This window comes from Paraburkholderia sediminicola (assembly GCF_046027825.1).
GTDB classification, from domain to species: domain Bacteria; phylum Pseudomonadota; class Gammaproteobacteria; order Burkholderiales; family Burkholderiaceae; genus Paraburkholderia; species Paraburkholderia sediminicola_D.
This window is the reverse complement of record NZ_JAQQDU010000008.1, coordinates 57,672-115,342: the sequence shown is the minus strand read 5'-3', so window position 1 is coordinate 115,342 and position 57,671 is coordinate 57,672. Positions and strand designations below refer to the sequence as shown.

44 protein-coding genes and 2 pseudogenes (2 of these 46 cut by a window edge) are annotated in these 57,671 nt (G+C 61.6%); 23 read left to right on the top strand and 23 right to left on the bottom strand.

The window, feature by feature from the left end; translation table 11 throughout:
* Positions 1 to 603 carry the 5' portion of an acyl-CoA dehydrogenase family protein gene (locus PQQ96_RS06630; RefSeq protein ID WP_408290177.1) on the bottom strand. 579 nt of this gene lie to the left of the window's left edge, so the window shows 603 of its 1,182 coding nt (coding positions 1-603); it begins with the start codon at positions 601 to 603; its stop codon lies off the left edge, out of view.
* 11 nt (positions 604 to 614) lie between these two features.
* Positions 615 to 2,168 carry an AMP-binding protein gene (locus PQQ96_RS06625; protein ID WP_408290176.1) on the bottom strand — a complete coding sequence of 518 codons (1,554 nt, stop codon included), beginning with the start codon at positions 2,166 to 2,168 and terminating at the stop codon, positions 615 to 617.
* 98 nt (positions 2,169 to 2,266) lie between these two features.
* Between PQQ96_RS06625 and PQQ96_RS06620 the strand changes: the two genes are divergently transcribed.
* Positions 2,267 to 3,157: a LysR family transcriptional regulator gene (locus tag PQQ96_RS06620; RefSeq protein WP_408290174.1), complete on the top strand. Its 891-nt coding sequence runs from the start codon at positions 2,267 to 2,269 to the stop codon at positions 3,155 to 3,157.
* A gap of 21 nt (positions 3,158 to 3,178) precedes the next feature.
* Here the strand turns inward: PQQ96_RS06620 and PQQ96_RS06615 are convergent, their stop codons facing one another.
* Positions 3,179 to 3,631, bottom strand: coding sequence for a hypothetical protein (locus tag PQQ96_RS06615; protein WP_408290172.1), 453 nt, complete (start codon positions 3,629 to 3,631; stop codon positions 3,179 to 3,181).
* A 265-nt stretch (positions 3,632 to 3,896) separates the two neighbouring features.
* Between PQQ96_RS06615 and PQQ96_RS06610 the strand changes: the two genes are divergently transcribed.
* The 6 genes from PQQ96_RS06610 (at position 3,897) to PQQ96_RS06585 (ending at position 10,009) form a co-directional block, all read left to right on the top strand.
* The gene (locus PQQ96_RS06610) at positions 3,897 to 4,802 is read left to right on the top strand and encodes a LysR family transcriptional regulator (RefSeq protein ID WP_408290170.1); all 906 of its coding nucleotides are present in this window, start codon (positions 3,897 to 3,899) and stop codon (positions 4,800 to 4,802) included.
* Positions 4,803 to 4,915: 113 nt separating this feature from the next.
* On the top strand, positions 4,916 to 6,106 hold the full coding sequence (locus PQQ96_RS06605; protein WP_408290169.1) for a CaiB/BaiF CoA transferase family protein: 1,191 nt from the start codon (positions 4,916 to 4,918) through the stop codon (positions 6,104 to 6,106).
* A 13-nt stretch (positions 6,107 to 6,119) separates the two neighbouring features.
* Positions 6,120 to 7,085, top strand: a complete 966-nt coding sequence (locus PQQ96_RS06600; RefSeq protein WP_408290167.1) for a hydroxymethylglutaryl-CoA lyase — start codon at positions 6,120 to 6,122, stop codon at positions 7,083 to 7,085.
* A 1-nt stretch (position 7,086) separates the two neighbouring features.
* The gene (locus PQQ96_RS06595) at positions 7,087 to 7,473 is read left to right on the top strand and encodes a VOC family protein (protein ID WP_408236591.1); all 387 of its coding nucleotides are present in this window, start codon (positions 7,087 to 7,089) and stop codon (positions 7,471 to 7,473) included.
* 99 nt (positions 7,474 to 7,572) lie between these two features.
* On the top strand, positions 7,573 to 8,520 hold the full coding sequence (locus PQQ96_RS06590; RefSeq protein WP_408290165.1) for a D-2-hydroxyacid dehydrogenase: 948 nt from the start codon (positions 7,573 to 7,575) through the stop codon (positions 8,518 to 8,520).
* Between the two features lie 31 nt (positions 8,521 to 8,551).
* Complete coding sequence (locus PQQ96_RS06585) at positions 8,552 to 10,009, top strand: MFS transporter (protein WP_408290163.1); 1,458 nt, start codon at positions 8,552 to 8,554, stop codon at positions 10,007 to 10,009.
* Positions 10,010 to 10,189: 180 nt separating this feature from the next.
* Here PQQ96_RS06585 and PQQ96_RS06580 read toward each other — a convergent pair whose 3' ends face one another.
* From PQQ96_RS06580 to PQQ96_RS06570, 3 genes are all read right to left on the bottom strand, one after another.
* A complete protein-coding gene (locus PQQ96_RS06580; protein WP_408290161.1) occupies positions 10,190 to 11,992 on the bottom strand; it encodes an NAD(P)/FAD-dependent oxidoreductase in 1,803 nt (600 codons plus the stop codon).
* Positions 11,993 to 12,073: 81 nt separating this feature from the next.
* Positions 12,074 to 13,216, bottom strand: a complete 1,143-nt coding sequence (locus PQQ96_RS06575) for a sigma-54-dependent Fis family transcriptional regulator (RefSeq protein ID WP_408290160.1) — start codon at positions 13,214 to 13,216, stop codon at positions 12,074 to 12,076.
* A 300-nt stretch (positions 13,217 to 13,516) separates the two neighbouring features.
* Positions 13,517 to 14,479: a 2-hydroxyacid dehydrogenase gene (locus PQQ96_RS06570; protein ID WP_408290158.1), complete on the bottom strand. Its 963-nt coding sequence runs from the start codon at positions 14,477 to 14,479 to the stop codon at positions 13,517 to 13,519.
* 312 nt (positions 14,480 to 14,791) lie between these two features.
* Here PQQ96_RS06570 and PQQ96_RS06565 point away from each other — a divergent pair, with 312 nt between their 5' ends.
* The 4 genes from PQQ96_RS06565 (at position 14,792) to PQQ96_RS06550 (ending at position 18,693) form a co-directional block, all read left to right on the top strand.
* The gene (locus PQQ96_RS06565; RefSeq protein ID WP_408290157.1) at positions 14,792 to 15,550 is read left to right on the top strand and encodes an SDR family oxidoreductase; all 759 of its coding nucleotides are present in this window, start codon (positions 14,792 to 14,794) and stop codon (positions 15,548 to 15,550) included.
* 55 nt (positions 15,551 to 15,605) lie between these two features.
* The gene (locus PQQ96_RS06560) at positions 15,606 to 16,922 is read left to right on the top strand and encodes an MFS transporter (RefSeq protein WP_408290156.1); all 1,317 of its coding nucleotides are present in this window, start codon (positions 15,606 to 15,608) and stop codon (positions 16,920 to 16,922) included.
* A 26-nt stretch (positions 16,923 to 16,948) separates the two neighbouring features.
* Entirely contained in the window at positions 16,949 to 17,341 is a 393-nt protein-coding gene (locus PQQ96_RS06555; protein ID WP_408290154.1) for a VOC family protein, read from the top strand.
* Positions 17,342 to 17,448: 107 nt separating this feature from the next.
* Positions 17,449 to 18,693 carry a citrate/2-methylcitrate synthase gene (locus PQQ96_RS06550; RefSeq protein WP_408290152.1) on the top strand — a complete coding sequence of 415 codons (1,245 nt, stop codon included), beginning with the start codon at positions 17,449 to 17,451 and terminating at the stop codon, positions 18,691 to 18,693.
* A 41-nt stretch (positions 18,694 to 18,734) separates the two neighbouring features.
* On the opposite strand, the gene betA is transcribed toward PQQ96_RS06550, so the two are convergent.
* The 3 genes from betA to PQQ96_RS06535 all read right to left on the bottom strand — a co-directional run bounded on the left by betA (position 18,735) and on the right by PQQ96_RS06535 (position 23,631).
* Complete coding sequence (betA, locus tag PQQ96_RS06545; protein WP_408290150.1) at positions 18,735 to 20,426, bottom strand: choline dehydrogenase; 1,692 nt, start codon at positions 20,424 to 20,426, stop codon at positions 18,735 to 18,737.
* A 43-nt stretch (positions 20,427 to 20,469) separates the two neighbouring features.
* Entirely contained in the window at positions 20,470 to 21,996 is a 1,527-nt protein-coding gene (locus PQQ96_RS06540; RefSeq protein ID WP_408290149.1) for a purine-cytosine permease family protein, read from the bottom strand.
* A 126-nt stretch (positions 21,997 to 22,122) separates the two neighbouring features.
* The gene (locus PQQ96_RS06535; protein WP_408290147.1) at positions 22,123 to 23,631 is read right to left on the bottom strand and encodes an aldehyde dehydrogenase family protein; all 1,509 of its coding nucleotides are present in this window, start codon (positions 23,629 to 23,631) and stop codon (positions 22,123 to 22,125) included.
* A gap of 266 nt (positions 23,632 to 23,897) precedes the next feature.
* On the opposite strand from PQQ96_RS06535, the gene PQQ96_RS06530 reads away from it, so the two are divergent.
* Positions 23,898 to 24,839 (top strand): LysR family transcriptional regulator, encoded by a 942-nt coding sequence (locus PQQ96_RS06530; RefSeq protein WP_408290146.1) that lies wholly within the window; start codon positions 23,898 to 23,900, stop codon positions 24,837 to 24,839.
* A gap of 15 nt (positions 24,840 to 24,854) precedes the next feature.
* On the opposite strand, the gene PQQ96_RS06525 is transcribed toward PQQ96_RS06530, so the two are convergent.
* A complete protein-coding gene (locus tag PQQ96_RS06525; protein ID WP_408290144.1) occupies positions 24,855 to 25,997 on the bottom strand; it encodes a branched-chain amino acid ABC transporter substrate-binding protein in 1,143 nt (380 codons plus the stop codon).
* Positions 25,998 to 26,225: 228 nt separating this feature from the next.
* Here PQQ96_RS06525 and PQQ96_RS06520 point away from each other — a divergent pair, with 228 nt between their 5' ends.
* Positions 26,226 to 27,149, top strand: a complete 924-nt coding sequence (locus tag PQQ96_RS06520; RefSeq protein WP_408290142.1) for a LysR family transcriptional regulator — start codon at positions 26,226 to 26,228, stop codon at positions 27,147 to 27,149.
* A gap of 80 nt (positions 27,150 to 27,229) precedes the next feature.
* On the opposite strand, the gene speB is transcribed toward PQQ96_RS06520, so the two are convergent.
* From speB to PQQ96_RS06495, 5 genes are all read right to left on the bottom strand, one after another.
* Positions 27,230 to 28,207, bottom strand: coding sequence for an agmatinase (gene speB / locus PQQ96_RS06515; RefSeq protein ID WP_074286407.1), 978 nt, complete (start codon positions 28,205 to 28,207; stop codon positions 27,230 to 27,232).
* 343 nt (positions 28,208 to 28,550) lie between these two features.
* Positions 28,551 to 29,795, bottom strand: coding sequence for an MFS transporter (locus PQQ96_RS06510; RefSeq protein WP_408290141.1), 1,245 nt, complete (start codon positions 29,793 to 29,795; stop codon positions 28,551 to 28,553).
* 18 nt (positions 29,796 to 29,813) lie between these two features.
* Positions 29,814 to 30,368: a GAF domain-containing protein gene (locus PQQ96_RS06505; RefSeq protein ID WP_408290139.1), complete on the bottom strand. Its 555-nt coding sequence runs from the start codon at positions 30,366 to 30,368 to the stop codon at positions 29,814 to 29,816.
* Positions 30,369 to 30,401: 33 nt separating this feature from the next.
* Positions 30,402 to 31,814: an MFS transporter gene (locus tag PQQ96_RS06500; protein ID WP_408290137.1), complete on the bottom strand. Its 1,413-nt coding sequence runs from the start codon at positions 31,812 to 31,814 to the stop codon at positions 30,402 to 30,404.
* 48 nt (positions 31,815 to 31,862) lie between these two features.
* On the bottom strand, positions 31,863 to 33,647 hold the full coding sequence (locus PQQ96_RS06495) for a gamma-glutamyltransferase family protein (protein WP_408290135.1): 1,785 nt from the start codon (positions 33,645 to 33,647) through the stop codon (positions 31,863 to 31,865).
* 224 nt (positions 33,648 to 33,871) lie between these two features.
* On the opposite strand from PQQ96_RS06495, the pseudogene PQQ96_RS06490 reads away from it, so the two are divergent.
* Together PQQ96_RS06490 and PQQ96_RS06485 are read left to right on the top strand one after the other, a co-directional pair.
* Positions 33,872 to 34,048 (top strand): annotated as a pseudogene (locus PQQ96_RS06490) (GntR family transcriptional regulator); the annotation flags it as partial.
* 27 nt (positions 34,049 to 34,075) lie between these two features.
* Positions 34,076 to 34,549, top strand: a complete 474-nt coding sequence (locus PQQ96_RS06485; protein WP_408290251.1) for a FadR/GntR family transcriptional regulator — start codon at positions 34,076 to 34,078, stop codon at positions 34,547 to 34,549.
* Between the two features lie 32 nt (positions 34,550 to 34,581).
* Here the strand turns inward: PQQ96_RS06485 and PQQ96_RS06480 are convergent, their stop codons facing one another.
* Both PQQ96_RS06480 and PQQ96_RS06475 read right to left on the bottom strand, forming a co-directional pair.
* On the bottom strand, positions 34,582 to 37,380 hold the full coding sequence (locus PQQ96_RS06480) for a bifunctional diguanylate cyclase/phosphodiesterase (protein ID WP_408290134.1): 2,799 nt from the start codon (positions 37,378 to 37,380) through the stop codon (positions 34,582 to 34,584).
* Complete coding sequence (locus tag PQQ96_RS06475; protein ID WP_408290132.1) at positions 37,377 to 38,171, bottom strand: substrate-binding periplasmic protein; 795 nt, start codon at positions 38,169 to 38,171, stop codon at positions 37,377 to 37,379. Before PQQ96_RS06475 ends, PQQ96_RS06480 begins: the two co-directional genes overlap by 4 nt.
* A gap of 590 nt (positions 38,172 to 38,761) precedes the next feature.
* On the opposite strand from PQQ96_RS06475, the gene PQQ96_RS06470 reads away from it, so the two are divergent.
* The gene (locus PQQ96_RS06470; protein WP_408290249.1) at positions 38,762 to 40,270 is read left to right on the top strand and encodes an MFS transporter; all 1,509 of its coding nucleotides are present in this window, start codon (positions 38,762 to 38,764) and stop codon (positions 40,268 to 40,270) included.
* Between the two features lie 175 nt (positions 40,271 to 40,445).
* On the opposite strand, the gene kdgD is transcribed toward PQQ96_RS06470, so the two are convergent.
* The 3 genes from kdgD to PQQ96_RS06455 all read right to left on the bottom strand — a co-directional run bounded on the left by kdgD (position 40,446) and on the right by PQQ96_RS06455 (position 44,239).
* Complete coding sequence (gene kdgD / locus PQQ96_RS06465; protein ID WP_408290130.1) at positions 40,446 to 41,363, bottom strand: 5-dehydro-4-deoxyglucarate dehydratase; 918 nt, start codon at positions 41,361 to 41,363, stop codon at positions 40,446 to 40,448.
* 69 nt (positions 41,364 to 41,432) lie between these two features.
* Entirely contained in the window at positions 41,433 to 42,782 is a 1,350-nt protein-coding gene (gene gudD / locus PQQ96_RS06460) for a glucarate dehydratase (protein WP_408290129.1), read from the bottom strand.
* 125 nt (positions 42,783 to 42,907) lie between these two features.
* On the bottom strand, positions 42,908 to 44,239 hold the full coding sequence (locus tag PQQ96_RS06455) for an MFS transporter (protein ID WP_408290127.1): 1,332 nt from the start codon (positions 44,237 to 44,239) through the stop codon (positions 42,908 to 42,910).
* 423 nt (positions 44,240 to 44,662) lie between these two features.
* On the opposite strand from PQQ96_RS06455, the gene PQQ96_RS06450 reads away from it, so the two are divergent.
* On the top strand, positions 44,663 to 45,373 hold the full coding sequence (locus PQQ96_RS06450) for a FadR/GntR family transcriptional regulator (RefSeq protein WP_408290125.1): 711 nt from the start codon (positions 44,663 to 44,665) through the stop codon (positions 45,371 to 45,373).
* 161 nt (positions 45,374 to 45,534) lie between these two features.
* Here PQQ96_RS06450 and PQQ96_RS06445 read toward each other — a convergent pair whose 3' ends face one another.
* The 3 genes and pseudogenes from PQQ96_RS06445 to PQQ96_RS06435 all read right to left on the bottom strand — a co-directional run bounded on the left by PQQ96_RS06445 (position 45,535) and on the right by PQQ96_RS06435 (position 48,573).
* Complete coding sequence (locus PQQ96_RS06445) at positions 45,535 to 45,870, bottom strand: AtuA-related protein (protein ID WP_408290123.1); 336 nt, start codon at positions 45,868 to 45,870, stop codon at positions 45,535 to 45,537.
* 1 nt (position 45,871) lies between these two features.
* Entirely contained in the window at positions 45,872 to 47,230 is a 1,359-nt protein-coding gene (locus tag PQQ96_RS06440; protein WP_408290121.1) for an acyclic terpene utilization AtuA family protein, read from the bottom strand.
* Between the two features lie 33 nt (positions 47,231 to 47,263).
* Positions 47,264 to 48,573 (bottom strand): annotated as a pseudogene (locus tag PQQ96_RS06435) (CitMHS family transporter).
* Positions 48,574 to 48,672: 99 nt separating this feature from the next.
* Here PQQ96_RS06435 and PQQ96_RS06430 point away from each other — a divergent pair.
* The 6 genes from PQQ96_RS06430 to PQQ96_RS06405 all read left to right on the top strand — a co-directional run.
* A complete protein-coding gene (locus PQQ96_RS06430) occupies positions 48,673 to 49,578 on the top strand; it encodes a LysR family transcriptional regulator (protein ID WP_408290120.1) in 906 nt (301 codons plus the stop codon).
* A gap of 101 nt (positions 49,579 to 49,679) precedes the next feature.
* Complete coding sequence (locus PQQ96_RS06425) at positions 49,680 to 51,230, top strand: sensor domain-containing diguanylate cyclase (RefSeq protein WP_408290118.1); 1,551 nt, start codon at positions 49,680 to 49,682, stop codon at positions 51,228 to 51,230.
* 401 nt (positions 51,231 to 51,631) lie between these two features.
* Positions 51,632 to 52,774, top strand: coding sequence for a non-hydrolyzing UDP-N-acetylglucosamine 2-epimerase (gene wecB, locus PQQ96_RS06420; protein WP_408290247.1), 1,143 nt, complete (start codon positions 51,632 to 51,634; stop codon positions 52,772 to 52,774).
* Between the two features lie 266 nt (positions 52,775 to 53,040).
* Entirely contained in the window at positions 53,041 to 55,278 is a 2,238-nt protein-coding gene (locus PQQ96_RS06415) for a cellulose synthase (RefSeq protein ID WP_408290116.1), read from the top strand.
* A gap of 2 nt (positions 55,279 to 55,280) precedes the next feature.
* Complete coding sequence (locus tag PQQ96_RS06410; RefSeq protein WP_408290115.1) at positions 55,281 to 57,467, top strand: glycosyl transferase family protein; 2,187 nt, start codon at positions 55,281 to 55,283, stop codon at positions 57,465 to 57,467.
* On the top strand, positions 57,464 to 57,671 hold the 5' portion of the coding sequence (locus PQQ96_RS06405) for an NfrA family protein (protein WP_408290113.1). It continues 2,585 nt past the right edge of the window; 208 of the gene's 2,793 nt are visible here — the first part of the coding sequence; the start codon lies at positions 57,464 to 57,466; its stop codon lies off the right edge, out of view. Before PQQ96_RS06410 ends, PQQ96_RS06405 begins: the two co-directional genes overlap by 4 nt.

Genomic DNA, 57,671 nt, shown 5'->3' with positions numbered 1-57,671 from the left:
GCCTGGCAGGTCGAGATCGATGAGCACCGCCGTGATGGCGGGCGGCGTGGTGGTTGCATCCGTCACGCACATGACGATCGCAAAGTCGGCAAACGGTGCGCCGCTGATGTAATGCTTGACGCCATTGATCACCAGTTCGTCGCCGTCCACGACCGCTGTGGTGGAAATGCTCTGCGCATCCGAACCGGAGTGCGGTTCGGTCAGCGCGAAGCAGGTCGACTTCTCGCCGCGAATCACCGGTTCGAAATAGCGTGCGAGCTGATCCGCACTCGCATACTTGAGCATGTTGCCGACGCGCGGTGGACCACCCAGGTCGCCGAGCACATGCGGCGCGAGCGCGGAACCGGACGCGGCGAGGTCCGCCTTGAGCGCGCACTGTTCGAGAATCGACAGCCCCTTGCCGCCCAGCTGGACGGGCAGGCACGCCGCGTAGAAGCCGAGTGCGGCGGAGCGGCGCCACACGCGGCGCAGTGTCTCGCGCGGCCAGACGTCTTCGCTGCCGAGGCCAAGCTCCTGCTCCATCGGCCGCAGCTCCTCCGCGACGAAGCGGCGTATGCCCGCGCGGGTTTCGACAAACGCAGGGCTATTCAGGTAATCGAACATAAGCTTCCTCTTCAATTGACTCGGCGCGAGACGCCCTGCCAGTACTGCTCGCGAACCAGCTTGCGGGCGATCTTTCCGCTCGCGTTCTTGGGCAGATCGGCAACGAAATTCACGGTACGGGGGAGCTTGTAGTCAGCGAGCCGCGCGCGGCAATGGGTAATGATCTCTTCCGCAACCGTGTTGCGTCCGCTCTTCAGCACGACGACAGCCTTGACGCTTTCGCCCCACTTCTCATCGGGAACGCCGATCACGCACGCTTCCATGACATCGGGATGCTGATAAAGCGACGCCTCGACTTCGGTCGGATAGACGTTGAAACCGCCGGAAATGATCATGTCTTTCTGGCGGTCGACGAGGTAGATGTACCCTTCTTCGTCGACGCGCGCGAGATCGCCGGTCCGCAGCCAGCCGTCGACGAGCACTTCTCGCGTGAGTTCCGGTGCGCCCCAGTAGCCATGAAACACGTCGGCGCCGCGAATGACGATTTCGCCGAGTGCATCCCCGGTGACCTCGCGACCGTGTTCGTCAACGACGAGCACTTCTGTCTCGCCGGTGGGCCGGCCGCACGACGCGAGCCGCTCGGGGCGATGGAGAATCGCGTCGGCATGATCGGCGATGGAAAGACGCGTGACGCCCGAGGTCGATTCGCTCGCGCCGTATCCTTGCGACAGCACCGGACCGATACGCGTCCACGCTTCCTGGATACGCGCCGGCGCCATGGGCGCGGCACCGTAGCCGAGCATCGTCAGACTCTCCAGATTGGCTGTATCGAGTGCGGGATCATTGAGAAGCATGTTGATCATCGCGGGCACCATGAACACGTGCGTGATCTTCAGCCGCTCGACTTCCCGCAGAAAGTGCGCAGGCTCGAACGTGTCGAACAGGACAAGCGTGGCGCCCGAATACAGGTACGGCTGCATCAACATGCCGGACGCATGGGTGACCGGACCGATCAATGCGAGCCGGTCGCCGGGTTTCGCCGGACAATCCATGCCCAGCAGAATCTTGCGCAGCGACGCGAGGCGGTTGCCGTAGGTTTGCATGGCGGCCTTGATCTTGCCGGTCGAGCCGGAGGAGAAATGCAGCACGGCGAGATCGTCTGAAGACAACGCGACATCGGGCAGATGCGGGCTGGCGCTCGAAATCAGTGTTTCGTAATCGGCGTATCCGGTCGCGGGCGTGCCGAGCGAAATAAACGACTCGACCGAACCGAACCCGGGCGACGCACGGTCGTAAGCCGTAAATCCCTCGCCTGCGATCATGACGCGCGGCGCGCAATTCTCGACGACATCAGCCGCTTCGTGCGCTGTGAAGCGCGGATTCAGCGCGGCCTTGACGAGCCCAGCCCTGTACAGCGCACATTCGATTTCCACCAGCTCCGTGCAGTTGCGGGCCTGAACCGCAACCCGGTCGCCTTTCGCAAGGCCGAGCGCCAGGAGCGCATTCGCCAGCAAGGTCGAGCGTTCGTCGAGTTGACGGTACGTCAGCTCGCGGTCGCGATGAATGACCGCAACGTTGTCGCCCCAGTAACGCGCGGCGCGGCGCAGAAAGTAAGCAAAGCCCAATCGGTGTCTCCTTTATCAAAGCTGGCGTTAGTCTGTAAGATGCAAGCCATCACCACAATGCGGCATTGGCTATAAAGCCATAGCCAACAGGAATGCCCATGGAGACCCGGGATCTGGATTACCTGCTTGCGGTAGAGGAGCACGGCGGCATTGGCAAGGCCGCGGAGGCGCTGGGCATGAGCCAGCCCGCGCTGACGAAAGCCATCCAGCGCGTCGAGGCGCAGACCGGCCTCGCGTTGTTCCAGCGCACGGCGAATGGGGTCGCGCCCACTCAGGCAGGTTCGCTGTTCCTCGCGCGTGCACGACGGATTGCACTGGAATACGAGGACGCGCTAAAGGAAATGCACGCGATCCGCAGCGGCGAACAGGGCGTGTTGAGTCTTGGCTATTCTCCGACCGTGCCGGCTGCGCTCGTTTTGGGCGCCTGCCGCCAGTTACTGAAGGAGCGCCCTGCTGCGCGCCTGCGACTGCGGCGTCGGCTGGCGCGCGATCTCGTCGATTTACTCGTAGCCGGTGAGCTCGACCTGATCCTGGCGCCCGAGCCGACCCCGGATGCGAACGGACTGTCGTTTGTCGAACTCTTTCGCGACAGCCTGTCCGTGCTCGCCGATGAGTCGCATCCGCTGCACCGGAAGCGCAATCTGCGGCTGGCCGACCTGGCGGATCAGGAATGGCTGCTACCGGGGCCGACCATCCCCCTTCGTCAGCAAGTGGACGCGGCCTTCGCGAGGCTTGGTCTCGACCTGCCAAAGCTACGGGTTGAAACCGACTTCGGCAGCACCTCGCTGCTGCATCTGCTGCGCGGCAGCGCGATGCTCTGCGTCGCGGGCACGGAATCGTTTGACGCGCTCGAGGGACTGCGCGCGCTCAACCTCGACACCAACGAGCTCGACTTGCGCCGGCACATCGGCGTGGTGTTTCGAAAGGAGGCTTACCTGTCTCCGCTTGCACAGCGCGCGATGGCGCTGCTACAGGAGTGGACGAGCTGAATGAAGGCGCGAGGATCGCCCTCAATGCCCGTTGCAGAAAACAGCGGTGAGAAGAAACGGAATCACTTCATGAACCACAGCATTGCTGCCGGCCCGGTGTACGCTCGCCGCAACCGATTCGGTGGAGCCGGTCACCACCACACCGTACGTTGAAGACTTAACCGGCTCGCCGCTGCCTTGTATGAAGAGGGGATCGTTTTGCTCATATCCGAAGACGCTATACACGTGAAAGCCGAATGCCGTCAGGTTGCTGCCGCGAGTGGGTCGAAACGCGTTGACTGAATTAGCTTCAATGCGCATTGGCTTTGAATCGATCGACTGCTGGTCCAGAAGCGGAGCGATGAAATCATGCGGGCTCGATTGGCAGTCAAGTTGGGCGTCGAGCGGATAGGCATTGCACACGGTTGGCAGGAGTCCCACGCCCAGCGACGTAAGCGAAGTCAGCATGCGGAGAACGGACAGTTTCATCGTCATAGCGCGATCGTTCTGCTGGATTGCGCGACGCGCTCGAAGAGTTTCGGCAGCAGATCGTTGAGCCCCCAGAATCGAACGGCTGGCCCGGTAAGTCTGTACGGTGACGCTCAAATCAGTCAAAGCGGGCCGGCGGCAGCGGCGTCCAGCACAGGCCAGACCGGCGCCCCTCTCCCTGCTATGCTTCTCACGAAGTCTGCCCGCCACGCCGAGCCACGTCCCGACGCGCAGGGCTGTCACCTTCCGGCGCGCCAAACGCCCTACACCCATGACCAGCGCCTCACATTTCGACCTGCAATCGCTACGCCTTTTCGTCGTCGTAGCAGAACTCGGCAGCCTGACAAAGGCGGCTGAACGCACCTGCATGACCTTGTCGGCGGTCAGCAAGCGCATGGCGGACCTGGAACGCAGCATCGATTGCACGCTGATGCTCCGGCAGCCGCGCGGCATCGAGCTGACTGCCGCCGGCAAGGGGCTGCTCGCGCATGCGAGGCAAGTCGCCGATCGGGTGAACCGCATGGCCAACGAGATGAGCGACTACGCCACCGGCGTGCGCGGACACGTGCGGGTCTGGGCCAACACGTCATCGGTCATCCAGTTCTTGCCGCACGATGTGCAGGCTTTTCTCTCCGACAACCCCGGCGTGAAGATCTCGCTTGAGGAGCAGTTGAGCAACGACATCGTCGCGGCGATCCGCAGCGGCACCGCCGACATCGGCATCTTCGCGGACAACGTGCTGGCGCCTGGTATCGAGAAGGCCGAGTATCGAAAGGACAAGCTCGTGCTGCTGGTGCCGAACGGCCATCCCCTCGCGTCCCTCGAAGAAGTCGCCTTCGTCGATACGCTCGACTTCGAGTACGTCGGCCTGAACGAAGGCAGTTCACTGCTCGCGCGGCTGCTCGATGCCGCATTCAGCACGGACCGGGCGCTCAAGCTGCGAATCCAGGTGCACAGCTTCGACGGCATCTGCCGGATGATCGAGCACGGGCTCGGCATTGGCGTACTACCCGAGGGCGCCGTACGCTCCGAAATTCTCGCGGCCGGCCTACGCGCCGTGAAACTCACCGACGCGTGGGCGCATCGCACCTTGTGGATCGGCACGCTCTCGCGCGAAACCTTGGCGCCTGAAGCGCTGCGCCTTTTCGACTTCATGTCCGGACGCAAAGACGGTTAAGCTCGCCGACCCTTTCCAGAATGGAAAGGGTCGTTGAGAATCCATTGATTTTCAGCACGCGCGGGTTGTCGCAAAGTAGGCGTCAAGAGAACGACGTTTGCAAGGAGACAACCATGACGAAGCCGCTGGAAGGCGTTCGCGTGCTCGAAATGGGCCAGCTCATCGCCGGCCCCTTCGCTGGAAAAATGCTCGCCGAGTTCGGCGCGCATGTCATCAAGATCGAACCACCCGGCACGGGCGACCCGCTGCGCAAATGGCGCCTGCTGCATGAAGGCACCTCCGTCTGGTGGGCGGCGCAATCGCGCAACAAGGAATCCGTCACGCTCGATCTTCGTTCGCCCGAAGGCCAGGACGTCGCTCGCCAACTGGTCGCGCAGAGCGACGTTCTGATCGAAAACTTCCGTCCGGGCACACTCGAAGGATGGGGCCTCAGTTGGGACGAACTGCATGCCATCAATCCTGGCCTCGTGATGCTGCGCGTGTCCGGCTATGGGCAGACCGGCCCCTACCGCGATCGCCCTGGCTTCGGCGTCATCGGCGAAGCGATGGGCGGCTTGCGGCATCTGAGCGGCGAAGCCGGCCGCACGCCGGTGCGCGTGGGCATTTCCATCGGCGATTCCCTCTCGGCGTTGCATGGCGTAATCGGCATCCTGCTCGCGTTGCGCCATCGCGACCAGAACGGCGGTACGGGCCAGATGATCGACGTCGCGCTCTACGAGTCGGTTTTCAACATGATGGAAAGCCTGCTGCCCGAGTACTCGGCGTTCGGCACCGTGCGTCAGCCGGCGGGCAGCAGCCTGCCGGGGATCGCGCCGTCGAACGCGTATCGCTGCAGCGACGGCAAATATGCGCTGATCGCGGGTAATGGCGACAGCATCTTCCGGCGCCTGATGGAGCTGATCGGCCGTCAGGACCTTGCCGACGATCCCGCACTCGCTCAAAACGATGGCCGCGTAAAGAACGTCGAGCGGCTGGATGCCGCGATCGCCGACTGGACCCACCACCGTACGCTCGACGACGTGCTCGCGGCGCTCAATGAAGCCCGCATTCCCGCCGGAAAAATCTATGACGTCGCCGACATTGCGAGCGATCCGCATTACCACGCACGCGACATGATTCTCGACGCCCAGCTCCCCGATGGCACGCCGGTGCAGGTGCCCGGCATCGTCCCCAAGCTGAGCGCGACACCGGGCGCGGTGAACACCCGCGCGCCCACGCTCGGCCAGCACACCGACGAGGTGCTGGAAAACCTCGGCATCGACAGCACGACCCGCGACGCCTGGCGCGCCCGCGGCATCATCTGACAAGGAGCACAGCATGAGCGGCAAGCGTCTGTATATCCAGGAAGTCGCCACACGCGACGGCTTCCAGAACGAGGCGAGGTTCGTCGACACCGACGCCAAGATCGAACTGATCAATCGTCTGAGTGCGTGCGGCTACGCCAAGATCGAAGTGACCTCGTTCACCTCGCCGAAGGCGATTCCCGCCTTGCGCGACGCCGAGGCCGTGATGCAGCGGATCGCGCGACGTGACGGCGTGGTCTATACCGTCCTCATTCCGAACCTGCGCGGCGCCGAGCGTGCACTCTCGTGCGGTGTCGATGAAGTCAATCTCGTGATGTCGGTGAGTGAGAGCCACAACAGCACAAATTTGCGCATGACCCGCGAGCAGTCGTTCGCCCAGTTGCGCGACGTGATCGGCGAGGTCAGGCAAACGAAGGTGGCGATCAACGTATCGCTGTCCACCGCGATGGGTTGCCCGATGGAAGGCGATATCGACCAGGCTGAAGTACTGGACTGGATGCAGCGCTTCGCCGATCTCGGCGTGCATGGCGTGACGTTGTGCGACACCACGGGCATGGCTTACCCATCGCAGGTTGGCGCGCTGTGCGCCGCCGCGCGCGAGCGCTTCGCCGCGCTCGAACTCACGCTGCATTTTCATAACACGCGCGGCATGGCGCTCGCCAACACGCTCGCCGCGCTCGAAACCGGCATCGACCGTTTCGATGCGTCGCTCGGTGGTCTCGGTGGATGTCCCTACGCGCCAGGTGCGACAGGCAACGTCTGCACCGAGGAACTGGTGCACATGCTCGAACTCGACGGCTACGACACCGGCGTGGATCTCGCTGCCGTGCTATCCGCCTCCGCCCTGCTTCCTGGACTGATCGGCCACGACGTGCCGAGCCAGTTGCTCAAGGCCGGACGGCGCCTCGACCTGCATTCGAAGCCTTGCATCGCGGCTGACGGCCTGCCGAAACAACGCGCATTTTCATCAGGAGCATGACATGGCACTCATCGACCACCTTGATCACCTCGTCCTCACCTGCGTCGACTTTGCTGCAACGAAGCGGTTCTACACCGAGGTCATGCAGATGCAACTCGAGACGTTTGGCGAAGGACGTATTGCCTTTCGCTTCGGCAATCAGAAGATCAACGTCCACGTGCGTGGCGCCGAATTCGAGCCGAAGGCCCATGTTCCTGTTCCGGGCGCGCTCGATCTGTGCTTCATCGCCACCGTGCCGCTCGACGAGGTGATCGCGCATCTGGCGCGCTGCGAATGGCCGATTGTCGAAGGGCCGGTAGCGCGAACCGGTGCCACGCAGAAGATTCGGTCCGTCTATGTGCGAGATCCCGATCTGAATCTGATCGAGATATCCGAGCTGATCGGGTGATGTGATGACGCCCCGCTATTCACGAACCGGCAATTTTCACATGCCCTTCAGCGAACCGATCAGCGTGGCTTTGCGGCCCACGCTGCCCACGGGGGTTCAATGAACATCGTCCTGCTCGACAGCGGCACCTTGCCCACACCGCTCACCGCGCCGGCCTGGGCGAGCGAATGGTCCGTTCGCCCGGCCACGCGCGCCGTCGACGTGGTCCATGCACTCGAAGATGCGACCATTGCAATCACGAACAAAGTGCCCATCCGTGCGGCCGATCTGGAACGTCTGCCAAGACTGCGCTTTATCTGCATCGCAGCGACGGGTTTCGATTGCATTGATATCGACGCCTGCCGCGAATTCGGCGTGATTGTGTCCAACGTGCCGGGCTATTCGGCACAGAGCGTCTCCGAGTGGGCGCTCGCGTCGATCTTCGCGTTGCGGCGCAATCTGTTCGCTTATCGTGAAGCCGCCCGCATCGCCTGGCCGGGGTCAGCGCATTTCTGCGTGCACGGTGCGCCGATCCTCGACATCGCCGGTTCGACGCTCGGCATTGTCGGGCGCGGCGCAATCGGGAATGCGCTCGCACGGTTGGCTCACGCGGTCGGCATGAATGTGATGTTCGCGGAGCATCGCGGACAGCCGACGGTTCGCGAAGGCTTCACGCCATTTGACGACGTGGTGCGATCCGCCGATGTGCTCTCGCTCCACTGCCCGCTGACGGAGGCGACGCGCAACCTCATCGACGCACCCACGCTTTGCGCCATGAAACGTGGCGCACTGCTCGTGAACAGCGCCCGCGGAGGTCTTGTCGATTCGGCGTCGCTTGTCGAGGCGCTCATGAGCGGCCACCTGGGCGGCGCCGCGCTCGACGTACTCCCGCAGGAACCACCCGGTGCGCGTGAGCCCCTGCTCACGTGCACACATCCCAACCTTATCGTCACGCCGCACATCAGTTGGGCGGCGACGAACGCCGCGAACCGGCTCAATGCCGGCATCGAAGCAAACCTCGCCGCGTTCCATCAGGGCGCGCCGATCAACGTGGTGAACGGCGCATAAGCCGACCTGCGACCAAAGACACGGAGACAAGATGAACACCAGCAATCTGGACGTGGGTGGAAGTGCGTCCGCCCATTCGCGCATTTCCTCATCCGAACCGGGCGCTGCCGACGACGCACACGCCGTTCACGCTAAAGCCACCACGTTGGGCGGCTGGATGGATAACATGCCCGCAGGGTCGCTACACCGATTTGTGGTGTGGGTGATCGGCATAGGCTTGTTCTTCGACATGTTCGAAATTTTCCTTGTCGGCTCGATCGGCACGGCTTTGCAGGGGGAGTACGGTATCGATCGACACAGCACGGACTTTAAGCTGCTGCTGGCGTCGGCCTTTATCGGCATGTTCTTTGGCTCATTTTTTCTGGGCAGCATGGCCGACCGGATCGGCCGGCGCAAGGCCTTCTTATTCAATCTGATCTGGTACAGCGGCTTCTCACTGGTCGGCGCATTCTCGGTCAACGCTGAGATGCTCGTGGTTTGCCGCTTCCTCACCGGTATTGGCGTAGGTGCGATCTATCCCGTCGCCGATAGCTTCCTGTCAGAGATCCTGCCCAAGGAACGTCGCGGGCGAATGGCCGCATGGGCCTACACCACGTCGTATGTCGCCGTACCACTGGTTGGATTTCTGGCGCTCTGGCTCAACCCTCTGCACTTTGGCGCCGCGGCCGGCTGGCGCGTTATTCTGGTTATCGGCAGCCTGGGTGCAGTACTGGTTCTGCTTGTGCAACACAAGTTGCCCGAAAGCCCGCGTTGGCTACTGGCGCAAGGTCGCGTCGAGGAGGCTCACGCCATGCTGCGGCGCTTCGCCGCCAGTGCCGGGGTTACGGTGTCAGTAATCACGCCTGAAGCGACCGTCAAGCGGAATCCGATGACGTTAGGCGAGCGCGTTGCCTTGTTGCGCCGGCCGCCCTACAACAAACGCTACCTGATGTTGACCATCTTCCATCTGCTTCAGGGATTTGGCTACTACGGTTTTGGCACACTGGCCAGCACGGTGGTGAAAAGCCGTGGCTTTGACGTCACTGACGGAACGCTGTTTATCGCGCTGTCGTTCCTCGGCTATCCCGTCGGATCTTTGCTTTCGATTCCGCTACTCAACTGGATAGAACGCCGTACGCTGGTTATCGGCGCCATCCTGTCCATGGCAGTTTTTGGCTTGGGTTTTGCCTATTCCAACAACTCGGCGCTGATCGTTCTCTTTGGCGTTCTGACAACCTGTGCATCGAACGTATTCAGCAATGCGTATCATGTCTACCAGTCTGAGATCTTTCCAGCCAGCGTGCGCTCAACTGCCATCGGCAGTACTTATTCGTTGTCCCGCATCGTTAGTGGCATGCTGCCGTTCATCTTGCTCCCCGTACTGAACCAGCAAGGAGCAGGCGCCATGTTCGGCATCATCGCGGCTGCGCTGCTGGTCGTGGCTATCACGCTGCGGATTCTCGGCCCTCGCACTACACGGCGAAGCCAGGATGAGATCAATCCAGGTTAAGCCGTTTCTCGTCTTTTTCTGGTGCTCGGTGTGTACTGCTCTATTTCGAAAGGCGGCGCGCGCTGATCAGTCTCATCGGCAACGGTATTGCGACTATCGTGGTGGCGATGCGCGGCACGCCCTATCCGGTAATCGTCGTACCGGAATCGGAGAGCCGCGCGCATCGACCAAGTGCCGACGTCAGGAAAGGTGATGCACTTCCTGCAGGCCATAAACCGGCGTCGCAATACCCTCCATGCGCGCCTTCAGTTGCAGCGACAAATACTGGGAGTAGTGGCGTGACTGGTGCAGGTTACCTCCATGGAACCACAAGGCCGGCTGCTGCGTCGGCTTCCACATGTTCCGTTGCTCGCCTTCCCAGGGGCCCGGGTCCTTCGTCGTATTCGATCCCAGCCCCCACACCTTGCCGACTTTATCCGCCACTTCACGCGAGATGAGATCGGCGGCCCAGCCGTTCATCGAACCGTAGCCGGTTGCATAGACGACGAGATCCGCCTCAAGCTCGGTGCCGTCGCTTAGCAAGACGGAATGCTCTTTGAGTTCGACCACATCAACGCCGCTCTTCAGCTTGATCTTGCCGTCCGCGACAAGGTCAGCGGCGCCCACATCAATGTAGTAACCCGACCCGCGCCGCAGATATTTCATGAAGAGCCCTGAGTCGTCATCCCCAAAGTCGAGCATGAAGCCCCGCTTTTCCAGACGGTCGTAAAACGCCGCGTCGCGCTCCCTGATCGCGTCGAAGACAGGCTTCTGAAACGTGTGCAGGATCTTGTACGGGATCGACGCAAACGTCAGGTCCGCTTTGGACGTCGTCATGCCTGACGCCACCGCGCGCTCGGAATACAGATCGCCGAGCGCGAGTTCCATCAGCGAATCCGACTTGACGATATGCGTGGACGAACGCTGAACCATCGTGACGTCGACGCCCGCCTCCCACAACGCTGCGCAGATATCATGCGCCGAATTGTTCGCGCCGATCACCACCACCTTCTTGCCCTTATACGCGTCGGGTCCCGGATGTTTCGACGAATGATGCTGCTCGCCCTTGAACACATCCATGCCTTTAAATGACGGGGTATTCGGCTTACCCGACATGCCCGTAGCCAGCACAAGCTGCTTTGGCCGCAGCGTCAACGTCTCGCCGTCATGCTCAACTTCGACCACCCATTCAGCCTTCGCCTCGTCGTATTTCGCAGATTTGCAAATCGTCGAACCCCAGTAGTTCAACTCCATGACTTTCGTATACATCTCAAGCCAGTCACCGATCTTGTCCTTGGGCGTGAAAACCGGCCAGTTATCCGGGAACGGCAAATAGGGCATATGGTCGTACCAGACCGGATCGTGCAGACACAGTGACTTGTAGCGGTTGCGCCACTGATCGCCAGGACGGGGATTCTTATCGACGATGATCGTCGGCACACCCAGTTGGCGCAGACGCGCGCCCAGCGCAATCCCACCCTGCCCTCCGCCCACAATCAAACAGTAGGGCTGTTCCGCACGACCCAGCGCTTCTGCTTCGGCTTCGCGACGCTCCTTCCAGCTCGTTCGATCCATGCGTGCGCCATGTTCCGCGCCCATCGGGCGCCGGTTGCCTTTGGGCTCCTCATGGCCCTTCAATTCACCCATGGTGGTCAGCAGCGTCCAGATCAGGCCATCCTTCACGCGGATAAAGCCGCTGCCTCGGGCGACGTCCGTTTCGAACGTGATCCACGCCTGTGCCAGGCCGTCGGATTCGGTCGGCACTTCATTTTCGGCAACCCTCAGCCTGGTCGGCTTGACGGCGTCGAGTTGTGCGTCGAGCATGGCGCGGATTTGATCCCGACCCTCCATGGTTTTGATGTTCCAGGTGAAAGCAACCAGATCGCGCCAGTAGCACTCCGGTTGAAACAACGCCACGGCCGCCGCCGTATCACCGCGTTTTAGCGCTGACTCCATGGACTCCAGAACATGGGTAATAGTCTGGCTTGCATTATTTTCAGGCATGGTTGCTCCTCCATTCGATACGGATTAATGAAACGTCGAAGTAATGCGCGGGTTCTTTGCCCGCTGGATAACCGTGGACCGCTATCGCCGGTGAGGCGGGACAATGCCGAACTTCGCGATCCGTCTGTAAAGCGTCGCGCGCGAGATGCCTAAGGTTTTGGCTGTCTCGTCCGGATGCCATTTCGCATCCGTCAGGGCGGCGACGATGCGATCACGCTCAAGGGCGTCGATATCGGTGAGTGTGGGTTGCGCCTGCGGGACGGGATCCCTGGGCTTCGGCGCCGCTTGCCGTTGCGCGCGAATAACGGGTGGACGAACGCGCGCATAAAGCGGCGAGCCGCTGCCCACCAATTTCATCGAGACCATGTCGCGCCCGGGCCTGACATCCAGCAGACGTTCGGCGCGAACTTCGAATAGCTCGGAGACAGGCCGCGGCAGCCGGTCAAGACCCGGCACGCACTCTTTGGCCCGGCGATTCGCCGCGACCGCATTGCCGCGTGCGTCGAAGGCGATCAGAATTTCCGGCTGGGCTTCCACGTAGTGGCGATTCCGGTGCGCCAGCACAACCCAGCAACGCGTGGTCGCGTTCAGAAAGAAACTGTCCTCGATCAACAGCGCGCTATGGCGCACGATATGGTTGATCAGACGCTGGCTTTCGCGTTCATCTGGCGAGCGGATCGCCGAGGCATCCAGTACGCCGATCAACTCGCCTTCCAGCCCGAAGATGGGCGAGGCGCTGCAGGTCAAGGTGGTAAAGGCTGCACGAAAATGATCGGTCTTGTGAACCGTGATCGGTTGGGAGTCGAGCAGCACGGCCGCGACGCCGCAGGTTCCCTCTTCCTGCTCCGACCAGCAGGAGCCTGAATAGAGCCCCGCTCGCTTGAAGTCGTGGCGCCGATCCCGGTCAACGCGATAATCGATGGTCACGCCCTGCGCGTCGGTGAGCATGACGCAGTAGTCCGCTTCGCGCACCGTTTCATGCAGACGCGACAGACACTCTCCTGACGCCCGCAGAACCGATTCCTCCCGGTGTTGTACATCGCGTAATTCCGGCGTGGTCAGAATGCGCGGACCCGTTGTCAGGCCAGGATCGAGGTGATATTGCTCGAGCGAGCGCCAATACGATGAAACCAGCCGCGTGGCGTCACCGCCGCGTTCAGGCATCCGGCCTTCAATCAACCTGCGGATCCGGTCGATGTGTCTCACTTGCGGAACATAGGGCATGCATGTCTCCGGTCAGCTCGGCGCGTGTCGCTATGTAGCGCGCTCAGGATGACTTTTAGCATGCAGGTTCCAGAGAAGCACATTGCAGTGCAGCATCGGACCGGATGAGACGTTTGTCTCAGTCTTTTTTCGTTGTGGGGACTGATTGTGACTTGATTTCAGGAGTAGCGAAAACGTGGATACGGCCGCGTGTCGCGAACGGCGAGTTCGACCTCCCGAATCGGGCGGTTTGCGGCTGGCGCGCGGTTGACACATGCCTGGCCGCGCGTGCACTGCAAGCTCCAGTTCGGGGGGCGAGCCTCAGACCGGATTCAACGCGGGCCGCCCATCCAGCACAGCGGCGACATTGTCTAGCGCCGTAAAGCCCATCTGGTCGCGGGTCTCGATCGTGGCGCTGGCCATATGGGGCGTCAGGAACACGTTGTCGAGCGCTGCGAAGCGCTTGTCCACATTGGGCTCGTTGCGGTACACGTCCAGACCCGCACCGAACAGATGACCCGAAGTCAGGGCTTCATAGAGCGCGTCTTCGTCCACCAGGCCGCCGCGCGCCGCGTTGACAAAAACCGAGCCCGCGGGCAAGCGTCCAAACTCATTTTTCCCCATCAGCGGAACGCCCCCTCCCGGCACGTGCAGCGTGAGCACCTGACAATGCGGCAGCATGTCGTCGAGGCTGGCGTAAAACGTTGCGCCATTCTCCAGCGACGGCACCGCAGGGCGGATGTCCGTGTAGATCACGCGCATGCCGAAAGCCTGCGCACGCTTCGCGACCGCCCGGCCGATACGCCCGAATCCGACGATGCCAAGCGTCTTGCCATTCACTCGCGTGCCCAGCATCTCGGTCATGCCGAACGACTTCCCCCATCCATTGCGCATGATTCGTTCGTACTCCGACGCGCGCCGGCAGGCCGCCAGAACAAGCAGCATGGCGAAATCGGCCGTGCATTCGGTCAATGCATCGGGTGCGTTCGTGACGACGATTCCTCTTTCGCGGGCAGCCGCCACGTCCATGTGATCGACGCCCGCGCTCGCGTTCGCAATGATCTTGACCGTCGAGGGCAGCGCGGCAATGTGCTCCGCCTGCAAACCCGACTTCTTCCCGATCAATACCGCCGGCACATCGTGCTTCGTGCAGAAGTCGACGACAGACCAGGAGTCCATATCGGACTCGGTCACGAAGGCATGGAATTCGGCCTCGGCGCGACTCGCCACGGCTGTGGGGACTTTTCGCGCAATCAACAGCCTGGTGCGTTTATCTTCCGACATGATTTTTCCTTTGATGGGCAGACGTCGAGAGACTACGAAACCGCAGACCGGACCGTCAATGTTGATTGGATGAATCAACTCCTGGGTAATGATTCACCCCTTATTCTTCGCGGCGCCTGCGCGTTGTGCCTCGTTTCGTTCCGCGACCCTCCTCCCTCTCGCTGCCGGCAATCGCGCGCATCAGGAAAACCCTGGTGTGATCCCCACCGGCAAAGCCCCCAGATGTTGATTCAATGAATCAAGATTGCTCACCGCATTGCGCGAATGCAACTCTCCTTCCTGTGTTCAATTGAATTGTCGAGGGGAAGTGAAATGCCTGCATCGAAAAAGTTCGCAGCCGTTACGGGCGCCGGCTCCGGCATCGGCCGCAGCACCGCCGTGGCACTCGCCAACGCTGGATTCGCCGTTGCGCTGATCGGGCGCAGAGCCGAGCCGTTGCTGGAAACGAAAGAGGCAATCGGCATGGCCGGCGGAGAAGCGCAGATATTCCAGGCCAACGTTGCCGACGCCGCTTCGGTCGAGCACGCGTTTTCGCTGATCGCCGAGACATTCGGCCGGCTCGACGTGCTCTTCAATAACGCGGGCCGCAACGCGGGGGCCGTCCCCCTGGAAGACTACGAGGTCGATTTCTGGAACGATGTCGTGGCCACCAATCTGACCGGCGTCTTTCTGTGCGCACGGGCTGCTTATCGCCTGATGAAAGCACAGTCCCCTCAAGGCGGACGAATCATCAACAACGGATCGATCTCAGCCCACTCGCCGCGGCCGAACACTATCGCTTATACGGCAACGAAACATGCCGTCACCGGCATCACCAAATCGATCGCGCTGGACGGACGCGCATTCAATATCGCCTGCAGCCAGATCGATATCGGCAATGCGGCCACATCACTCACGGAACGCATGAACCGCGGCGTACTGCAAGCGGATGGACGCTTGGCGCCCGAAGCACGAATGGATGTGACGCACGTGGCGAATGCGGTCGTGCACATGGCCAGTCTTCCGCTCGAGGCCAACGTTCTCAACATGACCATTATGGCGACCGCGATGCCGTTCGTCGGCCGCGGATAAATCACCTTTGCGCCAACTATAAAAAAGACAACTGGCGCATGTTCTGGAGACACCGATGAAAGCCGTAGAGGAACACACATTGCCGGCTCGAAACCCGGTTTACGCGGATACCACGAAACGCTCCAGGGTGCGGTACGTCGTGCTCTCGATGTTGCTCGCGGCAACCATCCTCAACTATGTCGACCGGTCAGCGCTGGGCATCGTGGCGCCGGGCCTCTCGAAGGGCCTTGCGCTCAACAAGATGGAGATGGGCGAACTGTTTGCGGGATTTGGGCTGGCCTATTCCATTGCGCTCGTGCCCGGCGGCGTGCTGACCGACATTCTCGGCTCGCGCCTCGCCTATGGACTGTCCCTCCTCGGCTGGTCATTCGCCACGTTGACGCAGGGTTTCGCGAGCGGCTATCACATGTTGCTCGGATCGCGGCTCGCCATCGGCGCCATGGAGGCGCCGGCGTTTCCTTCAAACGCGCGCGCGGTGACATTGTGGTTTCCGGCCCGGGAACGTGGCTTCGCGACCAGCGTATATGTCATGGGCCAATACATCGGGACGCCCTTGTTCACCGGCTTGTTGCTGTGGATCTCCGCTGCGTACGGTTGGCGTTCGGTCTTTTTCGTGACGGGAGGCGTCGGTATTCTGTTCAGTCTTCTGTGGTACGGGGTCTATCGCGATCCGCATCGGCACGCGGGCGTGAATGCAGCCGAGTTGCAATACATCAATGAAGGCGCAACGGCGGCACGCAAGCCCCGCGAAAAGTTCGATTGGCGTATGGCGCTCAAGCTGCTCGGCTACCGACAGATCATCGCCATCTGCCTGGGCAAGTTCTGCAACAACACCCTGCTGGTCTTCTTCACCACGTGGTTCATGACCTATCTGATCGAAGCGCGTCACATGTCGATGATCAACGTCGGGATCTTCCAGGCACTTCCTTTTATCGGCGCGACGGTCGGCATTCTCCTTGCTGGTTTCCTCTCGGACTTTTTCATCCGGCGCGGGGTGTCGATTTCCACTGCGCGCAAGACGCCGCTCATTATCGGCACGCTGCTCGGCGCGTCGATCATGCTCGTCAATTTCGTCGAGTCGAACGCGGGGGTGATCGCCATCCTGACGATCGCGTTCTTCGCGCAGGGAATCGGCTCGATGTCGTGGGCCGCCGTCTCCGAAATCGCGCCTCGACAATACGTGGGACTGACCAGCAGTATCACCAGCCTCGCGGCCAACATCGCGGCCGTCACCACACCGCTCATGATCGGCTACATCACCCATCACACCGGCCACTTCTATTGGGCGCTCAACCTGATGGGCGCGATATGCCTGCTCGGCGCGCTCTCTTACTCCGTGCTGCTGGGGAAGCTTTCCCGCATAGAACTGTGACGCGTTCAACTACCTGGTGAAATCGAATGATTGAATTCAAGTGGGATCATCTGCAACTGTGCTCGGCGGACGCCGAAGCCACCGCCGCATGGTTTGCGCGCTGCCTGAGCGCCGAGATCGTGCGCCGCCCGGGGCGAGTGGATTTGCGCATCGGCGGCATCAACCTGTTCATCACATCGCTGCCGAGCGCCCAAACCGCCCGGCCTCCACATGGCGAGCAAAAGCAGGGCATCGATCATTTCGGCGTGGTTGTGGACGATCTCGATGCCGCGTTCGAGCATCTGCTGCGCTGCAACGCGGAAATCGTCGAGCCGGTCAAGCAGATTCGCCCCGGCGTCAGAGCCTGCTTCGTGCGATCGCCAGGCGACATTCTGGTTGAGATCCTGGAGCGGCGACCCGCCGAGATGACTTTTACCTGAGAAAACGTCAATATGGACGTTGGATCGGTCGCACCCTGCTGCAAGGCGCGATCGCATCGCAACGCCCCTGCTGCCCCGTGCCGCTGCATGACCTTGCCTGCCATCCCATGCGAAACTGGATCACGCTGACTGAAGCGGCCCGACAACTCGGCGTGCAAGCGCAAACTATCTATGCGTACGTAAGCCGAGGCACCATCGCGGTCATGCCGGATCCACATGATCCGCGCAAGAGCCTCTATCGTGCGGAGGACGTCGCCGGTCTGTGCCGCAAAAAGCAGGTGGGACGCAAGCGCGAAGCGCTCGCCGCCGGGACCATATTCGGTGCGGAGCCCTGCATTTACAGCAGCATCACCACCTTTTCAAAAGGGCGCCCGTATTACCGGGGGCGGGATAGCATCCGGCTTTCGGACACGGCGACACTTGAGGACGTGGCGACCCTTCTCTGGAATGCGCGCGCGCCCGTTTCCTTCGAAACCGGTGACCTGACGCTACAGGGTGGCGAGCGAGGCAGGCAATGCGCGTTCACATCGCTGGCGGCGCTCGCGGCTAGCGGGCTCTCTACCCTCGGCCGCACGGACAGCGCACTGCATGTCGAGGCTGGCCGGCTCGTGGCGCTGATCGCGCAGGCGTTTGGCGCGCGACGTGACGCGAATGCACAAAAGACGCATGAACGGCTCGCGCTCGGTTGGGGCCAGGACCGCGATGGCGCGCAACTCATCCGCCGCGCCATGGTCCTTGTGGCCGACCACGAAATTACGAGTTCGGCGTTCGCGGCGAGGATTACTGCCTCCACCGGTGCATCGCTGCCGGGATGCCTGCTCACTGGACTCGCGACATTCTCCGGCCCGTTCCATGGCGATGCGTCAGGACGCGTGCGAGCCGTGTTCGACGACGTCGAAAGACTCGGTGCGGAGCACGTCGTTGCGCATCACTTGCAGTCGGCTATTCCCATCCCGGGGTTCGGACATCATCTGTATCCGGATGGCGACACGCGGGCGGCCGCATTGCTCGACGCGCTGAATCCACCTCAAGAGCTCACGTCGTTCATCAACAAGGTGGTTGAACTGACCGGGCTCAAGCCGAATATCGACGTTGCGCTTGCTGCGTTGGCGGCCCAACTGGCGTTGCCACGCGATGCGTCGTTCGCGTTGTTCGCAACGGCCAGAAGCGTGGGTCTGCTCGCGCATTGTATCGAGCAGCTCCGCGTGGGTAAGGTCATACGGCCACGAGGCCGCTATACCGGGCTCGCGTTGGAAGACGCCAGCCCGACGTTGCCCGCGCAAGGCGCCGACAATACGCTCGATGCGGCCACGCTCGACAAGAATCGGGTTTTCAAGGCGGTTGAGGGCTAAGACGGCGCGTCGTCAGAGCGCCCTCAGCGCCCGCAATCACCCTACCCGATATGCACATCCCGGGTCGGCGCATGGGTACGCTGCCGCGTTTCCCATCCTTCTGCGAGGCCCACTTCAGCGTCGGAAGCGGGCAGCATGGACACCGCGCGAACCAGGTCGGACGCACGTTCCGCCAGCATGATGGTCGGCGCGTTCAGATTGCCATTGGGTTCAGTCGGAAATACCGATGAATCAATGACGCGCAAGCCCTCGATGCCCCGAACCCGCAACTCGGAATCGACCACAGCCCTATCGTCTTCCCCCATGCGGCACGAACCGCACGGATGCATCGTGCTTTCAAGATTCGCCCTGACGAACGCATCGATCTGTTCATCCGTCTGCACGTCCGGCCCAGGCGCGAGTTCGACATCGCGGAAGCGGTCCATCGCCGGCTGCCCAATGATCTCCCGGGTCAACCGTACGCAGCGCCGGAATCCTTCGCGGTCCTCTTCGCGATCCAGGTAGTTGAAGCGGATCTCCGGATGCGTATACGGATCGGCTGACACCGCTCGCACGTGGCCTCGGCTCTTCGGCTTGTTCGGCCCGGTCAGCACCATGAACCCGTGCCCCTTGAACGGCTTGTCACCGTCATAACGCATGGCGGCCGGCAAGAAATGGAACTGAATGTCAGGCCAGCGCAAACCCGCTTCGGAGCGGATGAATCCGCCCGCCTCGAAATGGTTGCTGGCGCCGAGACCATCCTTGAACAACAGCCAGCGCAATCCAATCATGAATTTGCTGAACGGGTCCATTTTAGAGTTGAGGGTGACAGGCTCCTTGCACGTGTACTGAATATAGATTTCCGCGTGATCCTGAAGGTTCTCGCCGACGCCGGCCAGGTCATGCCTGACCTCGATTCCCGCCTTACGCAGCACATCGGCCGGCCCGATTCCGGAGCGTTGCAGCAAGTGGGGCGAGCCGATCGGCCCCGAGGCGATCAGTACCTCGGAACGGCATCGCGCGACATGCGTGCTTCCGCCTTGATCGTACGCGACCCCGACGGCGCGCTTGCCCTCGAGAATCACGTGACGTGTCATCGCATTCGTCACCACGGTCAGATTGGGTCGCGTCATCGCGGGGCGCAAATACGCGTTAGCGGTAGACCAGCGCACGCCATTCTTGACCGTCATGTGCATCGCACCGAAGCCTTCCTGCATATGACCGTTGCAGTCTTCCGTCTTGATGTAGCCGGCCTCCGCCCCCGCCTCGATCCACGCACCGTAAAGCGGATTCGCCATGTTGTTGCCGTTGTTGGTGCACAGCGGCCCCTGCGCGCCTCGGTACTGATCGCCGCCGAACTTGTAGGTCTCCGCGCGCCGGAAATAGGGCAAACAGTTGCGATAACCCCAGCCTCGCGCGCCCAGCTCCTCCCATTCGTCGAAGTCGCAAGCGTGTCCGCGAATATAGACGAGGCCGTTGATCGACGACGACCCTCCCAGCACCTTGCCGCGCGGGCAATGCAACTGGCGCCCATTGAGATGGGCTTCGGGAGCGGTCTGATAACGCCAGTTGTACTTCGACGTATTCATCGGCATCGAAAATGCGCTAGGCATCTGAATGATGACGCTGCGATCGCTGCCGCCGTATTCCAGCACCAGAACACGGACCGCCGGGTCCTCGGTGAGCCGGTTGGCCAACACACATCCGGCCGAGCCGGCGCCCACAATGATGTAATCGAATTGTTCGGTAGCCATGATATTTGCCTGATTTCCAGATCTTGACGGGTTCGTCCGTGTTTCAGTAGCGACCTTTGTCGCCAGTCGTGTACAGCGGTGAGGTCTTCTCGATTTGGGCGATGACCGATTCTTCGTACTTCAGATCGAGCGAGCGCGACAGCACGTAATAGGCGATGCCCGAGACGAACAGACCGACCAGCCAGGCCAGATCGACGCTGCCCATCGCGCGGGCAAACGGACCGACATACACTTCGTTTGAACCGTCGAGCACACAGAAGAACGGAATCATCGCGACAAAGCCAATTGCGTATGCGATCAGACCGCGCGCGCCCCATTTCCCGTACAGGTTGTTGTGAGGCATGAAAAAGTGCGGAATGGCATAGCGCCCCCTGCGGACGAAGAAGTAGTCCGTCAGATTGACGGCGGTCCAGGGCACCAGAAAATACAGCATGACCACGAGGTAAATATTCAGGACGGAGAGGCCCTTACCCGAGGTGTAGATGCTGAGCGCGACACCCAGTTGAAGGATCACGACAAAGAGAATCGCCAGAATGCGCGCCTTGGGCGTCGGCTGGACTTTCTTGAACGAATCGAGTGCCGTGATGGCCGTCAGTTTGGCGCTATAGATGTTCATCGCGATGACGGGCAGGAACGCCAGAATCGTGACACCGACCACAACACTGCCCATCCCCGGCGCCAGGTCGTTACCCACCTGACTCAAGGCGACCAGCACATCGGTCGCGTGCAGATGGTCCGCGAGCCAGCCGCCAATCGCGATCATCCACGCGCCCGACAGCGATGCGCCGAGGAAGACCGCGGCGATCAGCTTGCCGCTCGGCGTGTTCTTCGGCAGGTAGCGCGAGTAGTCGGATACATACGGTGCGTAAGCGATGTTGTAGCTGGCGGCGGCCGCGAATTGCGCAATGAACGCAATCCAGTTGAAGCCCAGCGGTGGCGTCGGTGTCGCGCCCGGTGCGACGGCGGCGAGGGGCACGTCCGGCACCCAGTGCATCAGGACGGCCACCGTGACCAGACCGTAGAGGGGCAGCGACAGGTACAACGCCCATTTGAAACTGCGGTGCATCCAGTCGTGGCCGAGAATCGCCAGAACCGAAGCCGGCACGGTCACAGCCAACGCCACCTTGATGGGGTCCCAATTGAACAGTGTTTTGAGACCTTGCATCATCAGCACGAGGTTGACGATGTTGAATCCCGCAAACACGAATAGCGTCGCCAACAGGACGACGATGACCCCGCGATAACCGAATTGCGCTCTCGACTGGATCATCTGCGGCAAGCCGAGATGCGGTCCTTGCGAGCCGTGAAAGGCCATGAACAAGGTGCCGAACATGATGCCAAGCGTGCCGGCTATCGTGGTCCACAGCGCGCTCAGGCCAATGCTGGGACCGACAAAGCCGATCGTCATCGTAAAGAAAGTGAAATTACCCAGAAACCAGAATGGCCCCTGTCTGGATAACCTGTCGGTTCGTTCGTTATCCGGAATAAAATCTATCGAATGACCTTCAATAGCGCCGTGCTCGACGCCGACCACGGTGCTTTTAACTACTTCGTCTGTTGCTTGCATCATGTACCCCTGGCTGCAATGAGAGGTTGATGGAATGTTTGACCCGGCATGCATGCTGGCCGCAACGCCCATTCGTCACGCGGCGCCTCGCTCACGTTCGTCTGGGGGCGCCGTCAGTGAAGTGGCAGGTCAGTTCAGCGTGATCCAGACCGCTTTGCTCTCCATCAGATGATCGAGTTGTTCGGGCCCGAGGTCTTTGCCAAAACCGGATTCCTTGAATCCGCCGAATGGCATCGACGGATCGATCGTGCTATGAGCATTGACGTAGACGGTACCTGCGCGCAACTGCGGAATCAGTTTGTGCACGCGGTTCAGGTCATTGGAGTAGATCGCGGCGGCAAGACCGTACGGCGAATCATTCGCCTGCGACAACGCATCGCTCAGGTCGTCAAAGGGGGTCGTCACCAGCACAGGTCCGAAGATCTCTTCGCGAACGATTTTCATGTCGCTGCGGCAATGCGTAAAGATGGTCGGCTCGACGAAGTAGCCCGGCCGGTCCAGTACACGGCCACCCTGCACCACTTCCGCGCCTTCGCGCCGCCCGGTGTCGATATAGGACGAGACGCGATCCTTCTGCAGCGCGGAAACGAGCGGGCTGATGAAGCAATCCCGATCGAGGCCGGGTGCGATCTTCATTTGACGCGTGCGTTCGATCAGCGCGCCGATGAACTTGTCGTGAATGCCGCGCTGGATATAAATCCGTGACCCCGCATCGCAGACCTGTCCAGAATTGAAGAAGATGCCGTTTGCTACGGCCTGGGCCGCGGCTTCGATGTCGGCGTCCTCGAGCACCAGCACCGGCGACTTGCCGCCCAGTTCGAGTGTCATCCGTTTGATGCCGCCCACGGCCGCTTGCCCGACGGTGCGGCCCACTTCGGTGGAACCGGTGAACGTGATCTTGTCGATGCCCGGATGGGCGGCCATCGCCGCGCCAATTTCACGCCCTCGCCCGGTGATGACGTTTATGACGCCGTCCGGAATCCCGGCCTCGTGCACCAGCTCCGCAAAGCGAAGCGTGGACAGCGACGTGAGTTCGGCGGGCTTGATCACTGTCGTGCAACCGGCAGCGAGCGCAGCCGCGACTTTCCACGCCATGGTTTGCAGCGGGAAGTTCCACGGCACGATCACGCCGACCACGCCGATGGGCTCCTTGCGCGTGTAGGCAACGTAGTCACCCGGCAAGGACGGTTCGACGGTACGGCCGTGGAGCTTCGACGCCCAACCGGCAAAATAGCGGAAGGTGTCGATCGTGCCTTGTACGTCGACGTCGCGCGCATTGGCGACCGACTTGCCGACGTCGATCGATTCGATCTCGGCCAACTCCGTTGCGTTCGCTTCGATCAGATCGGCGAGCCGATGGAGCAGCCGTTCGCGCTCAAGGGGTTTGAGCTTTCGCCATGCGCCACCGTCGAATTGTCTGCGGGCCGCCTCGACCGCGCGATCCAGATCGGCGGTCGTGCCCAAGGGAATGTGCGTGATCACGCCCGCGGTGGACGGTTCGAGCACCGCGCAGGACTCCCGGTCACCTTGCGGGATCCAGTCACCGCCGATAAACATCTTCTGCGGCTTCGCGAGAAAGCGTTGAGTCTCTTCCTGAACACCAAACTTCGCCAGGTAATCGTGTACGACCTTGTCCATCATTGTCTCCTGTCTTACGGATTGACTGCTAGTCGGCCTCTCATGGGCCAGATTCGTGCGCGTCGGTGCGCCTGATCCTGCAACCGCTTGACGAGGACCTCCGGGGGTCGCCAGGAGCGTCATCTGCTCACAAACAGCCGGGGGTCCATCGATATAAACGCGGCTTGTGGCGGCGCGGTGTTTTGAGAGACTATGGACGACAAGTCCGGAGGTAAAAATCACGTGAATCAGATGTTCATATCGGGAATCTCGAAGCAAGCGGTGCAATGGGAGCGACGACCGTGATCCAGTTGCAGGACGTGGACCTCAAACTACTGAGGGTGTTCATGACGGTGGTACGGTGCGGCGGATTTTCCGCTGCCCAGGCGACCCTGAACGTTAGCCAGTCGACCATTAGCGAGCAAATGACGACGCTCGAAACACGCCTCGGGCTGAAGCTTTGCGAGCGGGGCCGCAGCGGCTTTCGCCTCACTGAACACGGCATCGCAACTTACGAGGCGGCGCAGCGGCTGCAGGTGGCGGTAGAGAGCTTCTGTGTGGATACCGATGCGCTAAAACAGCACATCTCGGGAAAGCTGTACCTCGGCATCATCGACAACACGGTGACCGACTCGGCCTCGCCGCTGCCGCAGGCATTGCAAGCGTTCGTGTCCAGAGGGCACGACGTGCATCTGGATGTCTACGTCGGCACGCCCGCCGAACTGGAAGAGCGTGTGCTGGACGGCCGGCTGCACATCGCAGTCGGGCATTTTCCGCTTCACGTGCCGGGACTGACGTACACCGACCTCTATTGCGAACCGGACGGTCTCTATTGCGGGAAGGGTCACGCGCTCGCTGGCCGAACACCTGGCGACGCCGGGCTCGACGAGGCCGTCGCGTCCAGCCGTGTCGTAGCGCGGGGGTATCTGCAGCAGCACGACCTGCGCATGCTCAAGGTGAGTAAAGCCGCGGCAACCGTCGACAATATCGAGGCGCAGGCCATCCTTATTTTATCGGGCGCTTACATCGGATTTCTGCCGATTCACTACGCCGCGCGCTGGGTCGCGCGCGACGAGTTGCATCAGATAAGTCCTGAGCAGTACGGCACCCGTTGGCCATTTTGCGCGATCACGCGGCGGGCCGCCGCGCTCCCGACCATCCTGCAGGTATTCATGATCGACCTGATGGAGAGCTACCGTCTGGTTCAGCAGACGGCGCACACGGCGTAGGGGTGCCGCAGCGTCCTAGGGCTGCGAGGACGCCAGCGGCGTCGGCTCACCATTTCGATAGGTATAGATCGTGATTGGCGAGTCCGTCAGGTCACGGTTCCTGTCAAACCGATAGTGCCCTGAAACACCGTGAGAATCGATGTCGGCGAGCGCGGCGCGATACTGGGCGGGTTCGATCGAATTAGCTTTCTGCATCGCCTGCGCGACGATATTCACCCCATCGTACAGAGCCGCGCTGTAGGTCAACGGGTCGGTATTAAAGCGTTGCTTGTAGTCCGCCTTGAACTGACGGCCTTGCGGTGTCTGATCGAGAACGGGACCGCCTTGCGGGCAATACACGCGTGTATCGACCGCTTCGCCCCCGAGTTTCGCCAATTCGGCATTGCACATGGCATCGCCACCCAGCAGGTAGCCGTTCATCGCGAGGCGCTTCATCTGTTTGCGCAGCGCACCGGCCTGCGCGTAGTAACCGCCGTAGAAAATCCCCTCCGCGTTCGTACCCTTGACGTGGGTGACGATCGACACGAAGTCGGTCGCCTTGTCGGTCGTATATTCCCGATCGACGATCTCGATGCCGTTGGCTTTGGCTGCGTTGACAAACTCGTCGGCGACGCCCTGCCCGTACGCTGTCCGATCGTCGATCACGGCGATACGCTTGATCTTCAGTTGCTTTGCCGCGAATTCACCCATGCGGCTGCCAAGTTGCGTGTCGCTGGCCGAGATGCGAAACACGAACGGATAGCCGTGCTGGGTGATCGACGGGTTCGACGCGACAGTCGCCATCACGATTCCCGAGACGTTCACCAGGTTTGAAATCGGAATCGCAACACCCGAATTGAAAGGGCCGAAAATGACTTTCACGTTGGCGTCGACGAGGCTTTGCGCAACCGTCATGCCGGTGCGCGGATCGGCGGCGTCATCCTGCGAAACCAGTTCGAAGCGCGTTTTCTGGCCACCAATCACGAGCCCCTGGGCATTCAGACGCTCGATCGCCATCCTGACGCCGTTTTCGTCGTCCTTGCCAATAGCCGCTTGCGGGCCGGTCAAGGGTCCGGTCAAACCGATTTTGACCACCTGCTCGCCCGCCGCCGCGCCCACCGACACCAGGCTCAAAACGACTGCTGCCAACCAGCTTGCACCTGCATATGGCTTTTTCATCGCACTCTCCTCACACCGTGACGCGTCAAACCGCGCGGTCACCTGAGGTGGCAAACTCGCCGCGCGTTGACGCAGAAAACATCGCTTTGGGGCCCCGCTGTCCGAATGCCGTCGCCGAACGTTGTGCAGTGGGGTTGACAGCAATTCTGTGTAGCCAAATTCCCCAATAAAATGCACCATTGATGAAACACATTTCGGAAATTCCCGAAGTAATCGAGGGGCGGCGCGATGCAAGTTCAGGACACGGATCTCAAGCTGTTGCGGATCTTCGAAACCATCGTGCGATGCGGTGGCTTCGCCGCAGCGCAGCCGATTCTCAACATTGGTGCATCGAGTATCAGCGAATACATGTCGCAACTGGAGACGCGCCTCGGTCTGCGCTTGTGTGACCGTGGGCGCGCCGGTTTCCGCCTCACGGAAGAAGGCGCAGCGTTGCACGCCGCCGCGCAACGCCTGCTCGGCGCAGTCGACACATTTCATATGGAAGCCGGTGCGTTGCGCAATCAGCTTTCCGGCGTGCTGCGCTTTGGCATGATCGAAGCGACCTTGACCGACAAATACTCACCGCTGCCGGCTGCAATTCGCGAATTCGGCCAGATGGCGCCCGAGGTCCGCCTGCATGTGCAGATCGACACGCCGGGCAGTATGGAGCAGCACGTGCTGGACGGGCGCCTGCATCTGGCCGTGGGGCCATTTCCCACGCAGATTCCCGGCCTCGACTACTTGCCGCTCTATCGCGAGGAACAGGGGCTCTATTGTGCATCAACCCATCCGCTCTACGAGCGGGCGAGTGGCCGTGTCCCTGTTTCGGTGCTCAGCAAACAACGTCTCGCTGCCCGTGCTTATCTCGGCAGCCAGGAGCTTAAGTTGCTGCGCATACCGCAGGCCGCGGCCTCGGTCGACAACGTCGAAGGCCGCGCCATGCTGATCCTGTCGGGCAACTACATCGGCTTTCTGCCGCCTCACTACGCGCAGCCCTGGGTAGGCGGTGGTCTGTTGGCGCGCATCGATCCCGAGCACTACGTGACCCATCTGGACTTCAAGATCATCACGCGCAAAGGCGGTGAATCGGCGCGGGTCGTGCAGGCCTTTTGCAACCAGCTGCGGGCTGCGGCCAAGGAAGTGAGCCGCACCCTGCGCAGCGGCAAATAGCGCCGGCCGCGCCTGGCGCGTTGCCGATCGGCGATGAACCGGAGCGGCAATCGCGCAAGCGCGGCACAAGCGCATCCCGTCTAGCGGGAAAGGTTTCGTTTGACCTTGCGTTGATGCATCACACGGCCAATCGTGTTCAACAGCAATTGCGCCGCCAGAATCGAAGTCGAACCGGAATGATCATAGTCGGGCGCGACTTCCACGAGGTCAATGCCAATCACGTCACCCTGCTCGGCGAGACCTGCGAACAGTTCGAGTCCTTCGTAATACAGCAGCCCGCCGTGACTCGGCGTGCCCGTGCCCGGCGCAATCGACGGATCGAAACCATCGATATCGATCGTCAGGTAATAGCGCACGCCCTTCGGGATACGGTCCAGGACACCCTGGATGCCGAGGCGCCGCAGATCGCGCACCGAGATAATGTCCGAGCCCATCTCGCGTGCCTGCGCATAGCCTTCGCGTGCCGTCGACGACACGTTGCGGATGCCGATCTGCGTCATGCCCGACACTACGCTTTTCTCCGCCGCGCGACGCAACGGATTGCCATGACCGTAACGCACGCCATGACGCTCGTCGACGAAATCGAGGTGCGCGTCGATATGGACGATATGAAACGGCTCCTGACCTTCGAACGCGTTAATGCACGGAATGTTGATCGAGTGATCGCCACCCATCACCACCGGCAAGGCGCCCGCCGCCAGGATCTTGCGCACGCCATACTCGATGTTTGCGTGGCTCTTCTCCGTGTTGGTGTGCACCATGTCCGCGTCGCCGATGTCGACGATCCGAACTTCGTTGCTGGGCAAATAGACGACATCGTCTTCGAAATCGTATGCGCCGCCGTGGCCGAACGAGAACAGCGTCGACGCATCGCGGATCGAGCGCGGGCCAAACCTGGCGCCAGCCCGCCACTGCGTACCGCAGTCGAAGGGCGCGCCCATCACCGCGACGTCCGCGTCGATCTTGTCCCAGTCAAGGCACAGCGGAGACTTCGCGAACGTGCAGATTCCAACAAACGGCAAATTGAGCCGGCCTGTTTCGTAGCTGTTTTCAGACATGATTGCCTCCGTCCTGTTATGGGTTCAGATAGGTGCGGCGCACGCGCTGCCGCCGTCCTCGACGCTGCGGCAACGCCCGTTGTGACGGGCCGGCGGTTTATCTGGAACGGAGTCTAGGCAAACAAATTCAACGGGAAAATGCCAAAAATGAGAAATGCACTTCGGGATATTCCGAAGCGATGCAACGGAGGCGAGAAGAGAGAAGACGATTGATCAGGTAACCCGTCCTGAACCCAGCTTGTTTCGATATGCACTTTTATTGCGGCAGTTGTCTGCAATCGCCTTGCATCAAGGCTTACCGGAATTCGTACGAGCCGCCGGTTAGTCCGCCCCTTTGCATGGACTAACGCTGCGTGTCGTACAACCGGTCCGGAATGAAGAATGCGGTTACGCCACTTAAAAAGAACACGCCGCCGACCACGAGAAATCCGATGCCGATGGAGAACTGGGTGGCAATGTAACCAATAACGATGGGCGCCGCGCCCGAGCAAAAGCGGCCGATGTTATAAGAGCCGCCCACCGCTGTCCCGCGCACAACGGTAGCGAAACTCTCTGACATAAAAGTGCCGATCGTCCCCAGCGGCACACCATACAAAAACCCGAAGACAAGCATGAGATACGCAATGTTCCCACGCGTATGCCAGAAAATGATCACCGGCAGAAAGAGCGCAGCGCCCACACAGCCAAGGACATATACGCCACGCCGGCTCCAGCGGTCACCCAACCAACCCGCAACGATCTTGCCGATGAAGGCGACCACGAAAGTGCCGATCATGTATCCGCCCATTGCGCCGAATTTGATGTGCAGTTCCTTTTCCAGGTAAGTCGGTAACCAGTTGTTCAGACCGTAAAAACCGGAGAGTGCAAATACCGAGGCTAAGGTCCACAGGATGAATAGGGTTCGTGACTGCCGGTTGCCGAAAATCAAAGCGTAGCGGTTGGTGCGATGCCCACGTTCGCCCTTGCGGTCGGCCACGCGGCTCGCCTGCCATGTTGCCGGTTCGGGCACGGCAAATTTTATTGCCAGCGCCAGCAGCACAGGAAATGCCGATACGTAGTAGAGCGTACGCCAGCCGTAGTGCGGCAAAATCCAGTTGCTCAGCGAGATGACAACGATGTAGCCCGCGGAAATGCCCGTTTGCAAGATTCCAAGAATCAGTGAGCGCCGCTCCGTGGGCACGTATTCAGCAACGAGGGTGGAGACCAGCACCATGCAACCGATACCCAACGAACTGATAAACCGTACGACCGCAAACTCCAGAAAACTGTGCGTAAGCCCTAGTAGACCTGCGCCAAGCGAAAAAAGCGCGAGTGCCCAGGCCACGACCCGCACCCGGCCCACGCGATCACTGGCCCAGCCGCCCAGAATGCCGCCGATGGCCATGCCAAACAGGGTCAAGCTGCCCAGTGCCCCGGATTCGACATTGCTCAATCCGAATTCGTCCTTGATTCGCGTCAGCGTCAGGCCGTACATCATGACGTCTGCACCATCGGCCAGTAATGCAAGGTAGCTCAGGATGAAGACAAGCACCCAGGTGTTCGTATGTTGGGATTCGGAGGACCGGGTTAAGGTTGTTCTTGTAGACATAATTGATCTTATGTGCCGTCAGAGACGCATGGCGCGATCGATGTGCATCGCGTTGCACCTGATCAGCGCGGGAGCAAGGAAGGAGCCGATCAGCATGCCCATTTTCTCGTGTCTACCTGTGTACCACCCTTCCTTGTGTGTCATGTTCATTGTGCCGACGCAAATCCCGTCGTACGCGATCGGAATGTTCAATATCGATCCGAGGCCCATGCCAGTCATCACCGCGTGATCGTCGAACGCCGCCCGGATGTCTTGCGTCGTTTCTGCACGAAACGGCTTGAGTTCCTGCAAGACCTGGTTTGCCCACGCGGTGCCCTGTTTTCGCTTACGGCCCCCAACCGGATACACGTCCGGCATGTTGGTATAAACGCGCTCGACCTCCTCGCGTTGCGCGTCATAAGACATGATCGTGAAAAGGCAGAGGCCTATCGCGCTCGCAGCCAACGCGTGAACCGCACGGAAAATCTCCGTGGGTTGGTTCTTCAGCCGCATGACTACTGCAAGTCGTTCGAGGTCTGAAATGTCCAGCGTTTGCAGGACTGGCGAAACTGGATCGATCGGATTGCCTGGCATTATCTGTCTGTGTAATTGAGAAACGACGCACACTCAGCCGCGCAATTCGGTCGAGCTGAGCGGGACGTGCAAATTCTGGGGCTGGCTGACGCCGCCCTCCTCAATATCTTCGAGCGACCGGTTGCGGGTCTCGATTCCCAGGAAGAACACCACGCATGCCCCCACCAGCAAGACCGTCGTGGTCATCGCGAACACGCCCAGGAATCCGAGTACAGGATAGACAAGGCCGACCAGAATGGGGGCGCTCACCGAGCCAATCCGGCCGAAAGAGGAGGACGATCCCGTACCGGTTGCTCGCACAGCGGTCGGAAAAACTTCAGGGGTGTAGGCATAGACGCCTGCGAACGCGCCATTCATGAAGAACGACAGGCCAATGCCCGCCGCCATGATCTGTAACCCGGTGTGGGAAAACGCAAGCGTGATTGCAGCAAGCCCGCCCAACAGCATGCAGGACGCCACGACACCCTTTCGACCGAGCCGTTCATTGAGCCATGCCGCGGTGAAATAGCCAGGAATCTGCGCCCCGTAGATCGCGATCGAATAACCAAAGCTTTTTGTCATGGTGAGCCCCTCCTTGAGGAGCAGGCTCGGAATCCAGGAGAAAAACGAGTAATACGCGAACGCGACCGAGAACCACATCAGCCAACTCACCGCGGTCGTACGCGCCAGTCGCGGCGACCACAGCGTCAGCACATTCTGTAACGCGTTGCCCTTCGCAGGCGCCGATTCAGGCATGGTGCCGAGGGATGCAACGGGTGCCAGACTGATACCCTTACTTGCGAACCACGACTCGATTGCACTCACGATGCTGTCCGCCTCAGCAGCCCGCCCCTGGCTTTCAAGCCAGCGCGGGGATTCGGGCAAAGTTCTTCGCCACCAGAGGAGCATGACGACGGGCAGCGAAGTGGCCACCGCCAGATATCGCCAGCCTTCGGCAAAGTTACGCACGACGGTAAAGCCGAGAATGGACGAACCCAGATAGCCAAACGACATGAAGCCGACCAATGCGCCACAAAAGATGCCCCGGTAACGCCGTGGCACGAACTCGGCCAGAAACGGAGCGATCACCACGGTCTCCGCTCCGGACCCGAAACCCGCGACGACGCGCAACGCGAAAAAGGTGTGCCAGTCGGTGGCGGTCGCGCTCGCGAGCGACGCACAGCAATAGATTGCAAGCGCGCTCATCATGATGCGACGACGCCCGATCACATCTGCGAGCACACCCGACAAAAAGGCTCCGAAAAAATAACCGATGTAGGTGCTGCTCGCCACGAGGCCCGTCTCGGCACTCGTCAGGTGCCATAGCTTGCTCACGACGGGTAGGAGGAACGCAAGCGATGACGAATCGAGTCCGTCAAACATGTACCCCAACCCGCCGATCAGCAGGAGCTTGCGATGAAAACCTGATAACGGCAGTCGCTCGAGTCGGGCGGCAATAGCAGACACGGCATGTTCTCCCTGACGGAAATGGATACGATTTCTGGGCCGCGAAACTTATCGCCCGATTGCGTATGCCTGCATTTGACGAGGCGTAGCTGCGCCACGCATCAGACCGTTTCTGATCCCCACCGCGCAGACGCGGCCCAGCGACCATGGCTCGGCCACAGTCAGGTCATGTCCACGCGCACGCAATCCGGCAAGCGTGTGTTCCGGAAAATTGGACTCGGCGGACATCTTGCCCAGTTGCATCGAACGCGGATAAAACGAGCCGGGGAAATGCGCTGTCTGAAACGAGGGTGAATCCACGGCAGCCTGGAAGTTCATGCCGGCATGCACATGCCGGAGGAACAACTGGATCGACCACTGATCCTGCTGGTCGCCACCCGGCGTGCCGAATGCCGCATAGGGCCGGCCCTCGCGGGTAACGAGCGTGGGCGAAAGCGTCGTGCGGGGGCGGCGCCCCGGGCCGAGCGAGGACGGCAGACCCTCTTCCATCCAGAACATCTGTGCTCGCGTAGTCACGTTAAAGCCCAGACCGGGCACGGCCGGCGACGCCTGCAGCCAGCCGCCCGACGGTGTTGCCGAAACCATATTGCCCCAGCGATCGACCACGTCGAGATGAACCGTATCGCCGCGTAGTTCAGGCAGCGGCGCAAACGTCGGTTCGCCCTGGCCGAAGCCGCCGGACTGTTGCCTTCCTGCATTGGCCATGATCAGAGCGGCACGCTGTTCACTGTCGCCCAACGTGCCGGGACGGAATTCGAACGATGCACGGCCGGGATCGATCAGCTGGCGGCGTTCGTCGTTGTAGGCGTCGCTCAGCAGCACATCCATGGGCACATGCGCAAACGCCGGGTCGCCGTAAAAGACCTCGCGATCGGCGAACGCGAGCTTCGAGCATTCGATGATCGTGTGCACGAAATCGGGTCCCATCGGGTCCATCGCACTGAGATCGAAACCCTTAAGGAGCGCGAGTTGCTGCAGGAACATCGGTCCCTGGCCCCAGGGGCCCGTCTTGTGAACGCGGAAGCCCTCATATTCGTATGAAACCGGGTCTTCATAGGACGGCTCCCAACGCGCGAGATCATCCGCGTTGAGCAGCCCGTAGTTGCGCTGACCGGAAGTGTCGAGAACGGCCGTTGACCGGAAGTAGTGGTCAATCGCTTCGGCCACTAATCCGCGATAAAAAACCTTGCGGGCGACTTCGCACTGCTCCGCACGATCACTGCGGGTATTCGCCTCCGCGAGGATGCGCCTGTACGACTGCGCAATCGCCGGATTGGCGAACAGCTGGTTCGGCATCGGTGCGTCGCCGTTGCGCAGCCATTGCTCAGCCGAGGTGGGCCATTCAGTCTGGAAGAAATCCTTGATTGCCAGGATCGATGACGTCATGCGTGGGAGCACCGGATAGCCGTTCTCCGCATAGCCGATCGCGTAGCTCAGAACGTCTTCGAGCGGCAGTTGGCCATAGTCGCGCAGCATGGCCATCCAGGCGCCAAATGCGCCGGGTACTACTGCCGGCAGCAAGCCCGTACCGGGAACGACTTCGAGACCCAATTCACGCATGCGCGCTATCGTCATTCCCGCCGGCGTCACGCCCTGCCCGCACACAACGCGAACACGTTCTTCGCGCGCACTGTAGAACACAACCGGCAGCTCGCCGCCGGGACCATTCAGATGCGGCTCAACGATCTGCAGGACAAAGCCGGCAGCGGCTGCCGCATCGAACGCATTGCCCCCTTTCTCCAGAACGGCCATCGCCGACGCGCTCGCCAGCCAATGCGTGGAGGCCACCATGCCGAATGTGCCAATCAGCTCCGGGCGGGTTGTAAACGACATGCGCAACTCCTTTTTCGATGACCAACGGCTGGTTATTTTCGAACCAATCAGTATTGGTACAAATCCTATAAGCTAAGAGACTACGGCGAACGTTGCCCGGTTGCACCAAGCGTTAACCCGAAATCATCCACACCATAGCAGATAAAAAAATCGGTGGATCTCACATCAGTTGGTTTGACTATGGTAAATTTTGAACCAATGAATATTGGTTCTAGCAAAGGACAATGGAAAATTCGATACTGGACAAACTGCTGGACTATATTGCCGACCATCAACTCAAGGACGGCGATGCGCTGCCCCCTGAAAGAACGCTCGCCGAAGCCCTCAATGTCAGTCGAAGGGAACTGCGCTCATCGCTTGCTTCGCTGGAGGCATCAGGGCGTGTATGGCGCGGCGTCGGTCGTGGCACCTATCTGGGTGCGAGACCGTTGAAGTTCGCCCCGACGCTGCGCGGACTTCGGGCGGGCGCCAGTCCGGCAGACATCGCAGAAATGCGCCTGTTGTTCGAGCCGGCACTCGCACAGCTAGCCGCGACGAAAGCCAGCCGGGACGATTTGCTGGAACTTGAAAAATGCGCGCGGAAAAACGCCGCGGCAAAAAATGACGAAGAGTGGCAACAATGGGATCATCGATTCCATTTACTGATCGGACAGGCCACACGCAATCCCGCGCTCATCTCCTTGATGGAAGTGATCAACGGGATGCGCGTCAAACCCGACGTACGCGAGAAGACGTCAGCGCAGGAAACACGCAGCTATTTCGCCCAGCAGCACCAGGAGATCGTCAGTGCCATGAAGGCGCGTGATGGCGAAGCCGCGGCGCGATGTATGCGCGAGCACCTGCTCAGCGTTCAGTGGCGCGCGTCTGCCAAAGGCGACGAAGCGGCCCCTCGCCACGACTGAGGGGCCTATACGCCTGTCTTGGATACCGATGATCAGGTGACCCGACCTGAACCCACGTTTCTTTCATCACGCCCCGTCGACCGGTCTTCGGTCCGGTCATGGGAACTGAACCGGTTCACAAACTGTTCAAAAACCTGAATCGGAAGCGGCTTGCAAAAGAGAAAACCTTGATAGGCATGACATCCGGCGACGGCGAGGAAATCTCTTTGCGCTTCAGTTTCGACGCCCTCGGCGATGACACCCAGGTTAAAACTTCGGGCAAGCGCGACGATGGTTCTCGCGATGTCAGCGTCGTTGGGGTCGATCAGAATGTCGCGCACGAACGACCGGTCAATCTTTAACTGGTCTAGTGGCAATCGTTTCAGGTAAGCCAGCGAGGAATATCCCGTCCCGAAGTCATCCAGTGAGAACGTCACGCCTTGCGCTCGCAGGGTGCTCATCTTTTCGATAATGTCCTGCACGTTCTCAACCAGAACACTCTCGGTCAACTCGAGCTTCAGCCGGTCCGCCCTCGCCCCGGTCCGCTTGATGACCGCGAGCACACCGTCCACGAAGTCAGGTTCGCGAAATTGCCGGGCGCTGACGTTCACGGCGATCGACAGATGCGCCATCGAGGGCCGCGCCGCCCACAGCGCCAGTTGAGCGCAGGCGGACGCCAATACGGTGCGCCCCATCTCGAGAATCAGCCCCGACTCCTCCGCGAGCGGAATAAACTCACCCGGGGGTATCAGGCCGCGCTCAGGATGCTCCCAGCGCGCCAGCGCTTCCGCACCGGTGATGTAATTGCCGTCAACGACCTGCGCCTGATAGTGAAGAACAATCCGGTTCTGCTCAATGGCGTGGCGCAATCCCACCTCCAGCTCGGCGCGTCTCAGCACGGCCGTCTGCATCGCCGGGTCGAAGAAACACATGACGTTGCGGCCACGTTCCTTCGATTTATACATGGCGAGATCGGCCTGCTTGAAGAGCTCGTCGGTGGACGTCTGCACGCCATTGAATACGGTGACGCCGATGCTGGCGGTACTCCGGAACTGAACGCCATTGAGTTCGTACGCGCGCCCCAACACGGCGAGAATTCTGCCCCCCACGACCTCGGTTTCCGCTGTCGCCGCCGCCTTGTCCAGACTCAGATTGCCCAGCACCACAACGAACTCGTCGCCGCCGACCCGAGCGACCGTGTCGCCCTCATCGACACTACTCGACAGGCGATTCGCGACCTGCCGCAGGAGCAAATCGCCTTTGTCATGCCCAAGCGTATCGTTCAGCGTTTTGAAGTGATCGAGGTCGATGAACATCAGGGCGCCGCAGACCCGGTTCATCTGGCTCGCCACCATGGCCTGCCTCAGGCGATCCAGAAGAAGCGCGCGATTGGGCAGCCGGGTCAACGTATCGTAGAAGGCAAGCTCACGGATTTTCTCCTCCGACTTCTTACGCTCGGTAATATCGCGGCCGCTGGTCCGGAAACCGATGAAGTCTCCCCGCTGATTGCTAATCGGCACCCACGAGATCGACAGCCAGAGCAGCGATCCATCCTTGCGCACGCAACGAAACTCGAGATCGTCGCCGCGGGAACCCTCAAGCCCCTTTTTAAATTCCGGTGCAACGCGCGGAAAGTCCTCCGGGTGGATGAGCGTGCGGGCGAAGTCGGGCATCGCCATACATTCCGCGACCGTGTAGCCCGTGTAGTACTCAACCGACGGGTTGATCCAGCGCGGTTTGCCTTCCGGTCCCCACCAGATCTCGAGGTTCACCGTGCAGTCAGCAATGGCGCGAAATTTCTCTTCGTTTTCGCGCAACTCCCGCGTCATCGCCGAGGCGAGCCGCATGGCACGTTCCCGCCCGGTCATCATGAGCCAGGTCAGAAGCGCCAGCAGCAGACTCAAGCCCGTGCCGGCGCCGGCAATCGACGCCTCCGCATTGCGCCCCAACCGGGATCGAAACTCGTCGGAGGCGCTCATCGTGAGCATCCAGTCGTGCCCGTCCACAACCAGGTATTCGTTTGCGGAGATGAGCGCGGGCGCATGCCGGTTGTTTGCATCTGAAGTGCGATGCAGCAGCGCGGCCTCCAACGGCTGAACGCCGTCGTAAATCGCCAGCGAGACGCCGGGTGGCTGTTCGCCATAGAGACTGGCCATCACATCGTGCATACGGAACGACGCATAGACCCAGCCAATAATGTTCGCCCGACGCTGCACCAGGTTGTCCTGCGCCTCGCCAGAAGCGTAGACCGGAAGGTACATGATGAAACCTGGCCGAGGGTCATCTTCCGCGTCGACCGCGAGGCGCACCTTGCCCGAGAGGGCCGCCATGCCGGAGTCGCGCGCCTTCTCCATCGCGGACCGCCGCACGGGTTCGTCCCAGCTATCAAAGCCAGGCGAGCTGCGCGCGAGGCCAATAAAGGGCTCGCGCTGAACGATCGGAGCATAGTCCTGGCGCAGCCCGTCGGGATGAATCGCGTAGTCTGGAACGCCGCCCTGGCGCATGCCCGCTATATGGGCCGCTTTACGCGCCGCGGGCACCCACTCGATCACGCCGACGCCGTGGACCCCGGAAAAGTTTGCGTCAAGATTAAGCGCGCGCACATAGCGCCGGAACCTGTCGCGATCAATCGTTCCGTTCGCAGCAAACAGGCTCTGCACGCCTCGCAGCATCAGCTCGTAGGTCGCCATGCGCTGTTCGACGCGGCCTACCGCATCGCTCATGGTGTAACTGAACTGGGTGCGAAGCTCGTTGCGTGTCGCTTGCCGTTCGTGATTCCATACTATCCAGGTCACGCAGAGCGATGCGGATAAAACCAGCAACGGCAACAGGATAGTGCGCACCCGGATCACGGCGACGCCTTGAAGTTGACCATGGAATCGGCCAGGTCCGGCCTGAAGTATTTTTCGAAGATACGGCGCACCGTTCCGTCAGCACGCATTTCATCGACCAGCGCCCGCCACTTCTCCCGTTCGGCGGCCGGGAGCGCTTTCTTCGACATGATCAGACCGTGCGGCACCGAGGGATCGTTGAACTCAACGATCGTCGTCACGTCGCGTATCTTTTTCTCGTCCAGCGCGGGGTAATCGAAGGGCTCGATAATCATGCCCTGGATCTGTCGAAGAATAAGCGCCTGGTAGAGCGGCTCGAGGCCGCCCGCCAGGCTTACCCGGTTTTCCGACGTCAGTCTGTCGACGAGTTCGTTGGCCGATGCGCTGTAGCGAAAACTGCGGATCACGCCGAGCTGGGCGTGTTGATTGTGTTCGAAGTCCGCAACGTTATGGATGTCGGCGTCCTTGCGCACGAGCAGATAGTATTTATTGCTGAAGTACCACGCAAACGACGCATATTGATTGCGTTCGTCGTTCGCGATACCAGAAAGACTGAAGTCGAGTGCGCCCGACTCGATCAGTTTCCAGATCCGTGCGCGCGACATCAGACTGACCTTGATCTGGCAACCGCTACGCCGGGTCAACTCCTCTGCAAAGTCTTTGTCGATACCGCTGTCGGTGTCGAGCGAATAGAGCAGGCCGTGGTCGTGCAATCCGAGCGTAAACGGCCGGGAACAATCCGGTCCGCCTGCGAAGGCACGACTGACACAACACGCTGCCAACAGCACCCCGCCAAGCCAGTTTCGAATCACAACGCCTCCATAGCGGAACGACGCCCAGTTAGATTCTTATCGGTGATCACAATGCGACGGTATGTTCAGTCAGTCTTATCGACAAGCATCCGATTTTTATCACACATTTCGGGATGTTTTACTGACTCAATGCGTCTCCGACGGGCGGCGGGCATCACAACTTTTCATCTGCAAAACCTCTGTACGCATTGTCGTCACGATCCGGTCGTTCTTGAGGGCACCCTTGACGACTTCTTGCCATGGCGAGGCGAAGCGGATCCTCCCGCCGTAAGGCGCTGCAGCGTGGAGCGATCTTAAGCGGCCACAAATCGCCATACACGACCATCAACAGACATCGCACATCACACTGTGCCAGCTATGCGATGTCACGCTATGCAAGGCTTTTTCCCAGCCAGCAGCATGGAAAATGGTTGTTGATAAGGGAAAACCCGTATAATTCCATGTCAAGATGTCAGACAACCATAAGACATAATGGTCGTCGAGACCTGAGCCGCGCCCTGCCGCGCAGCGCCTATCCTGAAAAGCCCTTTTCTTCCAGATCCGTGAACCCGACCGCAACTGCCCTGCCTTTCCGAAACGCCCTGCTCGCGATGCTCGGCATCGGCCTCGTCAACATGCTGGTCGCGCTCGATCAGACCGTCGTCAGCACCGCGTTGCCTTCCATCGTCGCCGAACTGCATGGCTTCGAGTACTACGCATGGATTGCCAGCGCGTACTTGCTGGCGTCAGTGGTGACCGTCCCCGTGTTCGGCCGTCTGGGCGACTATTTCGGCCGCAAGCGTTTTGTGATCGCCGCGGTCATCACGTTTACGGTGGCGTCGGTGCTCTGCGGCGTCGCGAACGACATGCTGTTCCTCGTGATCGCGCGCGGTTTGCAAGGGGTCGGCGGCGGGATGATGGTCGGCACGGCGTTCGCATCGATCCCGGACCTTTTCCCCGATCCGCGCGCACGGGTGCGCTGGCAAGTGGTGATGGCGGCCGCTTACGGGATCGGCACCGCGGCGGGGCCGTCGCTGGGTGGCTGGATGAGCGAGCATTGGGGCTGGCGCTCCACCTTCCTGATCAACCTGCCGGTCGGCGCCGCGGCGCTCTATTTCATCTGGGCGCATCTGCCCAACTTCCGGCGTCCGCATGAGGGCGAGGTCAAGATCGACTGGCTCGGCGCAGCGCTGGTCGCCGCTGTGTTGGGCGGCCTGCAGGCATTCATCGAAGCGGTGCCGAAAAACGGTCTGACGGCCGGCAACCTGGCGCTGGCGGCCTTCGTGATCGTGGGCGCCATCGCCTTGCTGATCTGCGAGAAACGCGCCACGCATCCGATCATTCCGCTCGACCTGTTCAAGGATGCGCAACTCGTCACGCTCTTCATCCTCGGCTTCCTGTCCGGCTTCGTGATGTTCTCGCTGATCTTCTTCGCGCCGCTGCTGCTGCAAGGCGGCTTCGGGCTGTCGCCGCAACAAGCCGGTCTGCTCGCTACGCCGATTGCCGCCTGCATCGCAATCGGCAGCCTGCTGAATACGCGCATCGTCATTCATATGAAGAAACCCACGCGGATTCTGTCGATCGGTTTCGCGCTGCTGCTGTTCGCCTCGATCGCGTTGGCGTTTGCCAATCCGGAAACACCGCATATCTGGATCGAATTGCCGATGGCGGCCGTCGGCATCGGCCTGGGTTTCATCCTGAACAATCTGAATGTGTTCGGCCAGGAGATTGCCGGGCGTGAACGCTTCGGCATCACGACGGCACTGCTGCAGTCCACGCGGATGGTGGGTGGGATGCTGGGCACGAGCATTGTGGCCACCGTCGTGCAGCATCACTACCGCGACGTGGTCACCCGCACAATGAGCGTGCTTGGCGAACCGGCCGTATCGCAATGGCAGTCGCGCTTCGTCGATCTGCGCATCCTGATCGACGAAGCGTTGCGCCAGAAACTGATTGCGGATATGAAGCCGTCGGGACTCAATACCCTGGCGCTGATCGACACGGCACGCGATGCCCTGGTGCAGTCGATTCATATCGGTGTGTGGCTGACGGCGGTGGCGGCACTTGCCGCGGCGTTGCTCGTGCAGCGCATCTCGCACGTTGTGTTTCGCCGGAGTTGAGCGCGGCAGAACCGCGAGCGTTGATCACAGTAGTTAATCGCGGTACTTGACCACCGGAAGCTTGCGGTGGCCGTGACGAACCAAAGGTGTTCGTCACGGTGTGGCAGCCGAGGATCTGAGCGGACCGCCCTGTTTGCCGATTGGCTTCCGCTTACTTTGTCACGACCGGCGCCGCTTACTGCGCGCCGAGCTTCTTGATCAGCACGTCGAGTTGCGCCATTTCTTCTTCGGTCAGGTCGGTCAGCGGTGCGCGCACCGGGCCCGCGCTGTGGCCGACCAGCTTCGCGCCGGCCTTCACGATACTCACCGCATACCCCTGGCGGCGGTTACGGATCGCCAGATACGGCAGGAAGAATTCGTCGATCAGCTTGCCGACGGTCGCGTGGTCATCGGCTGAAATCGCGCGATAGAAATCCATCGCGGTCTTCGGTATGAAGTTGAACACGGCCGACGAATACACCGGCACACCCAGCGCCTTATAAGCCGCGGCGTAGACTTCCGCAGTCGGCAAGCCGCCGAGATACGAGAAGCGGTCGCCAAGGCGGCGGCGAATCGTCACCATCGCCTCGATTTCACCCACGCCGTCCTTGAAACCGATCAGGTTCGGACAGCGGTCCGCGAGACGTTCAAGCGTGTCCGCATTGAGCTTCGAATTCGCACGGTTATAGACGATCACGCCGATGTTCTTCACCGCCTTGCATACCTGCTCGACGTGCGCCGCAATCCCTTCCTGCGATGCCTCGGTCAGATAATGCGGCATCAGCAGCAAACCGTTTGCGCCGAGACGCTCGGCTTCCTGCGCGTACTCGATCGCCACGCGCGTCGGACCACCCGCGCCGGCAAGAATCGGCACCTTGCCTCTGCAAGTCTCAGTCGCCGTGCGGATCACATTCGCGTAGTCGCTTTTGGTCAGCGAGAAAAACTCGCCCGTGCCGCCAGCGGCAAACAGCGCAGTCGCGCCGTACGGTGCAAGCCATTCCAGACGCTCGGCATAGGTGTCGGCGCGGAAATCGCCTTGTTCGTCGAAGTCGGTCACCGGAAAGGACAGCAGGCCTTCGGAGACGATCGCTTTGAGTTCTTGAGGTGAGGTCATAGCGTGAATAGCGTGAATTGTGGGGGACAGCGAGCGGCCGCGTGGGCCGCCACTCAAATCATGGGAAGCTCAGCGCACCAGACACGGGCGTTTGTTATCGAACTTCCAGTTCGGAATCAGGTACTGCATGGCCACGCCGTCGTCACGCGCGCCGAGGCCATGTTGCTGATACAGAGCATGAGCCTTTTCAATCTCGTCCATATCCAGTTCGACACCAAGGCCGGAAGCCTGAGGCACCTTGACCTTGCCGCCGACGATCTGCAGCGGCTCACGCGTCAGGCGCTGACCGTCCTGCCAGATCCAGTGCGTGTCGATCGCCGTGATCTTGCCGGGTGCCGCAGCCGCGACATGCGTGAACATCGCGAGCGAAATGTCGAAGTGGTTGTTCGAGTGCGAGCCCCAGGTGAGGCCCCACTCGTTGCACATCTGCGCCACGCGCACCGAGCCCTGCATGGTCCAGAAGTGCGGATCGGCCAGCGGAATATCCACGGACTGCAACTGGATCGCGTGGCCCATCTGGCGCCAGTCGGTGGCGATCATGTTGGTCGCCGTCGGCAAACCGGTCGCGCGGCGGAATTCGGCCATCACCTCGCGGCCCGAGTAGCCGTTTTCCGCCCCGCACGGATCTTCCGCATAAGCCAGCACATCATGCTGATCGCGGCACAGGCGCACCGCTTCCGCGAGCGACCATGCGCCATTCGGGTCGAGCGTCACGCGGGCGTTGGGGAAGCGTTCAGCGAGCGCCGTGACCGCTTCGATTTCGGCATCGCCGGGCAGCACGCCGCCCTTGAGCTTGAAATCGTTGAAGCCATAACGCGCCTGCGCGGCCTCGGCAAGTCGCACTACGGCCTCAGGCGTCATCGCTTCTTCGGTACGCACGCGCTCCCAATCGTCACGCCCTTCCGCGCCGCTCGCATAGGGCAGATCGGTTTTGTTGCGGTCGCCGATATAGAACAGATAACCGAGCATTTCCACTTCGTCGCGTTGCTGGCCTTCGCCGAGCAAAGCCGCGACGGGCACGCCCAGATGCTGACCCAGCAGATCGAGCAGAGCGGCTTCGAGCGCGGTCACCGCGTGAATGGTGGTGCGCAAATCGAACGTCTGCAGGCCACGCCCACCGGCGTCGCGGTCGGCGAACTGCGTGCGTGCCTTGTTCAGGATAGCTTGCAAATTACCGATCGACTGGCCGACGACGAACGGACGCGCGTCGTCGATGGTCTTGCGGATGCTCTCGCCGCCCGGCACTTCGCCAACGCCGGTGTGTCCCGCACTGTCGCGCAGAATGACGATGTTGCGCGTGAAGAACGGGCCATGCGCGCCGCTCAGATTCATCAGCATGCTGTCACGGCCGGCGACGGGCACAACGCGCAGTTCGGTCACCGTCGGCGTAGCGTTCGATTGGGATGAGTTCGTGGACATAGTATTGGGCCCAGTTGAGTTAGCGAGCCAGCACGTGGGAGTCCGCGCGTTGAACAAGCGCGCTCGGGACTCGTGCCGGACAGAAAGTGGGAAATGCGTTATTCATGGTCGCCGATTTTCGCCAGTCAGTGGGCTTTGCTATGCAAAGGCTCCGTCAGCGTGTCGCGGTTCACGCGGCGATTGCGAGTCAGGAAACCGGCCGCCGCCGCGATCAGCGAAGCCACACCCAGGGCGTACAGACCGCCCGTGATCGAGCCGGTGTGCTGCTGCAGATAACCGAACGCGGCCGGCGCAAAGAATCCGCCGAGGTTGCCCACCGAGTTGATCAACGCAATGACCGCCGCTGCAACGCGTGCGTCCAGATAACCTTGCGGAATCGGCCAGAAGAGCGAAGCCGCTGCCTTGAAGCCGATCGCTGAAAAGCAGATTGCCACAAATGACAGCACCGGATTACCCGAAGTCGAGGCGAAAAGCCCGCACGCGGCGATGACGAGCGCCACCGCCAGCCACGCCTGCTGGAACCGCCATTTCGCCGACAACACCGCGAAGCAGTACATCGCGACCATGGCGATGAGCCACGGGATGGTATTGAACATGCCGACTTCGAAGTCCGACAGTCCACCCATCTTGCGGATGATCGTCGGGAGCCAGAACGTGGCCGCGTAAATGGTCAATTGAATCGCGAAGTACAGGAAGCAGAACAGCAGAATCTGCGGGTCTTTCAGCAGTTTCATCGCGGGCAGATGCGTGCCGCCGTGCGCCTCGCGCTCAGCCTGCTCGGCCGCGATCGAGCTTTCGAGCACGGTCTGCTCCTCATTTGTCAGCCACGAGGCATCGCGAATCCGCGACTTCAACAGCATCCAGCTGACGCCGCACAGTACGATCGAAAAGCCACCCTCGATGAGAAACATCCATTGCCAGCCGTGCAGGCCGAATCCGCGAACGGACAGCAGGCTACCGGTGATCGGCCCGGACAGCACCGATGCAAGTGCGGAGCCCGAGAGAAAAACCGCCACCGCCTTGCCGCGGTCTTTCTGCGGCAGCCATTGCGTGAAATAGAACACCACGCCCGGAAAGAAGCCGGCTTCGGCGATGCCGAGCAGGAATCGCAGCACGTAGAAAGAAGTGTCGTTCCACACAAACGCCATGGCGCCCGCGACCAGCCCCCAGGTGCCCATGATGCGGGTCAGCCAGGCGCGCGCGCCGTACTTCTGCATCAACACATTCGACGGCACCTCGAACAACGCGTAGCCGACAAAGAACAAACCGCTCCCCAGGCCATAAGCCGCAGCGCCGATGCCCAGGTCAGTCTGCATGTGGGAATTGACGAAACCAATGTTCACGCGGTCGATGTAGTTCGCGATGAACATGATCAGAAATAGCGGAAGCACATGCCGCTTGACCTTCGAGACCGCGGATTCGAGCGGGTCGGCAGCGGTGGTGAGAGCAGATGTCAAGGTTGTCTCCGGTTTCGGCCACTCCGGCGGCCTGATCGAACGCATCGCGGCGCATTCGAGCAGGCCGGGTGATCCAGTCCTGAAGTGCGTGATACGTTGTCTGACGACAGTCTACATCGTTCAGATCGCCGATTCCAACGGGGTGTTTACCCTGTCATCTGGGCCATGCGCAGCAGCAGACAACGGCCGGCACGCCATTTCATCGCTCAGAGTTGCAAAGCGAATTAAGACGTCCGACAACACCTAAAATACGCGCTTGCCGCACAGGCCATGGCTTGCCGGTGAGTCATGCCAACCCGCTCCGGGAGCGCGAGATTCAAATCGTTATCGTTCTGACTGACGCTATGATGGCTATGTCGAACCGTCACGTAACGCCACTCGCACACGCAACGTGTATTTCCAGCCAGTCAATAACCCACAGAAATGAGCAGCCTAACTGAGAAGGTGGTGGCCACCCTTTCCGATGAAATCCGCCGCGGCGCCCTGAGGCCGGGCGACCGCATCCCCACTGAAGTCGCGATGATGAAGCAGCTCTCGGTGAGCCGCTCCGTGGTTCGCGAAGCGATCTCGCGCCTGCAGGCGGCCAAAGTGGTCGAGACGCGCCACGGCATCGGCACGTTCGTTTTAGAGCCGGCCACGGAACAGTCCATGCAGCTGCCCGCTGCGGACCTCTCCAGCATGCTGGACGTGATGGCGATCATCGAATTCCGTATCGACGTCGAGGCAGCGTCGGCCGCGCTCGCCGCGGCGCGACGCACGGAGCAGAATCTCAAGCAGATTCGCGCCGCGCTGGAACGTTTCGAGTCCGAACTCGAGCGGGGGAGTACCGACACGGTGGCGCACGATATCGAGTTTCATCTGCAGATCGCGCGCGCAAGCGGCAATCGGTACTTCTTCGATGTGCTCAGCCAACTCGGACGCGCGGTGAGCCCGCGTACGCGGCTCGGCACTGCCGAGATTGCGGAGCTCGACCATATCGAAACGCTGCGCAACGTGCTCAGCGAGCATCAGATGATTTATCGGGCGATCGAACGTCAGGACGCCGATGATGCGCGCGCCGCGATGCGGATGCATTTAAGCAATAGCCGTGAGCGACTTCGGCGCGCGCATGAGTTGAGCAAGGCGAGCGGCTGAGCCGAAGGCGTGGCGACTCGACAACTCGGCAATTCGGCAACTCGGCAAGCGAACACGGAAAACGCCGCTGTCGCCGCGCAAGGGCGAGACTGGGCCACCGACGTTTGACCGCGGGGCTTCAGATCGGGCTAGCGGTGCGCAGAAGCGGCCGCGCTAGCTAACTAGGGAGCGGGCGTATTTCCAACTGCCGGCGGCTCCTCTACCTCCAGCGCCATCAAAGCCGAACTCAACGATTTGCCGTGCGCGTCGAGCGCAAGCGAGCGCGTCACACCACCACCGAGCGCGTGGCCGAGTACGAAGTTGAACGCGCCGATGTGAGGCAGTTCATACCGCACGACTTCGCCGCGCACCACGTCGCTCAGATGCGCCTTGATCCGCTCCGGCGTCAACACCGCTCGCAGATGCTCATAGTGCTTCGCGTCATAACAGATGACGGAGATGTTCAGCGTATTGCCCTTGTCGCCAGTCCGCGAATGAGCAAGCTCACGTAGTTTCATGTCACGCCTCCACTAGCGAGAAAGTCGGCTTCACATGCTCGCGAGGTAGCAGGACCGACTGCACGGCAACGACTTCGCGCGCCGACTTCGTAACGCCGCCACCGCCCGCGGGTCCATTGGTATAAAGCGTCTCCACCTCGTTGCCGATCTGCACGGCTTGCGCGAATGACTCCGTGCGCCCGGCGACCCGCGCGCGCACCTCATAGGGCTCGGCGAAACCGCCAGCCAACGTTTCGCCATGCAATGCGTTCACGCCGATCAGATCAAAGCGCAGTTCACGCGTTTCGACACCGGTCAGGGCAAGCCTTTCCCGCACGATATCGAGTGCAAGCCGGGCACGCGCCAGCGCGCCGGGTCCCCCGTATGAAATCTGCCCTTCGCCGATATAGCCGTCGAAGTAAGCGACCGACACTTTCAGCGTATCGGTACGCGGCGTACCGCGTCCACCGCTCATGCGAACGCGATCCGGTGCTTCCTGCGCGACACGCACCTGCGTGAAATCGGCCACCACGTCCGGTTGCAGATAGCGCTGCGGATTGTGAATCTCGTACAGCAGTTGCTCTTTGCAGGTGGCCTCGGTCACCCGCCCACCGGCCTGCGCGAGCTTGGTGATAACCACCGAACCGTCTGGCGCGACTTCGGCAAGAGGAAAGCCGAGCCTCGCAAGATCGGGAACGTCTTTGAAGCCCGGATCGGCAAAATAGCCTCCGGTGATTTGTCCCGCGCATTCGAGCAGGTGGCCGATCACGGTCGCCTGGCCGAGCGTCCGCCAGTCGTCCATCTGCCAGCCGAATTCGTGGATCAGCGGCGCGACGAACAGCGACGGATCGGCGACACGTCCGGTCAGGACGATTTGCGCGCCGGCCGCCAGCGCCTCGACAATCGCCGCCGCGCCGAGATACGCATTCGCGGACACGAGACGATCCTTGTACGAGGCGACGCTTTCCCCGGACTCCTCGAAGCGGAAATGACCCTGCCGCACAACGTCGAGTACATCGTCGCCCGTGACGGCGGCAATCTTCACGTCGCCGAGACCGAGCGCGCGCGCAACCTCGGCAGTCTTGCGCGCCGCCGCGAGCGGATTGGCCGCGCCCATGTTCGAAATGATCCGCACGCCGTTGCGTATCGCAGCGGGAAGCACGGCCCTCATGCGCGTTTCGAGCAACGGGTCGTAGCCGAGTTCAGGATCCTTGCTGCGCGCCTGCTGCGCAATCGCGATGGTGCGTTCGGCGAGGCACTCGAATACGAGGTAGTCGAGTGCGCCGTGTTCCGCCAGTTCGACCGCAGGTTCGATGCGGTCGCCGGAATACCCCGCGCCCACGCCGATTCGTACGGGTCGTCTATGTGGAATGGCAATCATGGTGGTCACATCCGTTCAGTCAGGCGGTGCAGTTCACAGCGGGAATATCCCCAGCACGACGCAGGCAATCGTCATCACGATCGAGGCGCCGAACAGCAAAGGGAACGTAAATTTCTGATGGTCGGCGAGATCGATGCCGCACAGGCCGACCACGAGGAACGTCGCCGGCGTCAGCGGGCTGACCGGAAAGCCGGTCGTCATCTGGCCGAGCAGCGCGGCCTGGCCTGGCCGACATGCACGGCGGGCACGCCGAGTTGGCCGGCCACTTCGGCAATCACAGGCAGCACGCCGAAGTAAAACGAGTCCGGGTCGAACAGCATGCTCAGCGGCATCGACACCAACCCGAGCGCGACGGGAATATGGCCCGCCATCGCCGGCGGCACGAAGCCGACTGCCGCCTGCGCCATTGCTTTCAGCATGCCGCTGCCCTGCATCACGCCGGTGAAGACGCCGGCCGCGAGCAGAATGCCGGCCATCATCAACGCGGCCCGTGCATGAGCGTCGATGCGTTTGCGCTGCATGTCGACGTTCGGATAGTTCACCATCAGCGCGATACACAGCCCGACCATGAACATGATCGCTGGCGGAATCTTCTCGCCCATGACGACCATCGTGCCGAGCACGACCAGCGTCAGGACGATGTTGAACCAGAAGTTCTTCGGCCGGCGCAAGGCTTGCTCCTCGGGCGTCAGCTCGCGCTTCGGCATCGGCATGGAAGCGCTTGCGGCGGTGAGGCCGAGCCGCTTTTCCTCGCGGCGCCCGAGCCAGAACGCCATGCCGAAGACAAATACCAGACCGATCAACTGCACGGGGATCAGTGGGTTGAACAGGGCCGAAATCGGCAGATGCAGCGAGGCCGAGGCACGGATCATCGGCCCTGTCCACGGTAGAAAGTTGATGCCGGCCGCCATCGACACGGCCGCGGCCAGCACGCGCCGGTCCATCTTCAGGCGATCGTAGAGCGGCAGCATCGCGGGAATCGTGACGAGAAAGCACACCGCGCCGGAACCGTCCAGGTGAATCAGCAGCGCCAGCAGCGTGGTGCCCATCACGATCCGCGTGGGGCGCGTGCCGACGGCCCGCAGAATACGGTCGATGATCGGATCGAGCGTGCCGGCGTCGGTGATGGTGCCGAAGTAAAGAATCGCGAACACGAACATCCCGACCACCGGCGCGAGACTCTTGAGCCCGTCGATCACGAACTTACTTGTCTGAAAGCCGAAACCGCCGATAAGCGACGCCGCAATCGGCACGATGATGAGCGCCACGAGCGGCGACATCCGTTTCGACAGAATCGCGCCGAGCAGCACGACGATGGTAGCCAGCCCCAGTAATGGCAGCATGTGCTTGTCTCCAAGGTTGTTTTTTAGTGTGATCCAGCGTAAGTTCGTGGCAGCCATAAATCAATTGAAATGAATTGATCGCAGCCATTACAAATCATCATGGATCTGAATCTCCGGGACATCCGCGCCTTCATCGCCGTCGCGCAAACGGGCAGCTTCACGCGTGCGGCGACACGGTTGCACCTGTCACAACCGGCCTTGACGGTGCAGATTCGCCGTCTCGAGGAAACGGTGGGCATGCGGCTCTTCGATCGCAACAGCCGCAATGTCGCGCTGACGCCAACCGGCCGCGAGCTGCTGCCGCTGCTGCAGAAGTCGCTCCACGATATGGAGCACGTGCTGATCGACGCGCGTGCGCTCGGTGACGGAACCAGCGGCACGGTGCGGATCGCGTGCCTGCCGACTTTCGCGGCCAGCGTCTTGCCCGAACTCGTGCAGGAGATGAAAAAGGCGGTGCCGCGCGCGAGCTTCCATGTGCGCGACGTGGTCGCCAGCATGGTCAACACCCTGGTCCGCAACGAGGAGGTCGATCTCGGGCTGACCGGCGGCGAACTGGACGATACCGGCTTCGAGGTGCTGCATGCAGGCATCGATCGCCTGGTGGCGGTGTTTCCGAAGCGCCATGCGCTGGCACGGCGCAAGCGCATCACGCTGGCCGACCTTGCCGCCGTGCCGCTCGTGTTGACCGCACAAGGCACGAGCGTGCGGGCCGTGGTCGATCGCGCCTTTGCGAACGCCCACTGTGCGCCGGAGCTCGCCTGTGAGCCCACCTACATGATGAGCGCCGTCGCCATGGTACGCGCCGGGCTCGGCGTCACCATCCTGCCCGCATCGGCTCGCGAGGTCAGAGCGGAACCTGAACTGGTAGTCCGCCCGGTCGACGATCCCGCCTTCACTCGCCCTATCGCCCTCATCAAGAAGCGCGGCAAAACCCTGCCTCCCGTCACGGAAACCTTCGTTGCGATATTGATCGACAAGCTTGGCAAGATTTCAACGTCCGATTGACCCCTATGCGTATTCGATGATTCAATCGTCAACGCAGCCGGACCGAGACAAAGTCCTATGCAACATGCCGGATAAACCGGCCACCCAGGGGAGTCAGGCACGTGTCGAAAGGACAGGTTCTCACGTTGCGCCAGCGGTTTGCCGGGCCCCGAAAATGGCTCTCGCGGTCGATCGGCCGGCATCCCTTTCTGGCTGGCCTGGCCGGCATGATCGCCGCCACCGTCATGGCGGCACTGACGTTCGTCGCGCTCTATAACAGCCGCGAAGACGAATTCCACCATGCGGTGGAAAATTCGCGCAACTTCGTCGCCATTATCAGCGGCGACCTTGCCCGCAATGTCACGCTCTACGACATCTCGTTGCGCGGCGTCGTGGTGGACGCCGAGCGCCCGGAAACATGGACTCTGTCGCCCTACTTGCGGCAGCGCGTGCTGTTCGATCGCGGATTGGGCTCACCGACCTCTGGCGATGCTTACGTTCTCGACGCGCAAGGCCATGTTAAAGCGTCCAAAAGCGGAAACACTTACGCCGGCCTGTCGTTCGCAAACCGTGACTACTTCACCGTACAGCGGAAGAACCCCTCGGCGGGTCTCTATATTTCAGATCCCTATCAGTCGCAAGTCCGCAACGGCGCACTGGCTGTTGCACTGACAAGACGCATCAACACGCCCAATGGCGCGTTCGATGGCGTTGCGATGGTCAGCGTGCGGATCGAATACTTTGAACATCTGCTCGACAACATCGATCTCGGCCCCAATGGCGGTGGCTTTATCGTGCTCAACAACGGCACGCTCATCGCCAGCCGGCCGATGGCGCGCCGCGGCATCGGCTCGAACTATGCGAGTACGCCGAATTTCGTGGACATTGCAAGTCATCAGTCCGGCAGCTTCGTTTCGGACGGCTCTCTGGATGGCGTCTCGCGGCTGTACACCTATGCACACGTGCCGGGCACGCCTCTGATAGTCGGCGTCGCGCCCGCCGTGGAAGACGTGCTGTCCGACTGGCGCAAACGCAACATGCTGGCGGGCACGATGACCGTACTGTTCGGCGGTGCCTACGTGGTCGTGTCATGGCTATTTGCTTTCGCGCTGCGGGACAAGGCGCGTGCCGAAGCCGAACTACAACGCATCGCCGAAACCGATGCGCTGACCGGCTTGAGCAACCGGCGCGCTTTCGACCAGCGGCTCGCGCAGGAATGGCGGCGTGCGCAGCGCGAGCAAACGCCGCTCTCGCTGCTGTTCATCGACATCGACCACTTCAAGCGCCTTAACGACACCTATGGCCACGCGACCGGCGACGACGTGTTGGCCGTGGTGGCCGAGCTCATCATGTCGGGCACCCAGCGCGCGGTGGATCTTGCCGCACGCTATGGCGGCGAGGAGTTCGCGGTGGTGCTGCCGAATACATCGCTCGAAGGCGCGATCAAGGTCGCGGAAAAGATCCGCGAGCGCGTCGAGGCGGCAGGGCTTCCGAACAAGGACACGCAGAGCGGATATGTAACGATCAGCGTGGGCTGTGCGTCATGCATGCCGCCTGAAGGTGGCAGCGCTGCCGCTCTGCTTGCCGCGGCAGATACCCAGTTGTATGCCGCAAAATCCGGCGGACGCAACCGCGTCGCATGGCAGGCAAGCGATGTGCACTCCCAGGTTTAAATATCAGCGTGCGAGCGTTCCAGTGAGTCGCTAGACGGCCGCCTGCCTGTTTTAATCTATCGGTCATTCTGACCAGTTACTTTGCAATACCCAGCGATATCATGCGGCGAGCGCCTGACAGATCTTACAATTGCCAGGCCCGCGGATAGGCCCGCGGCACGCGGAAGCGGCACAAATAAAACCAATCCAGATGCTGCACACTCCAAACGGAACCATGTAGAGTATTGCGAAACAGTTTCGGTCGAGTGATCAAAGGGTAAGCGGGGGACCAAAGGCAATCCGAGGCAGCGCGATACGTCAGTCACTATCGCCTTACACATTCGGACTGGGAAATAATCTGCCAGAAGGGCGGACCTGTGCGCATTCTTTCGATCTTCGGTACCCGGCCGGAAGCCATCAAGATGGCGCCGCTCGTTAAACAACTCGAAGCCGACCCCGACATACAGTCCGTCGTCTGCGTCACGGGTCAGCACCGCAGCATGCTCAAGCAGGTGCTCGACCTGTTCGGCATCGTGCCCGCCCATGATCTCGAGGTAATGACCCCAAACCAGACGCTCAATGGTCTGGCCTCACGCCTCTTTTCCGGACTCGACGATATTCTCGCCGCGGAGCAGCCTGACCGCGTGCTGGTGCACGGCGACACCGCCACCAGCATGGCCGGCGCGCTCGCTGCATTTCACCGGCGCATTCCCGTCGGGCATGTCGAAGCCGGCTTACGCACGGGCAACCTGATGGAACCGTGGCCGGAAGAAATGAACCGGCGCGTCGTCGACGTGGTCAGCGATCTGCTGTTCGCGCCTACCGCCAGCTCAAAGGCGAACCTGCTCGCCGAAGCCTTGAGCGGCCAGGCCATCGTCACGGGCAACACGGTCATCGACGCACTGCATCTGATGTGCGCGCGGCTCGAGCGCGACGCGCCTTTGCGTGAGTCGATCGACGCACGCCTCCCCTTCATTGACCCCACCCTGCCCTTACTGCTCGTCACCGGGCATCGCCGCGAGAGCTTCGGCGAGGGTTTCGCGAACATCTGCGCGGCGCTCGCCACCCTGGCGCGCAGCGGCAAAATGCAGATCGTCTATCCGGTTCACATGAATCCGAACGTGCGCGGCCCGGTGCTCGACACGCTCGGCAACTCACCTAACGTGTTGCTGACCGAACCGCTCGAGTATCCGGACTTCGTGCGCCTGATGCAGCGCGCGTCGGTTGTGCTGACCGATTCCGGCGGCGTGCAGGAGGAGGCGCCGGCGCTCGGCAAACCGGTGCTCGTCATGCGCGACGTGACCGAACGTCCCGAGGCCCTGGTCGCCGGCACCGTGCGGCTCGTCGGCACTGAACGAGACTCGATCGTGAACGCCGTACTGCAACTCATCGACGACGAAGAGGAGCGGCGCGCGTTCGCGCGGCGTGTGAATCCGTATGGCGACGGCCGTGCGTCCGGGCGCATTGTCGCCGCGCTCATGGGACGGCCGTTCGAACCGTTTTCCAGCAATGAATTGCCGGGCTACCGGCATCCCGCGGTCGCGCTTCAAAGCGGGCACGGCTAGCGTCGGTATGCGTTCGCAGTACGTAGCAACACTTGCATGAGCAACACCGGCAGGACGCCAGCACGACAAGCGAAACCCGGGCAGCGCCGAAGGCGGCGTGCATCACGCACGCTGTGGCGTTTGCTGACAACAAGGGACATCGACACGTGGAAGCCAAACCGATTTCGCGCCGTACTACGCAGCGTCTGTTAGTCAATCACAGCACATGGGGTGGCTCGCCATGTGCGCGTGAAGCAGCGCGATCCGCTGCCCTGCGGGCGTCGCTTGTGATAACTGCCATCACGCTCTTCGCGACGTCCGTTGCACCAGCGGTCGCAGCCGATCTTGCCGACGCGTTCGCCCAACTCGGCGGTGGGCGGAGCGAGTCGCGCACGGTGTCGCTGGCGGATCTAGGCATCCGCGAGCCGGTCGTGCTGCGCGCACCCGATACCATTCACGAGCTCTATCTGCCTGTGCCGGCCGGCTTGCCGATTCGTGGCGCGACGCTGCAGATGGACGGCAATTATCTGCGCAGCGACGGAGGACGAACCACCCTCCTGCTGTCGCTCGACGGCTCGCCGGTGCTCGCGCGAAACGTCAACGAAGCGCAGGGCGACGGCTCGATCAGCATCGGCGTGGACGGTTCACCGCGGCCTTCCGGCTTCGTGCGAGTGGGCATGCAATGGTCGTCCGTGATCAACGACAGCTTCTGTACCGACCAGACGGCGATCGGCAATCTGTGGCGCGTTGCGCCGACGTCACGGCTGACCTATCAGTTCGACACCGCCGCGATCAACGACGTGCGCACGGCATGGAGCGCGCTGCCGCCCTCGCCCGTGGTGCTGGTCGGCGGCAAGCGTCTGAGCGCCGCCGGCTACGACGCGGCCTGGCGCATCGAAGCCCTGCTGATGCGCGGCGGCGCCAACCCGGTCACCCGCTTGCTGCCCTCGGTGGGTGACACGGTCGATCTTGCCAACGTTAGCGTGCCGGCCGCGCTGCAGCCGGTGCCCGCGTTCGCCGCGCTCGCCGCGCTCGCCGCGGGCGGGCAGCACAAGATCGCGAACCCGGCCGAACTCGGCGCGCTGCTCGCGCTCGCGCCGGCTTCCGCGTTCGCGCCCAACGTGGTAGTCGCCGACGATGCGCTGCGCGCATCGGTGAGTGCCGCGCTCGACGCGTTACGCGCACAGGTCGTCGGCGTGTCGCCCGATGCCGCCAGTGCGTTCGACAGCTGGCGTAACGGCGCCGCCGGTGCGCTCGGCGCGCCGCTCGCGGCCGGCGAAGTCAAGCTCGCGCGCCTGAACGGCCTGCCGGCGGTGGTGGTCGGCGACAGCACGGGCGTTGCCGCGCTCTCGCGCGCGTGGACACCCATCGACGTGTCGAATCGCCTGGTGGTGCATGAACTGTCGCGCGCGCCGAACATCAGCGCCGGTGGCGACTCGGACAAGCTCGCGCTGTCGCTCGTGGGTGGAGAACCCCGTACGCTCGATGTGCTGACGAGCGCGTCGTGGGAAGCGAACTTCGATCTCGCCGCCGTCTCCGGCCACGACAAGGTGCCGCGCAAGGTGGTGCTCGACCTCGTCGCCGCGCCCGCGTCGAATCGCAACGCACAAACCGCATCGGTCTTCTTCAACGGCGTGCTGATCGGCTCGCAACTGCTGGACACCAATGGCCGCGCGCAACGCGTGGAAGCCGACATTCCGGTCTACGCGCTCGGTGCGACCAATCAGTTGCGCGTGCTGTTCCAGCGCCAGCCGGAAGGCGGCTGCCAGCCGCGCGCGCAAGGCTATCCGGCGGCCGTGCTGCCCGGCAGCTATCTGCAGTTGGGCACGGCCCCGCTCGACGACGATTTCACCGGCATGGTGGTGCGCTTCTCGACCGGCACGAACCTGCTGGTGCCGGACGCGTACCTCGACGATCCGCTTGCGTCGCTGCCGCGTGTCGCGCGCATCGCCAACGCCGCGAGCATCGCACCGACGCACGCGATCCTGACAGTCTTGCCGAATGGCCAGAGCGCGAAGCCGGACAACGCGTTTCTCGCGCTCGATGTCGCACTCGACAAGGAAAACGCACACGCGCGCTTCGCCGGCGACCGGCTGACGTTGACCGGCCGCTCGGGCAACGTCCTCGCGGACATGTCCGGGCTGAATGGGCTTGGCGTAATCGAAGTGATACGCGCAAGCGGTACGCCGGGCGTCGTCTACCGTACGCTCGGCACGACCGCACCGGTGTTGCCGGCCACGCTCGCCCCGCTGCGCGGCGACGTCGCACTCGTGGATGCGAGCGGCGTGCTCAAGCAGTTCGACACGCAGCATGCCGGCGCGGTGCCGCCGACGGACAACCCGCGTGGCTGGATCGCCGGACATTGGGCCGCCTGGGGCGTGCCGACCGTCGTGATCATCCTGCTGTTGCTTCTGCTGTGGGCCGCGCACGTCGGCCGCCGCCGCGCCGCCGCACGAGCCGCAGCCGCGACCGCCCGGCCAGCCGACGTGATACAGCCGGACAATCCGCCAACGAAGCAGGGTTGAACGTGAGCGTCGACGCACTCAAGTGGTGGGCCGATTACTTTGGGGGCCGCTACTACCACGGCATGCAATCCGTGACCGCGGTCGTGGCGGTGATCATTCTGATCTCGAGCCTCGACGATCTGTTCATCGACGCGTGGTACTGGGTGCGCCGCGTGATTCGCCACTTCAGGATCAAGCCGCGCTACCGGCCGCTCACCGCCGACCAGTTGTACACGCGTGAGCAGCAGCCGCTGGCGATCATGGTGCCCGCGTGGAAAGAGGACGACGTGATCGCCTCGATGGTGTCGGACCTCGTGCGCGTGCTCGACTACCAGAACTATGCGGTGTTCGTCGGCACGTATCGCAACGACACCGCAACCATCGCCGAAGTGGAACGCATGCGGCGGCGCTACCGGCAACTGCATCGCGTCGAGGTGCCGCACGATGGGCCCACGTGCAAGGCCGACTGTCTGAACTGGATCATTCAGGCCATCTTCCGTGACGAGCATGAGAGCGGCGTCGAATACGCGGGCGTGATCATGCACGATAGCGAAGATGTGCTGCATCCGCTCGAACTGCGTTTTTTCAACTACCTGCTGCCGCGCAAGGACATGATCCAGTTGCCCGTCGCCTCGCTCGAACGCGACTGGTATGAACTTGTTGCCGGCACCTACATGGATGAGTTCGCCGAGTGGCATGCCAAGGATCTCGTCGTGCGTGAGAGTCTCTCGGGTTCGGTGCCGTCCGCCGGGGTCGGCACGTGTTTTTCACGGCGCGCGATACTGGGCCTGTGTGCCGACACGCACAACCAGCCGTTCAACACCGAGACGCTTACCGAAGACTACGACGTCGGCGAACGGCTCGGCCGCATGAACATGCAGTCCATTTTTGCGCGCTTTCCGGTGCAGTTCGCCACGCACCGCAAATCCTGGTTCGGCTTCGGCCCGGAGCGCGATGTCACGGTCACCATGCCGCTCTGCGTGCGCGAATTTTTTCCGAACACGTTTCGCACCGCGTATCGGCAGCGCGCGCGCTGGACCCTCGGTATCGGCCTGCAGGGCTGGCAGCAGACCGGCTGGAACGGCTCGCTCGCCAACCGTTACCTGCTCGCGCGTGACCGCAAGGGCATCATCACCGCGTTTGTCGGCATCATTGCGTATGCCCTCCTGGTCCAGTTTCTGCTCTTCACGTATGCGGGCCTGTTCGGCATCATGCCGCACCTGATCGCCTCGCCCTTCAGCGATTCGCGGTTTCTGGCCATCGTGCTGTGGGCTAACGGCATCGCGTTTCTGCTGCGGATCGTGCAACGCGTGTACTTCGTCACCCGGCTGTACGGCTGGGAACATGGCGTGTTGTCGGTGCCGCGTATGGTGATCGGCAACTTCGTGAACTTCATGGCGGTGGCGCGCGCATGGAAAATGTTTCTCGGGCATCTCGTCACCGGCAAGCGTCTGGTGTGGGACAAGACGATGCACGACTTTCCGTCGTCGGACGGTTTCGACGACCGCTCCATGCGGCTTGGCGAATTGCTGGTCTCCTGGCAAGCGGTCGGTCAGGAGAAAATCGACCGCGCGCTCGCCGACGACTACGCGAAAGAAGCCCCGCTCGGCCGTGTGCTGATGTCGCACGGCTGGCTCGACGAGGAGACGCTCGCCGAAGCGATCTCATTCCAGGCCGATCTGCCACGCGGACGCCTCGACGCGGCACTGCTGAAAGCGCATGCGGCGCAGTTGCCGCTCGAATTGATCGTGCGCAACCGCGTGCTGCCGCAAGGCGTCGACGCAGCGGGCCATGCGGTGCTGCTCGCGGCGGGTCCGCTGGCGAACGATGCGCGCGCAACGGTGCAGGCAGCGCTCGACACGCCACTGGTTCTGCGTATCGTGCGCGAAGGCGAAATTGCCGATGGCTTGCGCCTGGTGCAAGGCTTGCCTGTGGTGTGCGAGCCCGCCGCGGACAGCGCAGCGCCTCCTGGCGGCACGGATGCAGCACAGCCACTCACGTCGACGGTGCCGCTGCTCGGCGATCTGTTGATCGAACAGGGTTATGTGCATCGCGCGGCCTTCAATACGGCACTGCAGCGCTATAGCCCGGCGGAGCATGGACGCATCGGCGATTACATGGTCGAGCAGGGTGTGATTACGCACGATGCGCTCGCCAGGGCCCTTCAGGAACAGCAGCGTCTGCGCGACGAAGTGGCAGCCGCGCAATGAATAAGCCCACACCAACCTGGCACGATCAGCGGCTCGACGGCATGGTGCCCGTCGTGCACACGGGTCGTATGCGGGCCTGGCGGATGACCCGCAATTGCGTGCCGCCCGCGCTGCTCGCGGGCGTGCTGTGCGTGAGCGCCGCTGTGCAGGCGCAAACGACATCCTCGGCGGTTCCGCCTCCGCCTTTGAGCGGCGCGGCGTACC

Excerpts from the sequence above, each read along its gene's own strand:
- PQQ96_RS06620 (WP_408290174.1), top strand. The coding sequence starts at position 2,267 with ATGGAGACCCGGGATCTGGATTACCTGCTTGCGGTAGAGGAGCACGGC.
- PQQ96_RS06615 (WP_408290172.1), bottom strand. The coding sequence starts at position 3,631 with ATGACGATGAAACTGTCCGTTCTCCGCATGCTGACTTCGCTTACGTCG.
- PQQ96_RS06610 (WP_408290170.1), top strand. The coding sequence starts at position 3,897 with ATGACCAGCGCCTCACATTTCGACCTGCAATCGCTACGCCTTTTCGTC.
- PQQ96_RS06605 (WP_408290169.1), top strand. The coding sequence starts at position 4,916 with ATGACGAAGCCGCTGGAAGGCGTTCGCGTGCTCGAAATGGGCCAGCTC.
- PQQ96_RS06600 (WP_408290167.1), top strand. The coding sequence starts at position 6,120 with ATGAGCGGCAAGCGTCTGTATATCCAGGAAGTCGCCACACGCGACGGC.
- PQQ96_RS06595 (WP_408236591.1), top strand. The coding sequence starts at position 7,087 with ATGGCACTCATCGACCACCTTGATCACCTCGTCCTCACCTGCGTCGAC.
- PQQ96_RS06590 (WP_408290165.1), top strand. The coding sequence starts at position 7,573 with ATGAACATCGTCCTGCTCGACAGCGGCACCTTGCCCACACCGCTCACC.
- PQQ96_RS06585 (WP_408290163.1), top strand. The coding sequence starts at position 8,552 with ATGAACACCAGCAATCTGGACGTGGGTGGAAGTGCGTCCGCCCATTCG.
- PQQ96_RS06580 (WP_408290161.1), bottom strand. The coding sequence starts at position 11,992 with ATGCCTGAAAATAATGCAAGCCAGACTATTACCCATGTTCTGGAGTCC.
- PQQ96_RS06575 (WP_408290160.1), bottom strand. The coding sequence starts at position 13,216 with ATGCCCTATGTTCCGCAAGTGAGACACATCGACCGGATCCGCAGGTTG.
- PQQ96_RS06570 (WP_408290158.1), bottom strand. The coding sequence starts at position 14,479 with ATGTCGGAAGATAAACGCACCAGGCTGTTGATTGCGCGAAAAGTCCCC.
- PQQ96_RS06565 (WP_408290157.1), top strand. The coding sequence starts at position 14,792 with ATGCCTGCATCGAAAAAGTTCGCAGCCGTTACGGGCGCCGGCTCCGGC.
- PQQ96_RS06560 (WP_408290156.1), top strand. The coding sequence starts at position 15,606 with ATGAAAGCCGTAGAGGAACACACATTGCCGGCTCGAAACCCGGTTTAC.
- PQQ96_RS06555 (WP_408290154.1), top strand. The coding sequence starts at position 16,949 with ATGATTGAATTCAAGTGGGATCATCTGCAACTGTGCTCGGCGGACGCC.
- PQQ96_RS06550 (WP_408290152.1), top strand. The coding sequence starts at position 17,449 with ATGCGAAACTGGATCACGCTGACTGAAGCGGCCCGACAACTCGGCGTG.
- betA (WP_408290150.1), bottom strand. The coding sequence starts at position 20,426 with ATGGCTACCGAACAATTCGATTACATCATTGTGGGCGCCGGCTCGGCC.
- PQQ96_RS06540 (WP_408290149.1), bottom strand. The coding sequence starts at position 21,996 with ATGATGCAAGCAACAGACGAAGTAGTTAAAAGCACCGTGGTCGGCGTC.
- PQQ96_RS06535 (WP_408290147.1), bottom strand. The coding sequence starts at position 23,631 with ATGGACAAGGTCGTACACGATTACCTGGCGAAGTTTGGTGTTCAGGAA.
- PQQ96_RS06530 (WP_408290146.1), top strand. The coding sequence starts at position 23,898 with ATGGGAGCGACGACCGTGATCCAGTTGCAGGACGTGGACCTCAAACTA.
- PQQ96_RS06525 (WP_408290144.1), bottom strand. The coding sequence starts at position 25,997 with ATGAAAAAGCCATATGCAGGTGCAAGCTGGTTGGCAGCAGTCGTTTTG.
- PQQ96_RS06520 (WP_408290142.1), top strand. The coding sequence starts at position 26,226 with ATGCAAGTTCAGGACACGGATCTCAAGCTGTTGCGGATCTTCGAAACC.
- speB (WP_074286407.1), bottom strand. The coding sequence starts at position 28,207 with ATGTCTGAAAACAGCTACGAAACAGGCCGGCTCAATTTGCCGTTTGTT.
- PQQ96_RS06510 (WP_408290141.1), bottom strand. The coding sequence starts at position 29,795 with ATGTCTACAAGAACAACCTTAACCCGGTCCTCCGAATCCCAACATACG.
- PQQ96_RS06505 (WP_408290139.1), bottom strand. The coding sequence starts at position 30,368 with ATGCCAGGCAATCCGATCGATCCAGTTTCGCCAGTCCTGCAAACGCTG.
- PQQ96_RS06495 (WP_408290135.1), bottom strand. The coding sequence starts at position 33,647 with ATGTCGTTTACAACCCGCCCGGAGCTGATTGGCACATTCGGCATGGTG.
- PQQ96_RS06470 (WP_408290249.1), top strand. The coding sequence starts at position 38,762 with ATGCTCGGCATCGGCCTCGTCAACATGCTGGTCGCGCTCGATCAGACC.
- kdgD (WP_408290130.1), bottom strand. The coding sequence starts at position 41,363 with ATGACCTCACCTCAAGAACTCAAAGCGATCGTCTCCGAAGGCCTGCTG.
- gudD (WP_408290129.1), bottom strand. The coding sequence starts at position 42,782 with ATGTCCACGAACTCATCCCAATCGAACGCTACGCCGACGGTGACCGAA.
- PQQ96_RS06450 (WP_408290125.1), top strand. The coding sequence starts at position 44,663 with ATGAGCAGCCTAACTGAGAAGGTGGTGGCCACCCTTTCCGATGAAATC.
- PQQ96_RS06445 (WP_408290123.1), bottom strand. The coding sequence starts at position 45,870 with ATGAAACTACGTGAGCTTGCTCATTCGCGGACTGGCGACAAGGGCAAT.
- PQQ96_RS06440 (WP_408290121.1), bottom strand. The coding sequence starts at position 47,230 with ATGATTGCCATTCCACATAGACGACCCGTACGAATCGGCGTGGGCGCG.
- PQQ96_RS06430 (WP_408290120.1), top strand. The coding sequence starts at position 48,673 with ATGGATCTGAATCTCCGGGACATCCGCGCCTTCATCGCCGTCGCGCAA.
- wecB (WP_408290247.1), top strand. The coding sequence starts at position 51,632 with ATGGCGCCGCTCGTTAAACAACTCGAAGCCGACCCCGACATACAGTCC.